The organism is Paucibacter sp. PLA-PC-4, assembly GCF_026241155.1.
Lineage (GTDB): Bacteria > Pseudomonadota > Gammaproteobacteria > Burkholderiales > Burkholderiaceae_C > Roseateles_E.
In genome coordinates, this window is the sequence record NZ_JAPFGP010000018.1 from 55,476 (window position 1) to 110,111 (window position 54,636).

Annotated in this window: 58 protein-coding genes and 1 tRNA gene (1 of these 59 cut by a window edge); 29 read left to right on the forward strand and 30 right to left on the reverse strand. The window is 67.2% G+C overall.

What is annotated here, in order from left to right:
- A protein-coding gene (locus OOZ63_RS23425) for an AraC family transcriptional regulator (RefSeq protein ID WP_266008057.1) crosses the window boundary here: on the forward strand, positions 1-231 show its final stretch. It extends 735 nt beyond the left edge of the window; 231 of the gene's 966 nt are visible here — the last part of the coding sequence; the start codon falls outside the window, past its left edge; it ends in the stop codon at positions 229-231.
- Here OOZ63_RS23425 and OOZ63_RS23430 read toward each other — a convergent pair.
- The 5 genes from OOZ63_RS23430 to OOZ63_RS23450 all read right to left on the reverse strand — a co-directional run bounded on the left by OOZ63_RS23430 (position 197) and on the right by OOZ63_RS23450 (position 4,594).
- A complete protein-coding gene (locus tag OOZ63_RS23430; RefSeq protein ID WP_266008058.1) occupies positions 197-721 on the reverse strand; it encodes an MOSC domain-containing protein in 525 nt (174 codons plus the stop codon). The two genes, OOZ63_RS23425 and OOZ63_RS23430, sit on opposite strands and share 35 nt — an antisense overlap.
- 61 nt (positions 722-782) lie before the next feature.
- A tRNA-Leu gene (locus tag OOZ63_RS23435) sits at positions 783-867 on the reverse strand.
- 95 nt (positions 868-962) lie between these two features.
- Positions 963-1,952, reverse strand: coding sequence for a DUF1338 domain-containing protein (locus tag OOZ63_RS23440; protein WP_266008138.1), 990 nt, complete (start codon positions 1,950-1,952; stop codon positions 963-965).
- Between the two features lie 26 nt (positions 1,953-1,978).
- Positions 1,979-3,484 carry an aldehyde dehydrogenase family protein gene (locus tag OOZ63_RS23445; protein ID WP_266008059.1) on the reverse strand — a complete coding sequence of 502 codons (1,506 nt, stop codon included), beginning with the start codon at positions 3,482-3,484 and terminating at the stop codon, positions 1,979-1,981.
- A 15-nt stretch (positions 3,485-3,499) separates the two neighbouring features.
- A complete protein-coding gene (locus OOZ63_RS23450) occupies positions 3,500-4,594 on the reverse strand; it encodes a saccharopine dehydrogenase family protein (RefSeq protein WP_266008060.1) in 1,095 nt (364 codons plus the stop codon).
- Positions 4,595-4,740: 146 nt separating this feature from the next.
- On the opposite strand from OOZ63_RS23450, the gene OOZ63_RS23455 reads away from it, so the two are divergent.
- Genes OOZ63_RS23455 through OOZ63_RS23465 form a run of 3 tightly spaced genes read left to right on the forward strand, consistent with a single transcriptional unit; the run spans position 4,741 to position 6,043 of the window.
- Positions 4,741-5,187: an Lrp/AsnC family transcriptional regulator gene (locus OOZ63_RS23455; protein WP_266008061.1), complete on the forward strand. Its 447-nt coding sequence runs from the start codon at positions 4,741-4,743 to the stop codon at positions 5,185-5,187.
- A 60-nt stretch (positions 5,188-5,247) separates the two neighbouring features.
- Positions 5,248-5,391, forward strand: a complete 144-nt coding sequence (locus OOZ63_RS23460) for a hypothetical protein (protein ID WP_266008062.1) — start codon at positions 5,248-5,250, stop codon at positions 5,389-5,391.
- Positions 5,392-5,449: 58 nt separating this feature from the next.
- The gene (locus OOZ63_RS23465; protein WP_266008063.1) at positions 5,450-6,043 is read left to right on the forward strand and encodes an NnrU family protein; all 594 of its coding nucleotides are present in this window, start codon (positions 5,450-5,452) and stop codon (positions 6,041-6,043) included.
- An 11-nt stretch (positions 6,044-6,054) separates the two neighbouring features.
- Here the strand turns inward: OOZ63_RS23465 and OOZ63_RS23470 are convergent, their stop codons facing one another.
- The 4 genes from OOZ63_RS23470 to OOZ63_RS23485 are packed head-to-tail and all read right to left on the reverse strand — an operon-like array spanning position 6,055 to position 10,311.
- On the reverse strand, positions 6,055-7,200 hold the full coding sequence (locus tag OOZ63_RS23470; RefSeq protein WP_266008064.1) for a glycerophosphodiester phosphodiesterase family protein: 1,146 nt from the start codon (positions 7,198-7,200) through the stop codon (positions 6,055-6,057).
- 31 nt (positions 7,201-7,231) lie between these two features.
- The gene (locus tag OOZ63_RS23475) at positions 7,232-8,479 is read right to left on the reverse strand and encodes a sensor histidine kinase (protein WP_266008066.1); all 1,248 of its coding nucleotides are present in this window, start codon (positions 8,477-8,479) and stop codon (positions 7,232-7,234) included.
- Positions 8,476-9,156, reverse strand: coding sequence for a response regulator transcription factor (locus OOZ63_RS23480; RefSeq protein ID WP_416234777.1), 681 nt, complete (start codon positions 9,154-9,156; stop codon positions 8,476-8,478). Before OOZ63_RS23480 ends, OOZ63_RS23475 begins: the two co-directional genes overlap by 4 nt.
- A gap of 33 nt (positions 9,157-9,189) precedes the next feature.
- Entirely contained in the window at positions 9,190-10,311 is a 1,122-nt protein-coding gene (locus tag OOZ63_RS23485) for a type 1 glutamine amidotransferase domain-containing protein (RefSeq protein WP_266008069.1), read from the reverse strand.
- A 171-nt stretch (positions 10,312-10,482) separates the two neighbouring features.
- On the opposite strand from OOZ63_RS23485, the gene OOZ63_RS23490 reads away from it, so the two are divergent.
- The 4 genes from OOZ63_RS23490 to OOZ63_RS23505 all read left to right on the forward strand — a co-directional run bounded on the left by OOZ63_RS23490 (position 10,483) and on the right by OOZ63_RS23505 (position 14,080).
- On the forward strand, positions 10,483-10,686 hold the full coding sequence (locus OOZ63_RS23490; RefSeq protein WP_266008070.1) for a YgaP-like transmembrane domain: 204 nt from the start codon (positions 10,483-10,485) through the stop codon (positions 10,684-10,686).
- 160 nt (positions 10,687-10,846) lie between these two features.
- Entirely contained in the window at positions 10,847-11,506 is a 660-nt protein-coding gene (locus OOZ63_RS23495; protein ID WP_266008071.1) for a response regulator, read from the forward strand.
- Positions 11,503-12,855, forward strand: coding sequence for a sensor histidine kinase (locus OOZ63_RS23500; protein WP_266008073.1), 1,353 nt, complete (start codon positions 11,503-11,505; stop codon positions 12,853-12,855). The genes OOZ63_RS23495 and OOZ63_RS23500 overlap by 4 nt, the downstream gene beginning before the upstream one ends.
- Positions 12,856-12,916: 61 nt before the next feature.
- Positions 12,917-14,080, forward strand: a complete 1,164-nt coding sequence (locus OOZ63_RS23505; protein WP_266008074.1) for a serine hydrolase domain-containing protein — start codon at positions 12,917-12,919, stop codon at positions 14,078-14,080.
- 82 nt (positions 14,081-14,162) lie between these two features.
- On the opposite strand, the gene OOZ63_RS23510 is transcribed toward OOZ63_RS23505, so the two are convergent.
- Entirely contained in the window at positions 14,163-15,155 is a 993-nt protein-coding gene (locus OOZ63_RS23510) for a 2-dehydropantoate 2-reductase (protein ID WP_266008076.1), read from the reverse strand.
- 141 nt (positions 15,156-15,296) lie between these two features.
- Between OOZ63_RS23510 and OOZ63_RS23515 the strand changes: the two genes are divergently transcribed.
- Both OOZ63_RS23515 and OOZ63_RS23520 read left to right on the forward strand, forming a co-directional pair.
- Positions 15,297-16,394 (forward strand): zinc-binding metallopeptidase family protein, encoded by a 1,098-nt coding sequence (locus OOZ63_RS23515; protein WP_266008077.1) that lies wholly within the window; start codon positions 15,297-15,299, stop codon positions 16,392-16,394.
- Position 16,395: 1 nt separating this feature from the next.
- Complete coding sequence (locus OOZ63_RS23520) at positions 16,396-16,626, forward strand: DUF2789 domain-containing protein (RefSeq protein ID WP_266008078.1); 231 nt, start codon at positions 16,396-16,398, stop codon at positions 16,624-16,626.
- An 11-nt stretch (positions 16,627-16,637) separates the two neighbouring features.
- On the opposite strand, the gene OOZ63_RS23525 is transcribed toward OOZ63_RS23520, so the two are convergent.
- Positions 16,638-17,204: a tetratricopeptide repeat protein gene (locus OOZ63_RS23525; RefSeq protein ID WP_266008079.1), complete on the reverse strand. Its 567-nt coding sequence runs from the start codon at positions 17,202-17,204 to the stop codon at positions 16,638-16,640.
- 183 nt (positions 17,205-17,387) lie between these two features.
- On the opposite strand from OOZ63_RS23525, the gene OOZ63_RS23530 reads away from it, so the two are divergent.
- The 3 genes from OOZ63_RS23530 to OOZ63_RS23540 all read left to right on the forward strand — a co-directional run bounded on the left by OOZ63_RS23530 (position 17,388) and on the right by OOZ63_RS23540 (position 18,732).
- The gene (locus OOZ63_RS23530) at positions 17,388-17,534 is read left to right on the forward strand and encodes a DUF3149 domain-containing protein (RefSeq protein ID WP_266008080.1); all 147 of its coding nucleotides are present in this window, start codon (positions 17,388-17,390) and stop codon (positions 17,532-17,534) included.
- Positions 17,535-17,595: 61 nt separating this feature from the next.
- Positions 17,596-18,300, forward strand: coding sequence for a glutathione S-transferase N-terminal domain-containing protein (locus OOZ63_RS23535; RefSeq protein ID WP_266008081.1), 705 nt, complete (start codon positions 17,596-17,598; stop codon positions 18,298-18,300).
- A gap of 36 nt (positions 18,301-18,336) precedes the next feature.
- Positions 18,337-18,732 (forward strand): hypothetical protein, encoded by a 396-nt coding sequence (locus OOZ63_RS23540; RefSeq protein WP_266008082.1) that lies wholly within the window; start codon positions 18,337-18,339, stop codon positions 18,730-18,732.
- A gap of 4 nt (positions 18,733-18,736) precedes the next feature.
- Here the strand turns inward: OOZ63_RS23540 and OOZ63_RS23545 are convergent, their stop codons facing one another.
- Positions 18,737-19,810: a hypothetical protein gene (locus OOZ63_RS23545; RefSeq protein WP_266008083.1), complete on the reverse strand. Its 1,074-nt coding sequence runs from the start codon at positions 19,808-19,810 to the stop codon at positions 18,737-18,739.
- 221 nt (positions 19,811-20,031) lie between these two features.
- Here OOZ63_RS23545 and OOZ63_RS23550 point away from each other — a divergent pair, with 221 nt between their 5' ends.
- The 11 genes from OOZ63_RS23550 (at position 20,032) to OOZ63_RS23600 (ending at position 30,440) form a co-directional block, all read left to right on the forward strand.
- Positions 20,032-20,451: a RidA family protein gene (locus OOZ63_RS23550; protein WP_266008084.1), complete on the forward strand. Its 420-nt coding sequence runs from the start codon at positions 20,032-20,034 to the stop codon at positions 20,449-20,451.
- Positions 20,452-20,512: 61 nt separating this feature from the next.
- Entirely contained in the window at positions 20,513-21,433 is a 921-nt protein-coding gene (locus OOZ63_RS23555; RefSeq protein WP_266008085.1) for a hydroxymethylglutaryl-CoA lyase, read from the forward strand.
- 2 nt (positions 21,434-21,435) lie between these two features.
- On the forward strand, positions 21,436-22,629 hold the full coding sequence (locus OOZ63_RS23560; RefSeq protein ID WP_266008086.1) for a CaiB/BaiF CoA transferase family protein: 1,194 nt from the start codon (positions 21,436-21,438) through the stop codon (positions 22,627-22,629).
- A gap of 64 nt (positions 22,630-22,693) precedes the next feature.
- On the forward strand, positions 22,694-23,836 hold the full coding sequence (locus tag OOZ63_RS23565) for a sensor domain-containing diguanylate cyclase (protein WP_266008087.1): 1,143 nt from the start codon (positions 22,694-22,696) through the stop codon (positions 23,834-23,836).
- Positions 23,837-23,863: 27 nt separating this feature from the next.
- The gene (locus tag OOZ63_RS23570) at positions 23,864-24,310 is read left to right on the forward strand and encodes a lactoylglutathione lyase (RefSeq protein WP_266008088.1); all 447 of its coding nucleotides are present in this window, start codon (positions 23,864-23,866) and stop codon (positions 24,308-24,310) included.
- Between the two features lie 107 nt (positions 24,311-24,417).
- A complete protein-coding gene (locus OOZ63_RS23575) occupies positions 24,418-24,732 on the forward strand; it encodes a PspC domain-containing protein (protein WP_266008089.1) in 315 nt (104 codons plus the stop codon).
- Positions 24,733-24,819: 87 nt separating this feature from the next.
- Entirely contained in the window at positions 24,820-26,610 is a 1,791-nt protein-coding gene (locus OOZ63_RS23580) for a peptide ABC transporter substrate-binding protein (protein WP_266008090.1), read from the forward strand.
- Positions 26,611-26,649: 39 nt separating this feature from the next.
- On the forward strand, positions 26,650-27,609 hold the full coding sequence (locus OOZ63_RS23585; RefSeq protein WP_266008091.1) for an ABC transporter permease: 960 nt from the start codon (positions 26,650-26,652) through the stop codon (positions 27,607-27,609).
- Positions 27,575-28,489: an ABC transporter permease gene (locus OOZ63_RS23590; RefSeq protein ID WP_266008092.1), complete on the forward strand. Its 915-nt coding sequence runs from the start codon at positions 27,575-27,577 to the stop codon at positions 28,487-28,489. The genes OOZ63_RS23585 and OOZ63_RS23590 overlap by 35 nt, the downstream gene beginning before the upstream one ends.
- Positions 28,489-29,466, forward strand: coding sequence for an ABC transporter ATP-binding protein (locus tag OOZ63_RS23595; RefSeq protein WP_266008093.1), 978 nt, complete (start codon positions 28,489-28,491; stop codon positions 29,464-29,466). Before OOZ63_RS23590 ends, OOZ63_RS23595 begins: the two co-directional genes overlap by 1 nt.
- Positions 29,463-30,440 carry an ABC transporter ATP-binding protein gene (locus OOZ63_RS23600; RefSeq protein WP_266008094.1) on the forward strand — a complete coding sequence of 326 codons (978 nt, stop codon included), beginning with the start codon at positions 29,463-29,465 and terminating at the stop codon, positions 30,438-30,440. Before OOZ63_RS23595 ends, OOZ63_RS23600 begins: the two co-directional genes overlap by 4 nt.
- A 4-nt stretch (positions 30,441-30,444) precedes the next feature.
- Here OOZ63_RS23600 and OOZ63_RS23605 read toward each other — a convergent pair whose 3' ends face one another.
- Genes OOZ63_RS23605 through OOZ63_RS23620 form a run of 4 tightly spaced genes read right to left on the reverse strand, consistent with a single transcriptional unit; the run spans position 30,445 to position 34,709 of the window.
- Positions 30,445-31,734, reverse strand: coding sequence for a glutamate-5-semialdehyde dehydrogenase (locus OOZ63_RS23605; protein WP_266008095.1), 1,290 nt, complete (start codon positions 31,732-31,734; stop codon positions 30,445-30,447).
- A gap of 22 nt (positions 31,735-31,756) precedes the next feature.
- Positions 31,757-32,842, reverse strand: a complete 1,086-nt coding sequence (locus OOZ63_RS23610) for an NAD(P)H-dependent flavin oxidoreductase (protein ID WP_266008096.1) — start codon at positions 32,840-32,842, stop codon at positions 31,757-31,759.
- An 18-nt stretch (positions 32,843-32,860) separates the two neighbouring features.
- Positions 32,861-33,715 (reverse strand): GNAT family N-acetyltransferase, encoded by an 855-nt coding sequence (locus tag OOZ63_RS23615; protein WP_266008097.1) that lies wholly within the window; start codon positions 33,713-33,715, stop codon positions 32,861-32,863.
- A gap of 13 nt (positions 33,716-33,728) precedes the next feature.
- Complete coding sequence (locus OOZ63_RS23620) at positions 33,729-34,709, reverse strand: AEC family transporter (protein WP_266008098.1); 981 nt, start codon at positions 34,707-34,709, stop codon at positions 33,729-33,731.
- A 161-nt stretch (positions 34,710-34,870) separates the two neighbouring features.
- On the opposite strand from OOZ63_RS23620, the gene OOZ63_RS23625 reads away from it, so the two are divergent.
- Positions 34,871-35,086 (forward strand): hypothetical protein, encoded by a 216-nt coding sequence (locus OOZ63_RS23625; RefSeq protein WP_266008099.1) that lies wholly within the window; start codon positions 34,871-34,873, stop codon positions 35,084-35,086.
- Positions 35,087-35,226: 140 nt separating this feature from the next.
- Here the strand turns inward: OOZ63_RS23625 and OOZ63_RS23630 are convergent, their stop codons facing one another.
- From OOZ63_RS23630 to OOZ63_RS23675, 10 genes are all read right to left on the reverse strand, one after another.
- A complete protein-coding gene (locus OOZ63_RS23630; RefSeq protein ID WP_266008100.1) occupies positions 35,227-35,451 on the reverse strand; it encodes a hypothetical protein in 225 nt (74 codons plus the stop codon).
- 152 nt (positions 35,452-35,603) lie between these two features.
- A complete protein-coding gene (locus tag OOZ63_RS23635; protein ID WP_266008139.1) occupies positions 35,604-35,762 on the reverse strand; it encodes a type II toxin-antitoxin system VapB family antitoxin in 159 nt (52 codons plus the stop codon).
- 110 nt (positions 35,763-35,872) lie between these two features.
- Positions 35,873-37,690, reverse strand: coding sequence for an ATP-binding protein (locus tag OOZ63_RS23640; protein ID WP_266008101.1), 1,818 nt, complete (start codon positions 37,688-37,690; stop codon positions 35,873-35,875).
- A gap of 77 nt (positions 37,691-37,767) precedes the next feature.
- A complete protein-coding gene (locus OOZ63_RS23645) occupies positions 37,768-39,333 on the reverse strand; it encodes an aldehyde dehydrogenase (NADP(+)) (RefSeq protein WP_266008140.1) in 1,566 nt (521 codons plus the stop codon).
- Positions 39,334-39,335: 2 nt separating this feature from the next.
- Positions 39,336-40,325 carry a TRAP transporter substrate-binding protein gene (locus OOZ63_RS23650; protein ID WP_266008102.1) on the reverse strand — a complete coding sequence of 330 codons (990 nt, stop codon included), beginning with the start codon at positions 40,323-40,325 and terminating at the stop codon, positions 39,336-39,338.
- 18 nt (positions 40,326-40,343) lie between these two features.
- Positions 40,344-41,609 (reverse strand): TRAP transporter large permease, encoded by a 1,266-nt coding sequence (locus OOZ63_RS23655; RefSeq protein ID WP_266008103.1) that lies wholly within the window; start codon positions 41,607-41,609, stop codon positions 40,344-40,346.
- 1 nt (position 41,610) lies between these two features.
- The gene (locus OOZ63_RS23660; RefSeq protein ID WP_266008104.1) at positions 41,611-42,228 is read right to left on the reverse strand and encodes a TRAP transporter small permease; all 618 of its coding nucleotides are present in this window, start codon (positions 42,226-42,228) and stop codon (positions 41,611-41,613) included.
- A gap of 19 nt (positions 42,229-42,247) precedes the next feature.
- Positions 42,248-43,165: a dihydrodipicolinate synthase family protein gene (locus tag OOZ63_RS23665; RefSeq protein WP_266008105.1), complete on the reverse strand. Its 918-nt coding sequence runs from the start codon at positions 43,163-43,165 to the stop codon at positions 42,248-42,250.
- A 103-nt stretch (positions 43,166-43,268) separates the two neighbouring features.
- Positions 43,269-44,252, reverse strand: coding sequence for a pyridoxamine 5'-phosphate oxidase family protein (locus OOZ63_RS23670; protein ID WP_266008106.1), 984 nt, complete (start codon positions 44,250-44,252; stop codon positions 43,269-43,271).
- Positions 44,252-44,869 carry a glutathione S-transferase family protein gene (locus OOZ63_RS23675; protein ID WP_266008107.1) on the reverse strand — a complete coding sequence of 206 codons (618 nt, stop codon included), beginning with the start codon at positions 44,867-44,869 and terminating at the stop codon, positions 44,252-44,254. The genes OOZ63_RS23670 and OOZ63_RS23675 overlap by 1 nt, the downstream gene beginning before the upstream one ends.
- Positions 44,870-44,964: 95 nt before the next feature.
- Between OOZ63_RS23675 and OOZ63_RS23680 the strand changes: the two genes are divergently transcribed.
- Positions 44,965-45,879 carry a LysR substrate-binding domain-containing protein gene (locus OOZ63_RS23680; protein ID WP_266008108.1) on the forward strand — a complete coding sequence of 305 codons (915 nt, stop codon included), beginning with the start codon at positions 44,965-44,967 and terminating at the stop codon, positions 45,877-45,879.
- On the opposite strand, the gene OOZ63_RS23685 is transcribed toward OOZ63_RS23680, so the two are convergent.
- Positions 45,876-48,473: a DNA topoisomerase III gene (locus tag OOZ63_RS23685; protein ID WP_266008109.1), complete on the reverse strand. Its 2,598-nt coding sequence runs from the start codon at positions 48,471-48,473 to the stop codon at positions 45,876-45,878. The genes OOZ63_RS23680 and OOZ63_RS23685 overlap by 4 nt on opposite strands.
- Positions 48,474-48,587: 114 nt before the next feature.
- Between OOZ63_RS23685 and OOZ63_RS23690 the strand changes: the two genes are divergently transcribed.
- Genes OOZ63_RS23690 through OOZ63_RS23700 form a run of 3 tightly spaced genes read left to right on the forward strand, consistent with a single transcriptional unit; the run spans position 48,588 to position 50,675 of the window.
- Positions 48,588-49,130: an SET domain-containing protein gene (locus OOZ63_RS23690; protein WP_266008110.1), complete on the forward strand. Its 543-nt coding sequence runs from the start codon at positions 48,588-48,590 to the stop codon at positions 49,128-49,130.
- Positions 49,131-49,141: 11 nt separating this feature from the next.
- Positions 49,142-49,990 (forward strand): biotin--[acetyl-CoA-carboxylase] ligase, encoded by an 849-nt coding sequence (locus OOZ63_RS23695; protein ID WP_266008111.1) that lies wholly within the window; start codon positions 49,142-49,144, stop codon positions 49,988-49,990.
- 4 nt (positions 49,991-49,994) lie between these two features.
- Complete coding sequence (locus OOZ63_RS23700) at positions 49,995-50,675, forward strand: hypothetical protein (protein WP_266008112.1); 681 nt, start codon at positions 49,995-49,997, stop codon at positions 50,673-50,675.
- Here the strand turns inward: OOZ63_RS23700 and OOZ63_RS23705 are convergent.
- From OOZ63_RS23705 to OOZ63_RS23715, 3 genes are all read right to left on the reverse strand, one after another.
- Positions 50,655-52,502: a S8 family peptidase gene (locus OOZ63_RS23705; RefSeq protein WP_266008113.1), complete on the reverse strand. Its 1,848-nt coding sequence runs from the start codon at positions 52,500-52,502 to the stop codon at positions 50,655-50,657. The genes OOZ63_RS23700 and OOZ63_RS23705 overlap by 21 nt on opposite strands.
- A 174-nt stretch (positions 52,503-52,676) precedes the next feature.
- Positions 52,677-53,675 carry a type I glyceraldehyde-3-phosphate dehydrogenase gene (gene gap / locus OOZ63_RS23710; protein WP_266008114.1) on the reverse strand — a complete coding sequence of 333 codons (999 nt, stop codon included), beginning with the start codon at positions 53,673-53,675 and terminating at the stop codon, positions 52,677-52,679.
- A 16-nt stretch (positions 53,676-53,691) separates the two neighbouring features.
- Positions 53,692-54,627, reverse strand: a complete 936-nt coding sequence (locus OOZ63_RS23715) for a hypothetical protein (protein ID WP_266008115.1) — start codon at positions 54,625-54,627, stop codon at positions 53,692-53,694.
- Positions 54,628-54,636 lie beyond the last annotated feature (9 nt).

The following is a 54,636-nucleotide window of genomic DNA, read 5'->3' on the forward strand; positions in this document are numbered from 1 at the left end:
TTTAAGGCCGTCACCGCGATGAGCCCGCTGCAGTACCAGAAGCGCCTGCGCTTGCAAGAGGCGCGCTGCTTGCTGCTGGGCGGCGGCATCGATGCGGCCGGCGCCGCGCACAAGGTCGGCTATCAAAGCCCCTCGCAGTTCAGCCGCGAATACAGCCGCATGTTCGGCGCGCCGCCAGCCCGCGATCTGCGCACGCTCAAGGAGCAGGCGCTGGGCCGACTCGGACGCTGACCCCGGCGTGAAGCCGTAGCAGCCCGCCGCACAGCACGCGCGCGGTCATGCCGCCATGGCCGCGCATCGCGTTGTAGCCGCCCGGGCCGAGCAACTCTTCCATCCGTGAGCAGGGCTCGCAGGGGCCGGTCAGTTCCAGCACGACATCTTCGCCAATGCACAGATGCAGAACCTGGTCGCGAAAGAGACTGCGCGCGGCCATCAGGTTCAGACCGGAGATCACGAGGTTGCGGCGCAGCAGCGCGGGGTCAAGGCTCGCTCTCCCGCTCAAGGCCGCGACCACCGGCAGGTGCTCGGCCTGGATCAAGCTGACCTGACGCTTGCCACCGCTGCGCTGGGAGCTGCGGTCGCCATCCAGGCCCCGCCCCTCAAGGGTCAGGACTTGCTCGACGGAGATCATGGCAAGGCGGCGTGCCGGCCGCAGCAGGATGGCCTCGAGGCGGCCGGGGCGCGGAAACTGCTGGCACAGGGAACGGAGATCGTCGGGCATGGCAAGAAGTCTGGGCCAGAAAACGCAAAGGGTCAGCACTTGCGTGCTGACCCTCATTGTTTGGTGCCCAGAAGAGGACTCGAACCTCCACGGAGTTACCCGCTAGTACCTGAAACTAGTGCGTCTACCAATTCCGCCATCTGGGCTAGTTTCCCTTCAGCACATTCACCGAACTGCGCGAAGAGGCCGGACTATAGCACGCTAATTTGCAAGCGCGCAAGACATAGCCCCAATCTGTTACTCAGGCCGCCGAGGTCATCTTGAAAATCCCTGTCGCATTGGCGGCGTCGAAGCGCAGATCCAGGCCCTGCTGATCGTCCTCGCGTTCGCGCTGGATAAACTCATAGAACGAGCCCGGCACTGCCTGGGTCAAGGCCCGACCCTCATGCAGGAACTGGCGTTCCACTTGGGCCGCGCGGAAGGCGGTCTGGCGTACCCGGCCAGAGGCCGAGGTCTCGATGCTGTCCTTGATCGGCCGGCCCATCACGCGCTGGGTATCGGCCAGCAGCTCGATGTCGGCGACACGGTCGGTCGCGTGGTTGAAGGCATTGCCCTCGGTCGCGATCCAGGCCATCTCGGCCGACTCGGCCAGCAGGGCCTGGTAGTCGGCCAGCGCGAACAGCGGGTGCTGGCGCTCGAAACAGCCCAGCAGGCGCGGCACCAAGGACAGCGCGGCATTCCAGGGCAGTACCTTATCTCGCGCCAGCTGCTCTAGCAGGGCCAAATCGGCACTGGACAGCGGATCGCGCGAGGCGCCGATGACGCGGCTCACAGCCGCCTGGAAGCCAGGAGAGAACTGCTCGGGATGCAACTCGGAGACGAAGAACTGCGCGATATCCTCGGGGAAGTCCTCATGTCGCCAGCTGCGGCCGGTCATCTTCAGTCGTGCCAACGGATAGGTCTCGGCGTGGGCATAACCCAGCGGTCGCAGCACCCGCGTGATCGCCGCCTCGCCGGGCGGCAAGCCACCGCACGGCCAGGCCACGGTGCGCAGCGCACCATGGTCGAATACCACGCGCTCACCGGCGCGCTGGCAGTCGGCCACATAGGCGGCACCGGCCGGCACTCGCGCGAGCAGATCACGAAACAGCGCCATGTTCAGTGCCTGCGCCAACTCCGCCCGCGACACCGTGTCGCGGACCGGCTTCAGCAGTGCCGGCATCACCTGCAATTGAGTCAACGTCTCTTGCGTCGCCCCCTCGCCCAGCAAGGCGCTCAGCAGGCGGCTCAGCCCGGATTCAGTCATTGCAATATCCCTCAAACATCAAACTTCACGCCCTGCGCCAGCGGCAGCGAGCGCGAATAGTTGACCGTGTTGGTCGTGCGCCGCATATAGGCCTTCCAGGCATCGGAGCCTGACTCGCGGCCGCCGCCGGTCTCCTTCTCGCCGCCAAAAGCGCCGCCGATCTCGGCGCCCGAGGTGCCGATATTGACGTTGGCGATACCGCAGTCCGAGCCGGCCGCGCTCATGAACGTCTCGGCCTCGCGGATGTCGTTGGTAAAGATGGCCGAGGACAGGCCTTGCGGCACCTCGTTCTGCAGCGCGATCGCCTTATCTAGGGTCTCGTACTTCAGCGTGTAGAGGATGGGGGCGAAGGTCTCGTGCTTGACGATGGCGGTCTGCGCAGGCATGCGCACCAGGGCCGGTGCGGCGTACCAGGCCTCGGGATACTGGGCAGCGAGCACTCGGTCACCGCCGCTGACTTCACCACCCTGCTCGCGCGCGGCGGCCAGCGCGGCCTGCATCGCATCGAAGGCTTGCTTGTCGATCAGCGGGCCAATCAAATTGCCGGCATCGACGGGCGAGCCGATCTTCAGCTGCGCGCGCGCGCGATCCAGGCGAGCCACCAGATCGTCATGGATGCTCTCATGGGCGATGACGCGGCGCGTCGTCGTACAGCGTTGGCCCGCCGTGCCATAAGCGCCGAAAAGGATGCCGCGCACGGCCAGGTCCAGGTCGGCGCTGGGGGTCACGATGATGGCATTGTTGCCGCCTAGCTCCAGCAGGCAACGGCCGAAGCGCGCAGCCACGCGCGGGCCGACCGCGCGGCCCATGCGGGTCGAGCCGGTGGCGGACACCAGCGCGACACGGGCATCGTCGACCATGGCCTCGCCGACGACAGCGCCGCCGTTGAGCACCTGGGACAGATAGGCCGGTGCGCCTTCGTAACGGGCTACCGCCTTCTCGAACAGCGCCTGCGTGGCCAGGGCCGTCAGCGGCGTCTTCTCGCTGGGCTTCCAGAGGCAGCTGTCGCCGCAGACCAGGGCCAATGCTGAGTTCCAGGCCCAGACGGCGACCGGGAAGTTGAAGGCCGAGATGATGCCCACCACGCCCAGCGGCAGGTACTGCTCCATCATGCGGTGGCCGGGGCGCTCGCTGGCGATGGTCAGGCCATGCAGCTGGCGCGACAGGCCGACGGCGAAGTCGCAGATATCGATCATCTCCTGCACCTCGCCCTCGCCTTCGCTCGTGACCTTGCCGGCCTCCAGCGAGACCAGGCGGGCCAGGTCTGCCTTGTGGGCGCGCAGCTCTTCGCCGAACAGGCGCACCAGCTCGCCGCGCTTGGGCGCGGGCACGGTGCGCCATTGCATGAAGGCAGCGTGGGCGCGGCCGACGGCGGCCGTCATTTCGGCCGCGCTGGCCTGGTGCACGGCGCCCAGCACCGCGCCGTCGATAGGCGAGCGCACGTTCAGGGTGCCGCCGGTGTAGGCGGCAGCGGGAACGCCTAGGGCGCTCAGCAGGTCTTGCGTTTGATTCGTCATGGTCTGGATTCTCACTTAACCGATGGACTCGACCTGGCGCGACTGCTGATAGGCCCGGCCGAAACGGTTGGCAAGGAAGGCAGGCAGCTCGACCTCTTCCTGACGGATGAAGCCCTTGGCAGGCAGCTTGCCTTCGCGGAACAAATCGACTGCGGCGCAGATGCCGGCGGCAGTGGTGATCTGGATGGCCGACAGCGGCGCCTTCGCATCACGCTCGGCGAAGATCTTGCGGGCAAAGACCTCCTGCATCAGCACGCCGTTTTTCATGCCGGAGACAGTGACAAAGACCAGCACCACGTCCTGCATGGTCGCGGGCATGCTCTTGCGCATGATGTCCTTGAGCTTGTCCTGGTCGCTGGCCAGCGCCAGGTCTTCGAGAAGGAACTTCATCAGATCGCGATGGCCGGGGTAGCGCACGGTCTTGTAGTCGAGGTTGCGCACCTTGCCGGCCCAGGTCTCACACAGCGTGCCCAGACCGCCCGAGGTGTTGAAGGCCTCGTACTCGGTGCCGTCCAGCGAGAAGTGCTCCAGGCCTTCCAGCGGCAGCGCCGATATGAACGCGCCGCCATGAATGGCCTCGCACGGGTGGCAGTACTCGTTGATCAGGCCGTCGACCGACCAGGTCAGGTTGTATTTCAAGGCATTGGTCGGGAAGGCCGGCAGCGCGCCGACGCGCATCTGCACATCGCGCACCTCGTCGAAACCGGTGGCCAGGTGGTGGGCCACGATGCCGATGAAGCCAGGCGCCAGGCCGCACTGGGGCATAAAGGCGGTCTTGGCGCCCTTAGCCAGGTCCTTGATCGCCTTGGTCGCAGCCACATCCTCGGTCAGGTCGAAGTAGTGGCAGCCGCATTCCAGTGCCAGCGTGGCGGCGGTGATGGCCAGGTGGTAGGGCAAGGCATTGACCACCGTGTCCTTGCCACGCAGTTGGGCCGCCAGCGCCGCCTGGTTCTCGGTATCCACCTCGGCAGTGACGATGCCTTCTGCGGCGAGTGCGGCCAAGTATTTGGCGTTCTTGTCGATCACGGTGACCTGGTAGTCGCCGGTGGCGTGCAACAGGCGGGCGATGGTCTGGCCGATATGGCCGGCGCCGAGCAGGGCGACTTTCATGGGGATCTCCTTCATCGATCAATCAACAGATGGCCGCAGTCTAGAAATGAGCCCGGACGAAAGAAAGCACGATTTCGACGAAATCAATGCATAAAATGACGATTCGTCAGCACCATCATTCACATCGTCGAATTCAAGGGTTATCCATGACTCATAGCGCCCGCGACCCCGTCGACCGCCAGCTGATCACCCTGCTGCAGGCCAATGCCCGCGAGAGCACGGCCAATCTGGCACGCAAACTGGGCGTGGCCCGCACCACCGTGGTGGCGCGGCTGGCCAGGCTGGAGCAGGAGGGTGCCATCGTCGGCTACACGGCAAAGCTGGGCAGCGAGGCGGCAGACCGAGGCGTGCAGGCCTTTGTCGGCATCACGGTGCAGCCGCGCGCCGGGCGCGAGGTGGTCAAGAAGATCGGCGGCTTCCCCGAGCTGCGCCAGCTCGCCTCGGTCAGCGGCGAGTTCGACTACATGGCGCTGCTGCGCGCGGAGTCGACGATGCGGCTGGACGCGCTGCTCGACGAGATCGGCGAGATCGAGGGCGTGATCAAGACCACCAGCTCGGTGGTGCTGGCGTTGCGGGTGGACCGCAGCGCCTGAGCCAGCGGGGCGCGGGCACGGTGCTTGCTAGGTGCCACTCTCTTTTGATCGGAGTGCCCGATGAACAAGCAACAACTCTCCACCGCCCGCGCCCAGAATATCGTCACCGCGCTGAAGGCACTGGTCCTGGTGGCTGCAGTTTGGGGTCTGCTCTACCCGGCCCTGCTGTGGAGTCTGGAGCGGCTGCTTCAGCAGCACGGCTGACCGATCCGCAAGGCACAATGGCGCGCCGCCTGAGCGGCGCAGCCACGGGATGCCTTGCATGACTGTTCTGATACTCGGACTTGTTCTGTTTCTCGGCGTGCACTCGCTACGCATCGTCGCCGAGCCCTGGCGCCAGGCCCAGATCGCACGCCTGGGCGAGAAGCCCTGGAAGCTTGGCTACACCGCCGTCTCGCTGATGGGTTTCGGCCTGATCCTGTGGGGCTATGCGCAGGCGCGGCTGACGCCCACCGTGCTGTGGGCAACGCCGCGCGGCATGAACCACCTGGCCGCCCTCCTGACCCTGGTCGCCTTCATCTTGCTGGCGGCCGGCAACGGACCGCGCAACCACATCCGCGCCAAGCTGCGCCACCCGATGGTGCTGTCCGTCAAGCTCTGGGCTTTTGCCCATCTGCTGGCCAACAACACACTGGCCGATTTGGTCCTGTTCGGCAGCTTCCTGCTCTGGGCCGTGCTGTGCTTTCGCGCCGCGCGGCAGCGCGACCGGGCCGGCGCGCCGGCACCGGCGGCCGGAACGGCGGCTGGCACGGTGGGCGCCGTCATCGTCGGCATCGTCGCCTGGGCCGCCTTCGCGTTCTGGGTCCATGGCGCCTGGCTGGGCGTTCGACCTTTCGTGCGGGCAGTGGGGGCTTGATCGGAGTCTGATCACGGTTTCAGGGCCGCCCGGCCCAGATCGGGCTGGTCGGTGAAGAAGCCGTCCATGCCCAGGGCCAGAAAGGCCTTGAGCTGGCCCGCCATATCGCCCAGGACTTGACCCTCGCGCCGGAACTCCACCGGCAGAAAGCTATTCTCGGCCCGGAACGTCCAGCCATGGACCAGCAGGCCGCGCGCATGGGCCTCGGCGATCAGCCGGGTCGGCGTTCCCAGCTGGCCGCCGGCCAGCGGGATCATCAGGTTCGTGTGCGCACCGATGCCGTCGGCATAGCGCTTGATGAAGTCCAGCCCGGCAGGCAGGGCCAGATCTTGATAGCTGCGCTGATCACCGATTCGGCCGGCCAGGCTCAGGTCATAGGGCCGGCCGGCGGGGCTGAGCAGCTGCACCAGGCGGAGAGCGGTCTTGCCGCGCAGGTACTGCAGGTTACTCACCTCGAAGGACTGGATGAAGACCGGCGCCTCGCGCGTGTTGCCGTAAGCGGCATGAAGCGCTTCGAGCAACCTGTCCTCCAGGCGCGGCAGGCCGGCCGCATCGGTGAAGGCCTTGAAATAGCTCGGGTGCTTGGTCTCGGGATAGAGGCCGACGCCATGAGTCTTGGCCAGCGCAATGACTTCCTGCAGGGTTGGGATTGGGTATTTGTTGTCGTGCGCCTTGTTGGTGAGGCGCTGATCGCGCAGCCGCTCCTGGGCGCGGATATCGGCCCGGATCTCGGCGGCGGTGAAATCCTCGGCGAACCAGCCACCCATAGGCCGGCCGTCGACTTGCTTGACGGTGAGCCGGTCCGCATACTTCTCCAGCTCCCAGACATTGCTGCTGGTGTCCGTGCGGTGCAGCAGCGGCCGCCCATCGGCGCCGCGCTTGATACGGCCGTCGGCCTCCAGTTCGACCCGGGCCAGCAAGGGCTCATGGCGGGCCAGCAGCACGCCGTCCTTGCTCATGACCAGATCGGGCTCGATGTAGTCGGCGCCCTGGGTAATGGCCAGCTCGTAGGCGGCTAGTGTGTGCTCGGGCAGATAGCCCGAGGCGCCGCGATGGGCGATCAGCAGCGGCAACTTGGCAGCGGCGGGCAAACCCGTCTGGGCCAGGGCGGGCGAAGTCACCAGCAGGATCGCCAGGGTGGCAAGCAGCGTTTTCATCCGGACTCCTTGTTAGCAGCCGCAGCATGCCTCAAAGCCGCAGCGCCACGCGCACCCAGCCACTCTCTTGCTTGCCCATCATCTGATAACCCAGCCCATGGCGCTCGCACAGGCGCTGGACGATGGACAGGCCCAATCCGAAACCGGCGCTGGTCTGCCGCTCGCCCGAACCGCCGCTGGCAAGACCCGGCCCTTCGTTCTCGACCCACAGCTCACCGTCGGCCCATCGCAGGCGCACCAGGGCGCCCGGCGCATGCTGGGCGGCATTGGCCAGCAAATTGTTCAGTATCACCGCCAGCACCTCGGGCTGGCCGATCAGGTCGAGCGCCGGGTCTATGTCCAGCTCGAAGGGCGCCACCGGCGCTGAGCGCGCCAAGGCCGCCGCCCGCTGCAGTTCCAGCGCCTGCAGCACCAGGGCCAGCAAGCGGTAGCGGCGCGGCGGCAGCAACTCAAGCTCTCGCGCCAGGGCCAGCAGGCTCTGCACCGTCTGCGTCATGCTGCGGCAGGCCTCGCGGATGCGCGCCAGCGGCGCCTGGGCATGCGCCGGCAGGTCGCCGCGCGCCTGCAGCAGCTCGGCCGAGTTGGCGATCACGGCCAGCGGCGTACGCAGCTCATGGCTGGCATCACGGCCGAACTGCTGCTCGCGCTCGGCGAAATCCTTGTTGCGCTGCCAGGCCGCCTTCAGCGTTTCGGCCAGCCGGCCCAGCTCGTTGCGCGGGAAGTTCTGCAGCTCGATCGGCGGTTCGGTGCCGGGCGGCGCCTCGCGCAGGGCCTGATCCAGCCGCGCCAGCGGCCGCACCGCCTGGCGCGCCAGCCACCAGCCCAGGCCCAGCGACGCCAGCAGCAACACGCCGCACATCAGCCCCAGATTCCACAGAATGGCCGCGCGCTGCGGCCGCACTTCCAGCTGCTGGCTGACCTCGGCCACCAGCCACTGCTGTGGCTGCTCCAGCCGCAGCAGGTGGTAATGCCGCCCCTGCTCGCCGGCCAGCTCGCGCCGCGACGGGTGGGCCGCATGGGCGGCCGCCAGATCAGGCGGGAAGCTGCTCGCATCGGCATGCAGGCTGATGAAGCGGCGCAGCGGTGCCGGTGTGCCCTGGCCGGCCTGCGCCGCCTGCCGCTGATGCTCGCCCTCCTCGGCCAGCATGCGTTCGAAGAAAGTGTCTTCCAGCGAGTACATCATCGCCATCGCCAGCAGCACGAAGAGCGTGCAGATGAAGAGGGTCAGGCCGCCGAAGGCCAGCACGATGCGCTGCTGCAGCGACCAGGCGGCCCTCATGCCGGCAGCTCGAGTCGGTAGCCCTGGCCGGGCAGGGTGCTGAGCAGCGGTGGCCGGTCGGGAAAGGGCTTGTCCAGCGCCTGGCGCAGCTGGTAGATGTGGGAGCGCAGTGCGTCCGAATCGGGCGGCTCGTCGCCCCACAGCCTGCGTGTCAGGGCCTCGCGGCTCACAAGGGCCGGATGCGCCTCGGCCAGGGCCAGCAGGATCTGCCAGCCCAGCGGCTGCAGCAGCAAGACCTGCCCCTGGCGACAGGCCTCGCGGCGGCGCCGGTCCAGGCTCAGCTCGCCCAGCACCAGCCGATGGGGTCGCTGCAGGCGCGGCCGGGCCGCCAGCGCCAGGCAACGCGCCGCCAACTCGGCCAGCTCGAAAGGCTTGCTCAGATAGTCGTCGGCGCCCTGGGCAAAGCCGGCCAGCTTGTCCTGCAACTGGTCGCGCGCGGTCAGCATCAGCACCGGCAAATGGCGTTCGCTCTCGGACCTCAGCAGTGCGCAGACCTGCAGCCCGTCCAGGCGCGGCAGGTTCAGGTCCAGCAGCAGCAGGTCGTAGTCCTGCTCCAGCGCCATGCCCAGACCCAGCGCGCCATCACCGGCACAGTCGACACGGTGGCCCTGCAGGCCCAGGTACTCGGCCAGCGTGTCGGCCAACGCCGCATGATCCTCGATCAAGAGGATGTTCAGGCGCGGGCGCGACGGTATCTCGGTCATTGGGGCTCAACTCTCCAGTTCGGCCAGCAATTGTCGGGCACGTGCATGGTCGGGCTGCTGCAGCAGCACGCGCTTGAGTAGCGCGATCGCCTCGGGCTTGTGGCCGAGCTTTGCATGGACGCTGGCCAGGGCCGCCGTCATGCCGGCATGGTCGGGTGCCAGCTGATGGGCTTGGGCAAGCATGGCCAGCGCGATGTTCAGCCGCTCGGACGCGGCCCCGCCCTCGCTGAGCAGCAAGCCGTAAGTGCCCAACAGCAGCGGATCATGGCGGCCGGCCTCGGCGGAAGCGGCAGCGCCGTTGCCGGCGAGATGACGCTCGATCAGTACCATCGTGGCCTCTTCGATGCTGGGCGTTCGTGCCACCGGTGTGCGGCCCAAAGCCTGCAGCAGGGCCTCTACCAGCGGCGGGGTCGACAGCGGATTTTGGCCGGTGATCAGCCGCTCATCGCTGACCACCAGGGGCAGCATCAGGCCGCGCGACTCGTAGCGCGCACCCTGGGCTTGCAAGGCGTCCTCCAGCAGAAAGGGCAGCTGGCTCAGGGTCTTGCCAGAGAAGCGGCGCTCCTCCGCGTTGCTGAAGCCGGTCACGCGCCGCCCGGCCAGCAGCGGCCGGCCATCGGTGCTCTTAAGGTCTAGCAGGGCCGCCGGGCCGTGGCAGACCGCCGCCAGAACGCCGCCGCGCTGCCAGACCCCGCTCAGCAGTCGCTGCAGCGGCGCATCGCTGCGCAGATCGAACATCGGTCCTTTGCCGCCCAGCACCAGCACGGCCGCATAGTCGGCCGGCCTAAGCCCGGCCGTCGGCAGCGTAGCCTGCAGCCTGGCCATCAGCGCGGCATCGGCTTTGACTTGGCGCGCCGTGCTCTCACCGGAGGGCCGGCCCACGGGCGCGCCGCCCTTGGGGCTGGCGATGTCGAATGCCACCCCATTGGCCTGCAGCAGCTGGGCTGCCAGCGCGAACTCGTGGAAGTCATAGCCCAGCTTGCCGCCGTCCTCGGCCTGGCCGTGGCTACTGAGCACCAGCAGCACGCGCGGCTCAGCAGCCATGGCCGCAGCCGTCAGGGGACTGGCCAGGCCGAGGGTCGCAGCAACGACCAGCAGCAGGCGACGCGAAGTCTTGATCTGGGGCATGAGCGGCTCCGGTGATGAGGATGCGACAGCCTAGAAAGCCGGGCGTGAAGTCGCCGTGAAGCCGGATCACTTTTTCTTTTCGCCGTGCGAATCTTTTGCCCGCGAATCCTGCTCTTGCTTGTCGAGGCGATCGAGACACAAGTCCTCGACCACGCAAACGAACGAGGAGTTGTGAGGCTTCATTTCAAGAACCTGCCGGCCTGGGAACGGCTGCTGCGCGGCGTCTGTGCACTGGCCCTCGAAGCGGTCACACTGCTGCTGGTGCCGAGCAGCCCCTGGGCCTGGCTGCTGGCCGCTGGCGCCGCCGGCGCGCTGCTCTCGGGTCTGCTGGGCTTTTGCCCGGCCTGCGCGCTGATTGGGCGCGAGCTGGGTTGAATCTCGAACCGGACGAGACCGCCAGACGCTCTGCCCCCAGACCGCGCGCAGCAGCGGCTGGGTCGCGACGATAGCCTTCAGCGTGCCAGGCATCTCCCTAGAATGGCGCGCGCCACTCGCCCCCACACCTCACCCCACCCGCCAGCGATCACCGCAGCGCATGCACATTCTCCTGATCGAAGACGACCTCTCCCTGGGTTCCGCCCTGCTGGGCGCCCTGCAGCTGGACGCCTTCAGCGTGCAGTGGCTGCGGCGTGCCGGCGATGCCCCTCGCTGCCTGGACGACGCGAACTGCAGCGCCGTGGTCCTGGACCTTGGCTTGCCCGACGGCAGCGGGCTGGACCTGATGCGGCGCTGGCGCGCCCAGGACGTACTGACTCCGATCCTGCTCATCACCGCCCAGGGCAGCCTGGATGCCCGCCTGACCGGGCTGGACGCCGGCGCGGATGACTACCTGGTCAAGCCCTTCGAAACACCCGAGCTGCTCGCCCGCCTGCGCGCGGTGCTGCGGCGGCAGGCGGCCCAGGCCGGCGACACCTGGCGCTTCGGCGCGCTGAGCCTGCTGCCACGGCAGTCACTGGCCCAGCTGGAGGGTCAGACGCTCGAGCTCACGCCGCGCGAGTTCCAGCTCCTGCTGGCCCTGGCCGAAGGCCGCGGCGAGGTGGTCGGAAAGCGGACGCTGGCCCAGCGGCTGGAGCCGCTGGGTGAGGCGCTGGGCACCACCGTACTGCAGATGCACCTGAGCAATCTGCGGCGCAAGATCGGCGCGCATCGCATCGGCACGCTGCGCGGCGTCGGCTACTGGCTGGAGTCGCTGTGAGGCGCAGCCTGGCCACGCGCCTGGTCGGTACCCTGCTGCTGGCCTTCGCCCTGATCTCGCTGCTGATCCTGTTCCAGAACTTCTGGAGCCTGCGTCAGCAGCAGACCGAGCAATCGCAGGCGGCGCAGCTGGGTGGGCTGCTGTCTCAGACCTTGGCCGCACTCGCAGACGAGGACTCGGCGCGCCTGGCGTTGCAAGGCTTCATGGGCGAATACGCGCAGCTGCGCCGCGAGATGAATGCAGAGGTGGGCCCGGTCTCGGTGCAGCTGCTGCGTGCCGATGGCCGGCCGGTGTTTCGCAGCGACCCTCAGCAGGCAGATCCCGCCTGGCCGGCAGGGCTGAGCCGGCAGGTGCAGGGCGAACGCGCGCTGATGGTCTACGTCGCCAAGGGCCCGCGCTGGACCTTGCGGGTGTTGGAGCCGCTGCCCGGCGACGCGCAGCTGCTGCGGTGGCTGATCGAGCAGATCGGGCCCAGCCTGCTTATGGCCCTGCCCCTGCTTGCGCTGCCGATCTGGCTGGCCGTGCGCAGCGGCCTGCGCCCGCTGCGCGACTTCACTGCCCGCGTCAGCGCGCTGGATACGCGGCGCGACCTGCAGGCACTGGATCTCGACCTGCGCTATGCCGAGCTGCAGCCGCTGGCGCGGGTCCTGGACGAGCTGCTCGCCCGGCTGCGCGAGCGGCTGGCCCATGAGCGCGCCTTCGTCCACGACGCCGCCCATGAGCTGCGCACGCCGCTGGCCGCGCTGGGCGCGCAGGCCCATCTGCTGCTGCACAGCCCCGACGAACCCGGCCGCCAAGCCGCCGCCCAGGCCTTGCAGCAGGATGTGCAGCGCACCGCCCATCTCTCGCAGCAACTGCTGGACCTGGCCGCAATGGATCCGGCACATAGCGGCGCGACCGCCGAGACGCTCGATCTGAGCGAGCTGTGCGGCCTGGTGCTGCGGCAGGCCTACCCGCAGGCCAGGCAGCGCGGGGTCCAGCTGTCGCTGGAGGGTCCGGATCAGCTTCGCTGGCAGGGCGACCGCCGGGCGCTGCATTCCCTTCTGCAGAACCTGGTGGACAACGCGCTGCGCTACGGCGCCCGCGCGGTGGAGCTGCAGCTGCACGACGCCCCCACGGGCCCATTGCTGGCCGTGCGCGACGACGGCCCCGGCATCGCCACCGAGCACCAGGCACTGATGTTCGAGCGCTTCTGGCGCGGCTCGCAGCGCGAGGAGCCCGGCACCGGCCTGGGCCTGGCCATCGTCCGGCAGGCGGTCGAGCGCCTGGGCGCCGGGCTGCGCTGCGGCCCGGGCCTGCAGGGGCGGGGCATCGGCTTCGAGCTGAGCCTGCCGCAGCGCCGGCTTTAGCGTTTCTTTAGGGTCGGTCTCCAAAAATGCGAGGCATCTCAACCACGACCTGCCGCCGTCTATGCGCCTCTTTGCCCCGGGCCGTCGCGCCCTCCTCCTTTTCCCGCTGCTCCTGTCTCTAATCCTGCTGGGCGGCTGCGGCGGCGGCGAGGACTTGGAAGAAATCCGCCATCCCGAGCTACGCCAGGAGCGCCAACGCCTGGGCGAGACGGCGCGCGCCAGCCTGGCCGGCGGCCTGGTGGGCGTGCTCTACGGCAGCCAGCATGAGGCTCTGCAGAAGCTCTACCTCGCCACGGCCGGGCTGGAGCGTACCGGCGGGGCCGCGCTGAGCGAGGGCGCCGTCTTCCAGATTGGCTCGCTGGCCAAGTCCATGACGGCGGCACTTGCGGCCGAACAGGTGCGGCAGGGCAGGCTGCGCTGGGACAGCCGCCCGGCGGACTGGCTGCCCGAGCTGGCGGGCCGGCTGCACCCCGCCTATGCCGGCCTCACGCTGGCCCATCTGCTGGACCATCGCGGCGGCCTGCCCGCGCTGCAGGATCCGGCCGAGCTCGAAAATCTGGCCGCCTTCCTGGCCGCGCAGCCCGAGCCTCTGCCCAACACCGACCGCGGCCGCCGCCGTCTGATGAGTCGCTGGCTGCTGGAGACCGCGCCGGCCAGCCCGCCGGGCCAGGAGGTCAGCTACTCCAACGCGGGCTATGTCATCGCGGGCGCCCTGCTGGAGGCGGCGACGGGCCAGGACTTCGACGTCCTGCTTCGCAACTGGGCACAGGGCCTGGGCCTCGAACTCAGGCAGGGCTCGGCGGTCCCTGGGCATCAGGGCGCGAGCCCGGCCGCGCTGGCACCCTACCAGCCCCTGCCGCCGCCCTGGCATGCCTGGGTTGACGGCGCGATGAAGCCGGCAGGCAATGCCTGGCTCGACGCGGCCGGCTATGGCCACTGGCTGGCGGAGCACCAGCGGGCGCTGCAGGGCAAGCGCCATGGCCTGGCCCCAGACTATGTGCAGCGGCTACGCGAGCTGCCCGAGGGCGGCTACGCGCTGGGCTGGTCCGCCGGCCTGGTCCAGGGTCGGCGCGCCCTGGTCCACACCGGCGCCTACGCCGGCTTCATGGGCATGGCCTGGCTGCAACAGGATGGCAAGAAGAGCTTCTTCGCCCTCAGCAACACCGAGGGCGGCTGGGTGCTGGAGGCGCTGACCCAGGGCCTGCTGCAACTGGCGTTGCGCTGATCCTCTCAAGGAAACGTCGTGCGCCCCAAGTTACCTTGCTACTCCGGCGGGCTGGCTGGGCGCTGCCGGGCCCTGGGCGCGCTCAGTACAAGCCGCGCGTGCGCGCCATCAGCCGAACCAGGCCCAGCATTGCATCGGTATGCGGCGTCGGCATGTCCAGCTTCTGCGCGATCTCGCGCACGGCGCTCACCAGAGCATCCAGCTCCAGCGGCCGGCCGGCTTCGGCGTCCTGCAGCATCGAGGTCTTGAAGGCGCCCAGCTTGCGTGTGACCTCATGGCGCTGCTCGGGCGTCTGATCGACGCCGCAGCCGATGCGCGCACCGATCTCGGCAGCCTCGCGCATGACGTTCGTGACGAAGCCGCGCACCAACTCGTCGTCGAGGATGCGGTCGCAGGTCGCGCCGGTCAGTGCCGAGATCGGGTTCATTGTCATATTGCCCCAGAGCTTGAACCAGATGTCGCGCTGGATGCGCTCGGAGACCGTGGCGTTGAAGCCGGCACGGCCCAGAAGCGCGGCCAGCGCCTCGATGTGCTCGGGTCGGCCGCCTGCGGGCGCACCAAGTATCAGGCCCATGCCCATCACATGGCACACCAGGCCGGGCTCGGGCGTCGTGCAACTGGCATGGACCACGCTGCCGATCACGCGCGCGGCCGGGATCAGGCCGACCACCAGGCCGCCGGGGTCGACCGACTGCAGCCGCAGACCCTCGAGCGCGCCGCCCAGGCCATCGAAAAACCACCAGGGCACGCCATTCATCGCCACCAGCACGCGGGCCTGCTCGTTCAAGTCCAGCAAGGCCTTGACGGCTGGGGCCACCGTCGCCAGCGCCGGCCCCTTGACGGCCAGCACGATCAGGTCCTGCGGGCCCAGGTCCTCGGGCCGCTCGCCGGCCGCGATCGGCACGGTCCAGCGCTCGCCGCCGGACTCGACACGCAGCCCCTGCTGCGCGCGCAAGGCCGCCAGAGTGGCGCCACGCGCCAAAGCGCTCAGCCTGACTTCGGCGCCCAGCCGGTGTCCCAAGTGGCCGGCGAACCAACCGCCGATGGCACCGGCGCCCACAATGCACACTCTCATCGTCATTCCCGTTGCTGTGTCGAGCGCCCCTGGCCGAGGCGCAGGCGGCGAGTCTCGCATAGGGCTGTAGGCGCCGGCCTACAGGTGGCAGCGGCCGCCACTGCTGGTCGCGGCGGGGCAGGGGGCCTATGCTGCCGAGCGATGAGAACCTTGACCTGCGAGCGCTGTGGCCAGCGCGTCTTCTTCGAGAACCTGGCTTGCGATGCCTGCGGCGCAGCGCTGGGTTTTGTACCGGCCGAGCTGGGGTTCGGCGCCTTCGAGATCGGCGGCGATGGCGGCTGGCAGCGCCTCGCCGAAGGCGCGGTGGCTCAGCGCCCTTGCAGCAACTACCGGCTCGAAGGTGTCTGCAACTGGATGCTGCCCGCCGACTCGGCCGAGGCACTGTGCCTGAGCTGCCGCACAACCCATGTGATCCCCGCCTTGGGCAAGCCCGAGAACCGCGACCATTGGGCGCGCATCGAGCAGGCCAAGCGGCGGCTGTTCTACAGCCTCGCCGCGCTGAAACTGCCGGCGCCGAGCAAGGATGACGACGCCGAACACGGCCTGTCATTCCACTTCCTCGAACAGGTCACCCCGCAGCAACGGGTGCTGACCGGTCATGACATGGGGGTGATCACACTCAACATCTCAGAGGCCGACGACGCCCGCCGCGAGCAGATGCGCGCGCATCTGCACGAACCCTACCGCACCCTGCTGGGCCATTTCCGCCACGAGATCGGCCACTACTACTGGGACCGCCTGGTCAGCGGCTCCGGCTGGCTGGCCGAGTTCCGCACGCTGTTTGGTGACGAACGCGCCGACTACGGACAGGCCTTGCAGCAGCACTACGGCGGACCGCTGGCCGACTGGCGCTCAAGTTTCATCAGCAGCTATGCCAGCGCCCACCCCTGGGAGGATTGGGCCGAATGCTGGGCCCACTACATGCATATCCAGGACGGGCTGGAAAGTGCTGCCGCCTGGGGCCTGCGGCTCGAGCGTGCCCTGCCGGGCGGCGCGCCGGTGATCGCGCAGCCGCTGGGGCGCGAGGCCGAGTTGGCGCCAGCGCTGATCGAGCAATGGCTGCCGATCTCGCAGTTCATCAATGCGATGGACCGCAGCCTCGGCTCCTACGACAGCTATCCCTTTGCGATGCCGACACCGGTCATTGAGAAACTGGACTTCATCCACCGGTTGCTTGCTGCAGTCGGGCGAGGCGAGCTGGCCATGAACTTCTCTCGCAATATCTTCTCGCGGAGTTGATATGGAAAACTCGTTTCACCACTTCTGCGATCTGTTCGCTCAGCTGGGCCTGCCCTCGGACGAGGCCGGCATCCGCGGCTTCATCAGCAGCCATCGGCCGCTACCGGCCGACATGAGGCTGGCCGATGCGCCGTTCTGGAGCCCGGCGCAGGCGGCGCTGCTGCGCGAGCAGGTGCGCCAGGACGCCGACTGGGCCGAGGTCATCGACCAGCTCAACGCCGCGCTGCACTGAGCACTTTCTGTCTATCGCTCGGGCCGGCCCGCATCCGGCGGCTGCCGGGCCTCCAACTCGGCAAGCAGGCCGAGCGCACGCTGGGACGAGGCTTGCCGAGGATCGCCAAGCGTCTGCCGAATCGCCAGCGACTGCAGGAAGCAGTCTCGGGCCGGCCCGAAGCGCTGCTGCTCGACGAGGCAGCGGCCCCAGTGGTGCAGCACATAGTGCTCCAGCTGGGTCCAGCGATGCAGACGGGCCAGCGCCAGCGCCTCGGCGAACAGCGCATCCGCCTCGGCTCGCTCGCCACAGTACTGGCATGCCGTGGCCAGTGCGTGGAGCAACCAGGCGGACGGCTCGTGGGCGGGGTGCTGGCGCGCGGCGGGTAGGAACTCCCCAAGCAGGGCGCGAGCCGCCTGCTCCCGGCGGTCGGTGGTCAGCAGGCTGCCGAGATCGCCGGCAGGATCGATGGCCTTGAACAGGTCGGCCTCGGCCCGCGCCTGCGCCAGCCTGAGCTCGGCCCGCGCGATGTCCTGGCGCAGCGCAGCCATGTCGGGCGCGCTGAAGCGCAGGAAGAAACCCTCGTCGACATCGCTCATGGTGGTCGGGGATGGTTCGGTGTTGATGCGATGGCAATGTAAGGGGAATCGAAGCCCGGGGCCGGACTGGATCGGCGGCGGGGCAGGAATCGGCCTTTTCTTGGCCCAGCTCAAGACAGGAATGCCTGACCCGGGGCTCAATCAAGTCACCGCAATGCCGCGATCACGCCCCAGGGAGCCTCCATGCACGCACTCAAGGAATTGTTCACCACCGACGTCGGCCTGATGAGCCTGAGCGGTCTCGCCTTCATGATGGGCATGGCGGTGTTCTTCGTTCGCTACTTCCTGCGCCATATTCGAGAGGATGCGGCGCGCGCCGAGCGCGACTGAGCAGGCTCGCGCAAGCTGGCGCAGAATCGCCCCCTGCCTCATCAGCCATCTTGCGCCACCCATGCCCGATCTCTGCGCCTTCCCTATCACCCGCCGCTGGCCCGCCCAGCATCCCGCGCGCCTGCAGCTCTATTCGCTGCCCACGCCCAACGGCGTCAAGGTGTCGATCCTGCTGGAGGAGCTGGGCCTGCCCTACGAGGCCCATTTGGTCAGCTTCGATCGCAACGACCAGCTCACGCCCGAGTTTCTGTCGCTGAACCCGAACAACAAGATCCCGGCCATCCTTGACCCGCAGGGCCCGGGCGGCGCGCCGCTGGCCCTGTTCGAATCGGGTGCGATCCTGATCTATCTGGCCGAGAAGCAGGGTCGGTTCTTGCCGCAAGACCCGGCCCTACGCTACGAGACCCTGCAATGGCTGATGTTCCAGATGGGCGGCGTCGGCCCGATGTTCGGCCAGCTGGGCTTCTTCCACAAGTTCGCAGGCAAAGACTACGAAGACAAGCGACCGCGCGAGCGCTATGTGGCCGAGTCCAGGCGCCTGCTGGCCGTGTTGGAGCAGCGTCTGACCGGCCGCGACTGGATCATGGGCAGCGAGTACACGATCGCCGACATCGCGATCTTCCCCTGGGTCAACACCCTGACCGGCTTCTACGGCGCCAGCGAGCTGGTCGGCTTTGCCGAGTTTCCCGAGGTGCAGCGCGCCATGCAGGCCTTTGTGGCACGGCCGGCGGTGGTGCGCGGCTTGTCGATGCCGGCGCGCGGCTGAGAGCGGGGCGAGTAAATCGGGTTAAGGTAGTGCCGCATGAAAACTGCACTCTGGATTTTTATAGCCCTGTTGGCCGCCATCTGGAGCGGCTGCGCCTGGCTCAGTATCGAACTGCTGCAGTGGCTGGCCGCGCGCCTGAGCGCCGGTGATGCCGGCGAGCTGGAGCGCGCCATCGCCCAATGGCCGCTGCCCGCCTGGCTGGCGCCCTGGATCGACCCGGCCTGGGCCGAACTGCTGCGCGGCGGTCTGACAGGCCTGATGGCCCTGATCTCGCAAGCGCCCCCCTGGCTGGGCTCTGCGATGGGCTGGCTGCAACCGCTAGCCTGGGTGATCTGGGGCGCTGGCCTGCTGGCCCTGCTGCTGCTGGGCGCTCTGCTGAACCTGCTGCTGAACAAAGCAACACCGCGCCCGGCAACTGTGCTTGCCGGCTGATCGCTCAGCCTGCCACAGACAGGCGGCGCAACGCGGCCGCCGGGTAGGGGCTGAGCTTGCTGTCGCGCTGCAGACGGCGCGAGAACTCGCACAGCGCCAGGGCCGGCGGCGCATGGCGCCGGTAGACGCGCCGCAATGGCACTGGCAGGGTCTCGACATCCAAACGCTCTGGCGCGGCCAGGTAGTCACGCCAGCTCAGGCCCCGGCTTGTCACCAGCGCCTGGACCAGGCTGCTCGCGAAGCGGGCGGCGTCATAGTCCGCATGGACGGCCGCAAAGGCGCGCTCCGCGTCGCTCAGCGCGAACTGAGGAGAACTGGCCAGGCCGAAGTCGCTCAGGTACAGCGCCTCACCGTCGGTCAGCAGATTGTCGAGATGGGTGTCGAAATGGACGAAGCCCTGCCGGCCTAAAAAGCCTAGCAGTCCGTCCATGCCCTCGTCCACCAGGGCCACGGCCCGATCGGCCGGCGGGCCGCCCTGGGTCAGGGCAGCCCGCAGCCAGGTCGAGACCGGCGCGGCAAAGCACTCCAGAAGCAACACCAGCCAGGCGGCCGGCCGCTGCACGGCAGCAAAACGGGCCAGCACCTCGGCCTGCCCGGGCAGAGATGCTGGCTCGGCAGCGGCAAAGTAGTCGGCGCCCCAGTCCTGGAACGCCTCGTTGAGCCCATGGAGCGCAGGCAGCCCCAGAAGCCGCCAATGATGCAGCAGGGGGAAGCCACCACAGGCCCCCGACCGTACCCAGTCGCTGGCCATCTGCTGGGCGGCGAGTTCGCGCCAGGCCCCGAAGCCGACCGAGCCGATGCCGTACTGGAAATAGGTCGGCAGCCCGAACAGATTGGCACTGCTGCCCGGGTGCTCCAGCTCCAGCGCGCTGAGCGGTATCAGCTTGGCAAAGACCTCCCGCTGGTCCAGTTGCAAACGCATCGTGCGCCCGCCAATGCTCATCGACGCCGTCGGCGCGGCCGCCAACCAGCGACTCAGTGCCGTGTCGTCCAGCCCGGCCAGTTGCGTCGCCAGTGCTTGATGGCTATGCAGGCGGGTGGCCAGGGGCTGCGACTGGCTCGGCGGGCGTGGGTTCATGGGCAGCGTGGGTGTGAGGACGGGCTGGTCTCCCAGATAGGGTCACGGCGGCGCATCGCAAGAGCCACAGGCAAGCTCCGGCACTGAACTGCCGGGCCTTAGGCAATAGGCCCTGGCGCTGTAAGTTCTTGACCTCGCTGCCTTGACCTCAAGCCGAGTTGAGGTTCGAGACTGGAGGTCTGTTCCATCAACCTGACGATCCACCGATCCGAGCCCAAGCCGTGAGAACATCGACCACCCTGCTCAGCTTCCACAACCCCGCCGGGCTCTATGACCCGGTGCCCAACGGCTATTCCCACCTGGCCCTCGTGCAGGGCCCAGCCCGCTGGCTACTGCTGTCCGGCCAGGGCGGCGAACACCCCAACGCCGGCCTGCCCGAAGACTTCGAGGGTCAGTTGGCGCAATGCCTGGCCAACGTGCAGACCGCGCTGCGCGCGGGCGGCGCCGGCCTGCGGGACGTGGCGCGTTTGACGGTGCTGGTAGTCGGGCACAGCGAGGCCAGGCTGGCGCAGCTCAGCCGGGCGCTGAGGGTGCTGTGGGGCGGGGCGCCGACGCCGGCCTGCACCCTGATCCCGGTGCTGCGCCTGGCACTGGACGGTATGCTGATCGAGATCGAGGCCACAGCGGTACTGGCGGCCTGAGGCAAAGAGGCCCTCATTCGCGTGGACAATCCGGGCTGGCGACCCAACACCATCCCAGCCCATGTCACCCCAAGTCCTGATCAGCGAGGTCGGCCCGCGCGACGGCCTGCAAAGCATCGCCAGCGTGATGCCCACCGCGGCCAAGCGGCGCTGGATCGACGCGCTGCACGCGGCCGGGCTGCGCGAGATCGAGGTCGGCTCCTTTGTGCCGGCAAGGCTGCTGCCGCAGATGGCTGATGTGGCCGAGGTCGTCGCTCATGCGCTGACCCTGCCGGGCCTGCGCGTGTTGGCCCTGGTGCCGAATCAGCGCGGCGCCGAGGCAGCCATCGCCGCCGGCGCCCACAAAGTCAGTCTGCCGATTTCGGTCAGCGAGGCTCATTCGCTGGCCAATGTTCGCAAGACGCCCGAGGCCATGGTCGCGGAGCTGCGCGCGGTCACCGCGCTGCGCCGGGAGCGCGCGCCGCAGATGGGGGCTGAGTTGGGCGTGGAGGTGGGCCTGTCCACCGCCTTCGGCTGCACGCTGGCCGGCCGGGTCGACGAGGACGCGGTGCTGCGCCTGGCTGTGGCCTGCGCCGAAGCCGGGGCCGACGAGGTGGGCCTGTCCGACACCGCCGGTATGGCCAACCCGGCCCAGGTGCGGCGGCTGTTCACGCGGCTACGCGCTGAGCTGGGGTCGCGCGCCGGCGCCGCCCATCTGCACAACACGCGGGGGCTGGGCCTGGCCAACTGCCTGGCGGCCTTCGATGTGGGCGTCAGAACTTTCGATGCCTCGCTGGGCGGCCTCGGCGGCTGTCCCTATGCGCCGGGCGCCTCGGGCAATGTGGTCACCGAGGACCTAGTCTTCATGTTCGAGGCCATGGGCGTGGACACCGGCATCGACATCCACAAGCTGCTGGCAGCCCGCGCTCCGCTGCGCGAGGGGCTGCCCGGCGAGGCGGTCTACGGCATGCTGGCCGAGGCCGGGCTTCCCAAAGGATTTTAGTCATGACAGAAGAACACAAGCAGCAAAACCTGCCCCTTGCCGGTCTGCGAGTGATCGAGTTCACCCATATGGTGATGGGGCCGACCTGCGGCATGGTGCTGGGCGATCTGGGCGCCGAGGTCATCAAGGTCGAGCCGATGAGCGGCGACAACACCCGCAAGCTGCTGGGCTCGGGGGCCGGCTTTTTTCCAATGTTCAACCGGAACAAGCTCAGTCTGGCGCTGGACATCAAGCACCCCCAGGGACTGGAGATCGTGCTGAAGCTGCTGGCCAGCGCTGATGTGTTCAGCGAGAACTTCAAGAGCGGCACGATGGAACGGCTGGGCCTCGGCCATGCGGCGCTGACGGCGCTGAACCCACGCCTAATCTATGTCTCGCACAAGGGTTTTCTGCCCGGCCCCTACGAGCATCGCACCGCGCTGGACGAGGTGGTGCAGATGATGGGGGGACTGGCGTACATGACAGGCCGACCGGGCGATCCCCTGCGCGCCGGCTCCAGTGTCAACGACATCATGGGCGGGCTCTTCGGCGCGATCGGCGTGCTGGCCGCGCTGCAGCAGCGCCACGTCACCGGGCGCGGCCAACAGGTGCAGTCGGCCCTGTTCGAGAACAATGTCTTTCTGGTGGCCCAGCACATGATGCAGTTCGCAGTCACAGGCAAGCCCGCCGCGCCGATGCCCGAGCGCATCTCGGCCTGGGGCATCTATGACGTGTTCACGGTCAGGGATGGCGAGCAGATCTTCCTCGCCGTGGTCAGCGACACGCAATGGGCGCTGTTCTGCGAGGCCTTCGCCCTGGCCGAGCTGCGCGCCGATGCGCGCCTGGCCAGCAATAACGACCGGGTGCGCGCGCGCGACTGGCTGATCCCTGCGCTGCGCGAGCGCCTTGCACCCCGGCCGGCCGCCGAAATCGCTGCGGTGTTCGAGGCCCAGGGACTGCCGTTCGCGCCCATCACCCGACCCGAGCAACTGATGGACGACCCGCATCTGCTGGCCACCGGCGGGCTGGCGCCGCTGAACCTGCCCGACGGTCGCGAGACCCGCGTGCCGCTGCTGCCGCTGAGCCTGGACGGCCGACGCCTGGGCCTGCGCGAGCAACCGCCAACGCTGGGCCAGCACAACCGGCGCCTACTGACCGAGCTGGGCTACAGCGAGACCGAAGTCACGGCTTTGATAGCCGAGGGCGTACTGGCCTAGGCAGGTGCCACGCCCAAGGCGGACAATCGTGGGGCTTCGGGCCGCTGGTCCGCTATCGCGCCGCATGGCGGCCCCTTCCGTGCAGCACAGCTCCTCGCCCACTTCCCACAGCCCGGTCGTGCCTGCCTACCAGGACTGGCTTGCCCTACGTTCCTGGCCAGTGCTGCGCTTCGTCTATGCGATCGGCGGTCTGATCCCCTTGCTCTATCTACTGGGCGACTGGCTGATCGAGCCGGCCGCCGCCGAGGTGCTGCGCCTGCGCCTGGGCTATCTGCTGTTCTGGGCCGTGCTCAGCGCTCTGAGCTTCAAGCCAGGCTGGCGGCTGCCGATGTCGCTGTCCTACCCGCTGTACACCCTGGTGGGCGTCAGCTTCGCCTGCCTGATCGACGGCCAGTTGCTGGACCGGCCCGAGTTCATCCTAGCCACCTCGCTGCTCTATCTGATGGGGCTGCTGATCGCCAAGTCAAGTCTGGTCCTGGTACTGGTCTGCGGCGGCCTGACTGTGCTGGCCACGGCCGCGCTGCTGCCAGCCCTGGGTCTGGACGCGACGACCGTCAAGCGCGTGGTGTTCTTTCATGTTCTATGGGCCGGTGTCTGCAGCGTAGCCGCCTGGGTGATCCAGCGGCTCAATCGCCAGCTCTACCGCACCGAGAGCGAGCTGCACCAGATGCTAGCCGTGAACCAGCATCTGCTGGCCGAGACCGAACTGCTGGCCCGCACCGATGCGCTGACCACGCTGCCGAACCGCCGCCAGTTTTTCCGCGCCGCAGAGAGCGCGCTGGCCGAGAGCCGCGCCAGCGGCCGGCCGATGGCCCTGCTGGCGCTGGATGTCGACCACTTCAAGCGCATCAACGACAGCGGCGGCCACCAGCTCGGCGATACGGTACTGCGCGAAGTGGCGCTCTGCTGCCGCGCCAGCCTGCGCGACAGCGATCTAGCTGCCCGCATCGGCGGCGAGGAGTTCGCGCTGCTGCTGCCCGGCACCGGGCTGGCCCAGGCGCAACAGCTGGCCGAGAGGCTGCGCATGGCCATTGCCCAGCTGCAGTTGCCGGCCGCAGTGACGGTCAGCATCGGCTGCGCCGAGCTGGCGCCCGGCATGGACAGCGCCGACGCGCTGCTGGCGCGGGCGGACGAGGCGCTGTACGCCGCCAAGGAAGCCGGCCGCAACCGCGTCAGCGCCGGGCGGCGCGCGACAATAGCGCATTGAGCAATCGCCAAGGAAGGAACGACTGATATGAAGTATCTGCACACCATGGTGCGCGTCACCGATCTGGAAGCCTCGCTGAAGTTCTACCGCGACGCGCTGGGCATGGTCGAGGTGCGCCGCAGCGAGCACGAGGCCGGCCGCTTCACGCTGGTCTATCTGGCCGCCCCCGGCGACGAGACCGGCAAGTATCAACCGCAGGTCGAGCTGACCTACAACTGGCCCGATGCCGACGGCAAGAGCGAGGTCTACACGGGCGGTCGCAACTTCGGCCACCTGGCCTTCGCAACACCCGATATCTACGCCGCCTGCCAGCGCCTGCAAGACCATGGCGTGACCGTCCTGCGCCCGCCGCGCGATGGACGCATGGCTTTTGTGCGCTCGCCCGACAATATCTCGGTCGAACTCTTGCAGGACGGCCCGGCGCTGCCCCCGGCCGAGCCCTGGGCCTCGATGGCCAATTCCGGCAGTTGGTAAGCCGGGCGGCCGGCCTGTCCCCGGCGAGCCGCAGTCTGTCGGATCGCCCTGGTACTGCTGTCGACCTGCCCTTAGTCTGCAGGCATTGCAAACCAGGAGGAACGACCATGACCATCAGCGACGAACTTGAAAAGCTCGCCGACCTGCATCAACGCGGCGCACTCGGCGACGAGGAGTTCAGCCGCGCCAAGGCCCGCGTGCTGGCCGGCGACGTCGGCAGCGGCGCACCAGCCTCCGCCGCGATCAATGCGCTGCGCCGCAGCCGTGACGATCGCTGGGTCGGCGGCGTCTGCGGCGGCCTAGCCCGCATCACCGGCATGGCCTCCTGGGTCTGGCGCCTGGGCTTCACCTTGCTGGCCCTGTGCGGTGGCACTGGGGTACTGTTCTATCTGCTGATGTGGATCTTTGTGCCGCAGGACTAGGGCCGACCCCGATCAGGCCTCTCACGCCTCGCTGCTAGCATGGCTCGGCAGTTCGGCTAGGCAGTTCCGGTCCTACGGAGGTTACCCATGCAAGAGCAAGCATTGCGCGGTCTGATCGAGGATGTGCGCGAGGGCCGGCTGGCCCGACGGTCTTTCATCCAACGCATGCTGGTCCTGGGCCTGACGGCGCCGATTGCGGGCCAGATGCTGCTCAATGCCGGCATAGCCCAGGCCCAGACCCGATCGGGCTATAAGCCGACCAAGCGCGGCGGAGGCGGCGCGCTGAAACTCTTGTGGTGGCAGGGGGCCACGCTGCTGAACCCGCACTTCGCCACCGGCACCAAGGACCAGGAAGGCGCACGCATCTTCTACGAGCCGCTGGCCGCATGGGACGCCGACGGCAATCTGGTGCCGATCCTGGCGGCCGAGGTCCCCAGCTTGACCAACGGCGGCCTTGCCAAGGACGGCATGTCGGTGATCTGGAAGCTCAAGCGCGGCGCCACCTGGCACGACGGCAAGCCCTTCACCGCCGATGACTGCGTGTTCAACTGGGAGTACGCCAGCAACCCCGACACGGCCGCCGTCACGATAGGCACGTACAAGGACTGCAAGGTCGAGAAGATCGACAGCCACACCGTCAAGGTGCTGTTCAAGAAGCCCACACCCTTCTGGGCCGACCCCTTTGTCGGCACCCGCGGCATGCTGATCCCCAAGCATCTGTTCGCCGACTACATCGGAGCCAAATCGCGCGAGGCGCCGACCAATCTGAAGCCTGTCGGCACAGGCCCCTACAAGTTCGTGGACTTCAAGCCGGGCGATATGGTGCGCGGCGCGATCAACACCGGCTACCACTTCGAGCACCGTCCTTTCTTCGACACGATAGAGATGAAGGGGGGCGGCGACGCGGTCTCGGCGGCGCGCGCGGTGATACAGACGGGCGAATTCGACTACGCCTGGAATATGCAGGTCGAGGACGAGATTCTGAAGCGATTGGAGGCTGGCGGCCGTGGCCGTGCGGAGATCACGCCAGGCGGCAATATCGAGTTCATCGTGCTGAACATGGCCGACCCGTGGACCGATACCGAGGGCGAGCGAGCGCACCCGAAGAGCCGTCACCCCATCCTGTCCGATCCGGCGGTGCGCAAGGCACTGGGCTTGTTAGTGGACCGCGCGGCGGTGCAGGAGTTCATCTACGGCCGCACTGGCGTAGCCACTGCCAACTTCTTGAACAACCCCGAGCGCTTCCGCTCCAAGACCATGAAGTGGGAGTTCAGCATCGACAAGGCCGGTGTGCTGCTGGACGCGGCTGGCTGGAAGAAAGGCGGCGACGGCATCCGCGAGAAGGGCGGCAAGAAGCTCAAGCTGGTGTTCCAAACTTCGATCAACGCGCCCCGCCAGAAGACCCAGGCCATCGTCAAGCAAGCGGCGCAGAAGGCCGGCATCGATCTAGAGCTGAAGTCGGTGACCGCCTCGGTGTTCTTCTCTTCGGACATCGGCAACCCCGATACCTACACCAAGTTCTTCTGCGACGTGCAGATGTACACGACGACGATGACCCAGCCCGATCCCGAGCTGTTCATGAACCAGTTCGCCTCCTGGGAAGCCGCCAGCAGAGACAATAAATGGCAGGGCCGTAATCTCTCGCGCTGGAGCAACGAGGAGTATGACAAGGCCTTCCGTGCGGCCGAGAGCGAGTTGGACCCGGTCAAGCGCGCCGCGCTGTTCATTCGCATGAACGAGCTGGTGTGCAGCGATCCGGTGGTGATCCCGGTGGTCTACCGTCCGCGTGTGGCTGCGGTCGCCAACAAGCTCTATGCGCCGCTGAGCGGCTGGGACAACGATATGTGGAACCTGAAGGACTGGTTCAAGGAAGCCTGATCGCCATCGTTGCAGCACCGCCGCTGAATGTTCCACTGAATGTTCCAATACCTGCTGCGCCGTCTGCTCTACGCGCTGCCCAGCCTGCTGGGCATCAGCGTCGTGCTGTTCACCGTGCTCGCGCTGGCGCCCGGCGACCCCTTCGAGGAGCTGGCCACCAACCCGAATGTGCCGGCCGAGGTGCGCCAGATGCTGCGCGCCAAGTTCGGCCTCGATGACCCGGTCTGGCAGCGCTATTTCCGCTGGCTGTTCGCGATGTTCCAGGGCGACTGGGGCTTTTCCTTCGTCAGCCGCGTCGATGTGGACCAGTTGATCCTGCAGCGCTTGCCGACCACCCTGGTCATCATCGGCAGCTCGCAGCTGCTGGCCCTGCTGATCGCGATACCGGTGGGCGTGTTCGCGGCGACCCGGCCCTACTCGGTGTTCGACCAGATCGCCAACACGCTGGCCTTTGTCGGCTTCTCGTTGCCGACCTTCTTCACCGGTCTGCTGCTGATTCTGCTGTTCTCGATCCAGCTCGACTGGCTGCCCTTTGTCTATCGAGCCGATATCGAGGCCAGCGGCTGGACCTGGTGGTGGGAGCACATCCGGCAGTCCATCATGCCGGTGGCTGTCCTGGGCCTGTTCCAGGGCGCCAGCTGGACCCGCTATGTCCGCTCAGCGGTGCTGGACGTGATCAAGCTCGACTATGTGACCACGGCCCGCTCCAAAGGCCTCTCCGAGAGCGGAGTCGTGATCAAGCATGTGCTGCGCAATGCGCTGATCCCGGTCGTGACCCTGGTAGCGCTGCAGATGCCGGCGGTGTTCGGTGGCGCCATCGTCACCGAACAGATCTTCCGCATCCCCGGCATCGGCTCGCTACTGATCAGCGCCATCCTGGCCAATGACACGCCGGTGATCATGGCGGTGACCTTTGTGTTCGCCTGCCTGGTGATCTTCTTCAACCTCTTGGCCGATCTGCTCTATGGCTGGCTCGACCCGCGCATCAGTTACCGCTAATGCCACCGTCTCGCCCTGGGGCGAGGCCTGGCGGCGCTTCAAGCGCCACCGCATGGCCATGCTCAGCCTGGCGATACTGCTACTGATGGTGACGGCCGTGCTGGTCGGGCCATGGCTGTGGCCCGTCGCGATCAACGACATCGACTTCACGGCCCGGCTCAAGAGCCCCTCGCTGGCTCACCCGCTGGGCACCGATGATCTGGGCCAGGACCTGCTGGCCCGCCTGCTCTATGGTGGCCGCATCTCGCTGGCCGTTGGCCTGGCGGCGATGCTGATGGCCGTGGTGGTCGGCGTGCTGATCGGCGCGATCGCCGGCATCTCGCGCGGCAGCGTCGACGCGGCGCTGATGTGGCTGACCGATCTGTTTCTCTCGCTGCCCCAGCTACCCTTGCTGCTGCTGATCATCTATCTGTTCCGCGATGGACTGAAGGAGACCTTCGGCCCCGAAGTCGGCGTCTTCATCCTGATCGTCGTCGTGATCGGCGGCTTTCGCTGGATGCCGGTGGCGCGGCTCGTGCGGGCGCAGTTCTTCTCGTTGCGCGAGAAGGAGTTCGTCGAGGCGGCAAGGGCCCTGGGCGCGAGCACACCGCGCCAGGTCACGCGCCACATCCTGCCCAATGCGCTGGGCCCTGTGATCGTGGCCGGCACCATCGATGTGGCGGCCGCCATCATTGCCGAATCGACCCTCTCCTTTCTGGGCCTGGGCTTCCCACCCGATATCCCGACCTGGGGTCGCATCCTCTTCGACGCCAAGGACTATCTGGACATCGCGCCGCACTGGGCCATCTTCCCCGGCCTGGCGATCTTCCTGGCGGTGCTGACGATCAACTTCATCGGCGATGGTCTGCGCGACGCGCTCGATCCGCGCAAGGTGATGTGATGAGTCTCGACACCCCGCTGCTCGACATCCGCGGCCTGAAGACCCATTTCGCCACCGATGCCGGCTGGCTGCACGCGGTCGACGGCGTCGATCTGACGGTACATCGCGGCGAGACGGTCTGCGTGGTCGGCGAGTCAGGCTGCGGCAAGTCGGTCACCGCGATGAGTGTGCTCAAGCTGCTGCCGATGCCGCCGGGCCGCATCGTCGCCGGGCAGATCCTCTGGCAGGGCCGCGACCTTGTGAGCCTGCCCGAGAGCGAGATGCGGCGCATCCGCGCCAAGCAGATCGCCATCGTGTTCCAGGAGCCGATGACCTCGCTAAACCCAGTCTACACAGTGGGCCAGCAGATCGCCGAGGTACTGCGCCTGCAGGAGGGGCTGAACCGGCGTGACGCGATGGACCGTGCGGTCGAGATGCTGCGCCTGGTCAACATCCCGACGCCGCAGCGCCGCGTGCGCGACTATCCGCACCAGTTCTCCGGCGGCATGCGCCAGCGCGTGATGATCGCGATGGCCTTGAGCTGCAATCCGCAGTTACTGATCGCCGACGAGCCCACCACCGCGCTGGACGTAACGATACAGGCCCAGATCCTGGAGCTGCTGGCCGAGCTGAAATCGCGGCTGGGCATGAGCATCCTCTTGATCACCCACGCGATGGGCGTGGTCGCCGAGGTCGCACAGCGCGTCGTCGTGATGTATGCCGGCAAGGTGATCGAGGAGGCCACGGTAGAGCAGCTGTTCGCCAACCCGCGCCACCCCTACACCCAAGGCCTGATCCGTTCGATCCCACGCATCGACCTGGACGCCACCCACAAAATCCGGCTGGAGGCGATTGCCGGCACGGTGCCCAAGCTGATCAATCCGCCCGAGGGCTGCCGCTTCGCGCCGCGCTGCAAATACGCCAGCGGCGCCTGCACCCAGGCCACGCCGGCGCTGCGCGAGATCGCTCCCGGCCACAAGGTCGCCTGCATCCTATGAGCACCACACCGCTGCTGAAGGTCGAGAATCTGGTCAAGCATTTCCCGATCAAGGGTGGGCTGCTGGGCCGCGAGCAGGCGCGGGTGCATGCGGTCGACGGCGTCAGCTTCGAGCTGATGGCCGGCGAGACCCTGGGTCTGGTCGGCGAGTCGGGCTGCGGCAAGTCGACCACCGGCCGCTGCATCCTGCGCCTGATCGAGCCGAGCTCGGGCCAGGTCTGGTTCGAGGGCCGCGAGGTCACTGCGCTGGGCAAGAGCGAGCTGCGCGCCTTGGCGCGCGATATGCAGATCATCTTCCAGGATCCCTATGCCTCGCTGAACCCGCGCATGACGGTGGGCGCCATCATCGGCGAGGCCCTGACCATCCACAAGCTGGCCAAGACCCGGGCAGACTACGAGGGCCGCATCGTCGAGCTGCTAGAGACCGTCGGCCTGTCCGCCGACCATCTGCGACGCTACCCGCACGAGTTCTCCGGCGGTCAGCGCCAGCGTATCGGCATCGCCCGCGCGCTGGCGGTCAGCCCCAAGCTGATCGTCTGCGACGAGGCAGTGTCGGCGCTGGATGTCTCCATCCAAGCCCAGGTCATCAATCTGCTCGAAGATCTGCAGGCCAAGTTCAATCTGACCTATCTCTTCATCGCCCATGACCTCTCGGTCGTCGAGCACGCCAGCACCCGCGTCGCGGTGATGTACTTGGGCCGCATTGTCGAGATCGCCAGTGCCCGCGAGCTCTACAGCCGGCCACTGCACCCCTATACAGAGGCCCTGCTGTCGGCGGTTCCGATCCCAGACCCCACCGTCAAGCGCAAACGCATCATGCTGCAAGGCGATGTACCCAGTCCGATCAACCCACCCTCGGGCTGCCACTTCCACACCCGCTGCCCGATCAAGCAGATGCCGCTGTGCGGCAGCGAGTCACCGCCTCTGAAAGAAACCACAGACGGCCATTGGGTGGCTTGTCATCTGCGAGGCTAGTCGCTCAGCCCCTGACCTCGCCCTGCCCCAGCACCACCCACTTCATCGAGGTCAACCCCTCCAACCCGACCGGTCCGCGGGCATGGAACTTGTCGGTCGAGATGCCGATTTCGGCACCCAAGCCGTACTCGAAGCCGTCGGCAAAGCGGGTGCTGGCATTGACCATCACACTGGCCGAATCGACCTCGCGCAGAAAGCGCATCGCGTTCGGGTGGTTGGTCGTCAGAATCGCGTCGGTGTGGTGCGAGCCGTAGCGGTTGATATGGGCAATCGCCTCGTCCAGGCTGTCGACCACCTTGATGCTGATGACCGGCGCCAGGTACTCCTCACTCCAATCGGCCTCGGTGGCGGCCGCCAGCTTGGCGCCAGCCAGGCCACCTTGCAGCGGGCCCAGCAGGGCCAGCGTGCGCGGGCAGCCGCGCATCTCGACGCCCTTGGCCGCGAAGATCGCGCCGATGCGGGGCAGGAACTCGCTCGCCTGCTCGGCATGCACCAGCAGCGATTCGGTCGCATTGCAAGGGCTGTACTTTTGCGTCTTGGCGTTGTCGACCACGCGCAGCGCCAGACCCAGCTCGACCTCGGCGTCGACATAGCTGTGGCAGTTGCCGTCCAGATGCTTGATCACCGGCACCTTGGCTTCGCGGCTGATGCGCTCGATCAGGCCCTTGCCGCCGCGCGGGATGATGACGTCGACAAACTCCGGCATCGTGATCAGCGCACCGACCGCGGCGCGGTCGGTGGTGCCGACCAGCTGCACGGCCTCGCGCGGCAGACCGGCTTCGGCCAGCGCGTCGCCGACGATCTGCGCCAGCGCCAGATTCGAATGCAGGGCCTCGGAACCGCCGCGCAAGATGCAGGCATTGCCGCTCTTGATGGCCAGCGACGCGGCCTCGATGGTCACATTGGGCCGGCTCTCGTAAATCATGCCGAACACGCCCAGCGGCACGCGCATCTGGCCGACGCTGATGCCGCTCGGGCGGCGCTTGACGCCGCCGATCTCGCCGATCGGATCGGGCATCGCGGCGATCTGCGCACAGCCCTCGGCCACCGTGGCAATGACCTTGTCGGTCAGCCGAAGCCGGTCGACCATAGGCGCATCCAGCCCGGCCTTGACCGCAGCCTCCAGATCGCGCTCATTGGCTTTGCGCAGCGCCGGGCCGGCCTCGCCGAGGCGGCGCGCCAGCGCCAGCAGCGCGGCGTTCTTGGCGGCGGTGGGTGCGGCGGCCATCGAGGTCGCGGCGGCACGGGCCTGGCGGCCCAGGGTCTGCATCAGGGTCTGGATGTCGTCACTCATGCCCTGATTCTCGCCGATGCACTCAGCGTCCCATGCGCAACAGCGCTTGCTCGGCCAGCCAACGCGTCAGTGCCCCCGAGGCAAAGCCCTCGCGCGCCAGCCGCGCCGACTGCCCCGACCACAGCGACATGAAGTCGCCCGAACCTTCATCCCCTCTTGGCTCGCTGGCCGCGCGCAGCGGCGTCAATGCGCCGCCGGCGGTAGGGAAGGCCGGGGCCAGGGCCGAGATCGGGCCGACTTCACGCATTAAGCGGTTGACGATGCCGCGTGCCGGCCGGCCGGTGAAGATATTGGTCAGCGCCGTTTGCTCGGCGCGCTCGCTGCGCAGCGCGGCGCGGTGTGGCGCCGTCAGATGGGCCTCGGGCGTGAACAGATAGGCGGTACCGATCTGCACGGCGGCCGCGCCCAGCACGAAAGCGGCATGGATGCCACGTGGGTCGGCGATGCCGCCGGTCGCGATCACCGGCAGCCGCACCGCGTCGACCACCTGAGGCAGCAGCGAGAAGGTGCCGACCTGGGTGTCGACCTCGTCGGCCATGAAATGGCCACGATGACCGCCGGCCTCGAAGCCCTGGGCGATGATGGCGTCCACACCCTGGGCTTCGAGCCAGCGCGCCTCGGCCACCGTGGTCGCCGAGGCGATGATCTTGGCGCCGCTGGCGCGCACCCGGGCCTGCAACTCGGGCGCGGGCAGACCGAAATGGAAGCTGACGACCTCGGGACGGAATGCCTCGATCAGCTCGCAGCTGGCCGCATCAAAGGGCTGGCGGTTCGACGTCGGCACCGGACCATCGGGATCCAGGCCCAGCTCCATGTAGTACGGGCGCAGCCGCTGTCGCCACGCGGACTCGCGCTCGGCGTCCGCCTCGGGCGGGCGGTGGCAGAAGAAGTTCAGATTGATAGGTTTGGCGGTCTGAGCCCGTATCAGCGCCAGCTGCTCGCGCTGCTGGGCCGGGCTCAGGAGCGCACAGGGCAGCGAGCCCAGGCCGCCGGCCTCAGAGACGGCCACCACCATCTCATGCAGCGTGGGTCCGGCCATCGGCGCCTGGATGATGGGCAACTCGATGCCGAACACATCGAGAATGCGGGTGTCGGGCCAGTTGTTCATCGCAGCAGATCTCCGGTGTCAGAGCTTGGCACGCATCAGCAACTGATGCATGGGCAGGGTCTCGAAGCCCAGCTCGCGCAAGGCCTGCCCCCCAATGTCCAAGCGCTGCAGTTGGGGCACGCGCAGCGTGGCCTGCGGGAACTCGGCGCGCAGCGCCTTCAGCAGGGCCCGGGCATCGTCCTGGGCGGGGTGCCAGTCGATCAGGCTGCCGGCCACCACCGTGGCCGCGTCGGGTTGTGAAAACATCAGCTGGGCCGAACCCTTTTGCCAGGCACTCAGTCCGCTGGCCGATTGCAGCGACGCGGCCGTCACCTGTAGTGGCAGATCGCGCAGCCGGGCCTGGGCCTCGTCGCGCAACCAGGTCAGCGCGGCTCCATGGTCGAGCGTTCGGAACTCGCAGGCCGCCGGCGCGACCCGGCCCGGCAGCGCCTGATAGCCATGCAGCTCATGCAGCGCCTCGAAACCACGGCCGCGATACAGGCGCAGCGCCCGCTCGTTCTGCGCAAACACCTCCAGCTCGGCTTCGGCCAGGCCGGCTGCGCGGGCGCGCGCCAGCATATCGTTGAGCAGGTGCGCCGCGGCACCGCTGCCGCGTGCGGCCGGCAGCGCGCCCATGGTCGCCAGCCGCCAGCGCGCGCTCTCGGGCCGGGGGGCGACGAAGGCAAAGGCCAGAATCTGGTGGTCCCGGTCAGACAGCAACACGCGGCTGAGCCCCAGATCGATGCCCTGGCGGCTCAGCAGGTCCGGCCATTGCGCCAGCGTGGTCCGGAAAGGTCCGATCAGATAGTCGGCAAAGGCCCCGACAAAGGCCTGGTGTAGCGGCGCGGGCGCCAGTTCGGCGGCCGAGACGACAAGGGTCGGGTCTTGAGTCATGTTGGCAGCAGGCTCAAGGAAACAGGGTCACGATGGCCAGCCACAGCGGCGCGGTCAGCACAAAGGCGACGGTGGACAGCACGGTAGCGGCGGTTCCCTCGGCCTCGCGGGTCTGGTAGCGCTGGGCGAAGATCAGCGCGTTCGAGCCGGTGGGCAGGGCCGCCATCATCACGATCACCGCCAGCGGCATGCCGGAGAGGCCGAAGCCCCAATGCGCGATCGGCAGCACCAGGGCCGGCAGCGCGAACAACTTCAGCAGCGCCAGCGATAGCGCACCGCGCCAGCGCGAGGGCCAGCCGTAATAGGCCAGCGACATACCGATCAGCGTCAGGCACAGCGGCACGACGGCCGTGCCCAGCAGCTGCAGCACCTCGTCCAGCACCGCCGGCAGCGTGAGACCGGAGGCATTGAACAGCAGGCCGGCCACCACCGGCAGCACGACCGGATGGATCACAGTGTTCTTGACCGTCAGCGCCAGCGTGCGGCCCAGGCTGGCACCGGGCCGGGCGCGCGCCAGGTCATGCTCGACCAGCAGGGTCAGCAGGGTCAGTATCAGCAGCGCATGCAGGCTAACCACGGTGATGTGGATGGCCAGGCCGGCCTCGCCGAAGACGCCGGCCGCCAGCGGCACGCCCACCTGCAAGGTGTTGCCGAAGCCCACCGTGATGGCCTGCACGCAAGGCAGGGCCGGCTCCTCGCGACCGGCGCCGCGCCAGCGCTGCACGCCATAGATCAGCAGGATCAGGAGCATCAGCGGACCGAAAAAGGCGCCCAGTGTCAGCCAGGGCAGGCTGTCGAAATCGACCCGGGCCGTGGTGCGGAACAGCAGGGCCGGCACGAAGAGGTAGAAGGCCGCCGCCGACAAGACCTTGGCCGGGTCGCCCCCGCTGCCGCCGGCCGAGGCGTCGCCCAGCCAGCGCATGCGGCCGACGAACCAGCCTATCGCCACCGTGATGAAGATCGCCAGCAGCTTGTAGAAAACCATCCAGGACATAGGCTGCGAGTATCGCGCCGCGAGCCAGGAGCCGTTGGCGGTGGAAGGTGCAGAGCGAACAGGGCTGCATCGCGGCACCGCGCACTACCCCCCCATCAGGGAGATCCAAGTCCTTGCTACATTTTTGAGGTCAGTACCACGCTCCCCGTCCTGTCCCCGCCATGAGACTTGTCGTCAAGATACTTGCCATCACCCTGATCGCCGGCCAATCGGGCACGGTCGGGCTGAAGCACCTGGTGGACGGAGCTTGCGCAACGCTCACTCTGTTCATTGCAGGCGAGGGCAGCTACAGCCTTGAAGTGACGCTTGACGATGGCACCGTACTCAAGGGTGGATCGGGTTATGTGGAATGTGGAATCTGGAAACCGAACGCATGAACTGATTACCAAAGAAGGCATCAAGCCAAGCAGAGACTGGCCTTTGTGAAGCGCAGAAAAGAGACGCGCCTGTTGCATGGATCTGCCACGTTCGCATACGCTTTTTCGCTGGCGTTGCAGCACCTGGCGCTCTTGAGGTTTCAGTGCAGCGCTGGCCGATGTCTGAGGCCGAATCGCTCGGCCAGGTCGCCAAGACACATATCCAGCGCACATAGCTCGACACCAGGCGTGATCAGAGCCGACGCCAGGAGAGTAACGTCCACCAGGCTGCAGCCCATGCCAAACAGGCGCCCTCGCACCAGCAACGCCAGCACCTCGCGCATGCTGGCCTGGCGGCTTGGCTGCAGCCGTGCAAAATCAGCCAAGGTCCGCGCTCTCGACGCCGGCGTGCCGCAAGCAAGCTAACCCAGCAATAGGGGATGGGTCATCACAAGATCCCACGCCAGCAAGTCCATCAAGGGCGCACTGCGCTGCCGGAGGTGATGGCCCTAGACGGAGGTATCCACGAGCACGCTGGTCATCGATGAGCGCTTTCGCGGCGCCGAGGGATGCCGTCCAATTCAGGCGCCGCCCCACCGAGCGCCGCGAGCCGCTTGCCGGCGTGCACCCGGATAAAGGTCTTCACCGCCTCACGCAACAGACCGGCCTTGTCCATGTCAGGCTCGGCCAACTCCAGGGCCTCCTCCTACAGGGCATCGTCAATCGTCACGGTCGCTCTCATACGAAGCTCGCATCATACAAAGTGATGCAGTTGTGATTCAGTCACCACATCTTCGCAAAACGGCCTCAGGACTGCAGCGCCATCTCCAGCTCAAAGCTGAAGCAGCTGCCCTGCCCCGGCGCGCTGCTGACGCTGATCTCGCTGTCCATCAGCCGCATCAGTTGCTGGCTGATCGACAGGCCCAGGCCTGTGCCGCCGTCGCGGCGGTCGATCTCGGAGACCTGCTCGAAGGGCTTGAAGAGCCGGGCCATCTGCGCCTCGTCCATGCCGATGCCGGTGTCGATCACCTCGACCAGCATGCGCGCCGAGCTGGGGCCTTGCTGCAGCAGCCGGGCGCGCACCGAGACCTCGCCAGCATCGGTGAACTTGATCGCGTTGGACAGCAGGTTCAGTACCACTTGGCGCAGGCGCTGTCCGTCCAGGCGCACCCGCGCCGGCAGCTCGGCGTCGATCTCGAGCCGGAACTGCAGCCGCTTCTCCTCGGCGCGCGGCCGCAGACTGTCGCAGGCCACTTCCAGCAGGCCGCGCAAATCGACCACGGTGGGCATCAGCCGCACCCGGCCGGCTTCGATGCTGGCCATGTCCAGCAGGTCCGAGATCAGGCTCAGCAGATGCTCACCGGAATCGCGGATCAGATTGATCTTGCCTTGTTGCGGCGTACTCAGGCTGGCGTCCATCTGCAGCAGCTGGGCGAAGCCCAGGATGGCGTTCAGCGGCGTGCGGAACTCATGGCTCATCGTCGCAAGGAAGCGGCTCTTGCTCTGGTTGGCGCCCTCGGCGCGCAGCCGTGCTTGGTTAAGCTCCAGCGTGCGTTCGGCCACCAGCTCCTCCAGATGGTCACGGTGCCGTGTCAGCTCCTGCTCAGCCAAGCGGCGCTGCGAAATGTCGCTAAGCATGCCCTCGATGCGAGGGCCCAGGCCATCGGTGTCGGCGACGATGTGCACGCTCAGCTCGACCCAGAGCTGGCGCCCCTCGCGCCCGCTGATCAGCAGCGGCACCTGCTGCAGCACGCGATGGCGCTGCAGCGCATGCGCTACCCGCTTGAACTCGGCCACCTCGACACCGGCCAGCCGACGCAGGCTGACAGTGCCGGCCAGCGCCTGCTCGGGCCGCGCATAGCCCAGCATCTGGGCAAGCGCCTTGTTGACGCTCAGCAGCCGGCCGCGGCCATCAGCCTGAAAGATGCCTTCGGTGGCGTTCTCGAATAGGCTGCGATAGCGCTCCTCGCTGCGCCGCAGGCCCTCGGACGAGGCTTTGAGCTGCACGCTCATGCGGTTGAACTGCTCCGTCAGCTGGCCCAACTCATCGGCGCGCTGCACCGGCAAAGTGGCGCCCAGATCGCCGCCGGCCACCCGCCGCGCCAGCCCGCCCAGAGCCATCACCGGACAGCTGACCAGGCGATGCACCAGCCAGTAGCTGGTCACGATGATGGCCGCCAGCACGGCGGCCAGCAGACTGCCGACCAACTGGCGGGTCTGACCCACGCTGACCAGTACCTGCTCGCGGTTGAACACCAGCCGCGCCCGGCCGACCGCATTGGAGGGGCTTTGTGGCGAAGCCTGATGCAGGATGTCGACCTGGCGCTCCAGCGGCTGGACCAGGGCCGTATCACGGCGGCGCAGCATCGGCTCGGCCTCGACCCCCACCGCCTTGATCTCGATCGCGTGCACTTCGGGATCGGCCATTACCGCATCAAGCAGATTGGCCACCGCCACCGTGTCCAGATTCCAGATCGGCCCGCCGAAACCGCGCGCCACCATCTGGCTCATGCGCTCCGCGCGCCGGTCCAACGCCGCCGTCAGCTCACGCTCCTCGCGTGCGGTCCAATACCAGGCGATCAGCACCACCAAAACCGTGGTGGCCAGCGCAATACCGGCGATCAAGCGCGTCTGAATACTGAATGTTCTTGGCAGCCAGGCCATGCCTCTCCCTTAATGCCTAAGCGGCCGCCAAGTGTCGCCTATGTTTTGCCCTCCGGGGGACTGGGCTTGCCATCGCGCAAGCGCCACAGGCCCAAGGGATTGTGCGGCTGCAGCGCCGGAGGGAGCAACTCAGGCGGCAGATCCTGATAGCAGACGGGGCGCAAAAAGCGCTCGATCGCGGCCGTGCCCACCGATGTGTGAGCCGCGCTGCTGCTGGCCGGCCAGGGACCGCCATGCACCATCGCGGGCGCCACCTCGACACCGGTAGGGAAGCCATTGGCAAGGATGCGTCCGGCCTTGCGCTCGAGCACCGGCAGCAAGGCCCGTGCGAGCTGCGTATCGGCCTGGTCCAGTTGCAGGGTTGCGGTGAGTTGCCCCTCCAGTGCCTCGGCCACCGCCAGCAACTCAGCCTCATCGCGGCAGCGCAGCAGCAGCGCGGCGGGGCCGAACACTTCTTCATGCAGCAGCGGATTAGCGATGAAGCGCGCGGCATCGGCGACGCAGAGCTGGGCTGCGCCCTGCACCAGGGTCTCGACACCGGTCTGCTCGCGCAGCCGTGCGGCGCCGGCCTCGAAGGCCGCTCGGATGCTGGGGGTCAGCATCGTGCCGGCTGGCTTGGCGGACAGCAGCGGGGCGGCGGCGGCGAGGAATCGCTGCAGACCCGGGCCGTCGAGCGCGAGCAGTAGGCCGGGATTGGTGCAGAACTGACCAACCCCCTGGGTCAGCGACTCGGCGAAGCCCTGGGCGATGGCCTCGGCTCGCGCCGCCAGCGCCGCCGGCAGCAGGAAGACCGGGTTGATCGCGCTCATCTCGGCATAAACCGCAATCGGCTGCGGCCGCGCCTGGGCCACAGCCATCAAGGCCTGCCCGCCGCGCCGCGAGCCAGTGAAGCCCACCGCCTGGATCACCGGGTGCGCGACCAGGGCCTTGCCCAGCGCGGTGCCGGCATCATGCAAAAGCGAGAACAGGCCCTCGGGCAGACCCAGCTCGCGCACGGCCTGCTGGATCACGCGACCGACCAGCTCCGAGGTCCCGGGATGGGCTGGATGGGCCTTGGCAATGACCGGGCAGCCTGCTGCCAGCGCGGCGGCCGTGTCGCCGCCTGCGACCGAGAAAGCCAGCGGGAAATTGCTGGCGCCGAACACCGCGACCGGGCCGACGCCGATCTTGTGCGAGCGCAGGTCGGCGCGAGGCAGTGGCGCTCGCTCGGGCAGGGCCGAGTCCAGGGTCGCGGCGCACCAGTGGCCGTCGCGCAGGGCCTGGGCGAACAGGCGCAGCTGGCCGACGGTGCGGCCGCGCTCGCCCTGCAGCCGCGCGATGGGCAGGGCCGATTCCAGGTGGGCCCGCTCGATCAGCGCGTCGCCCAGCGCCAGCAGCCCCTCGGCAACCGTCTCCAGCAGCCGTGCGCGCTGCTCCGGCAGGCTGCGGCGCCAGGGATCTGCGGCGCCGCGCGCCAGCGCACAAGCCCGCTCGACATCGGCCGCATCGCCGCCACCAAAGGTCTCCGGCAAGACCTGGCCCCGGATCGGGCTCCAGGCCTGGATCTCGCCGGCGGCGCCGCGCCTCACTGAGGCGCCTATCAGCTGTTCACCGCTGATCGCCAGGCTCACAGCGCGGCTCCGACCTTGCGCAGCTCGGCGATCTGCGGGGCCTTGGGTAGCCAGAGCTTGTCGAACTCGCCGATCAGGGCCTGGGTATCCAGGCCCGGTTCGGTCTTGATCGCGAAGGGCACGGCCTTGAACTTCTCGATCAGGCCCAGCTCGGTGGTCACGATGTCCTTGATCTGCGCGTCGAGCGACTGGCGCACCAGTCCGCGTATCAACTCCTTGTCCTTGGCATCCATGCCCTGCCAAATGCGGCCCGAAACCAGCGGCGCGAAGGGCATGAACAGCGCATTCATCTGCAGCATGCTCTTGGCCACCTTGTCGAAACGCTGATTCCACGAGAACTCGATATCGGCCTCCAGGCCGTCGACCTGGCCGTTGGCCATCGCGTCGAAGACTTGCGGGGTCGGGATCGGCGTCGGCGCAGCGCCGAGCGACTGGTAGAAGTCGCGGTAGACCGGCGTCGGGTTTATGCGCAGCTTCATGCCCTTGATGTCCTTGACGCCGGCGATCTCCTTGGTAGAAAACACCACGCGCATGCCGGTGATGCCCCAGCCCAGACCTATGGTGCCGGTCTCGCGCGGCAGCACTTCCAAGAGCTTCAGAGCGGCCTCGTGGCGCACCAGCTTGGCGACGTCGGTGGTCGAGCGGACAAGATAAGGCGCGTTGATCGAGGCGATGCTGGCGACCCGCGAGCCCAGCTCGGCGGCCTGGATCCAGCCCATGTCCAGCGCGCCCGTCTGCAGTTGCTGCATCATCGCCGACTCATTGCCCAGTTGACCCGAATGGAAGACGGTGACGGACAGGCGACCCTTGGTTTCCTTCTTGATGCTCTCGCCGAAAGCCAGTGCAGCCCGGTTCCAGGAATGGCCGGCCGGTGTGATCAGACCGAGGCGGAACTCTTTGGCCTGGGCGCGGGCCTGGCCGATGAAGGCGGGGGCAGCCAGTGCGGCACCGGCTTGAACGATTTGGCGACGGGTCAGCAGAGTCATGTCGAGGACCTTTCGGGGTTAGTTCAGGAGAGCGAGCGAGAGACTTGGGAACAGCGACAGCAGCACCAGCGCGACGCAGCAGATCACGAAGAACGGCAGGGTGACGATGAACATCTTTCCTGGCTTGGCACCGGTCACTGCGGCTGCGACAAAGAAGCTCAGCCCCACCGGCGGCGACATCAGACCGAGCACCAGATTGACGACGACGACCACGCCGAAATGGCGCGGGTCGATGCCATAGACCTCGGTGGCGATGGGCAAGAGGATGGGCACGGTCATGATCAGGCCGGGGATTCCGTCGATCACGGTGCCTATGATCAAAAGGATCACATTGACCAGCAGCAAAAAGGTCACCGGGTCCTTGGCCACCGTCTGTATCCAGGCTGCTGCCGCCTGCGGCACCTTGCCGTAGATCAGCAGCCAGGAGAACACGGCAGCTGCCGCAACAAGGAACAGCACGATGGCCGAGTAGACCGCCGCGCGCAAGAGGATCGCAGGCAGCATTGCAAAGCGGAACTCGCGCGTCACATAGCGACCAATCAGGGCGGCGGCGACCGCGCCGACAGCCGCTGCCTCGGTCGGATTGGCGAAGCCGCCGAGAATGGAGCCGACGATCACGATGGGGATCAGCAGCGTCGGCGAGGCCGCGATGGCGCTGCGGGCGCGCTCGCGCAGGGTCTTGCGCTCGCTGCGCGGGTATTTGTAGATCAGGCCCATGCAGGCGATCACGACGAAGAACAGCAAGGTCAGCACGATGCCCGGAAGGATGCCGGCGGTCAGCATATCGCCGACCGCGACCTGGGCCAGCACGCTGTAGACCACGAACATCACCGAGGGCGGGATGATGGGACCCAGCATGCCGCCATAGACGGTGATGCCGGCCGCGAACGTCTTGTCATAGCCCGCCTTCTCCATCTCCGGCACCATGATCTTGGCCATGATGGCGACCTGGGCCGTGGCCGAGCCGATGATGGACGAGACCATCATGTTGGCAAGAATGTTGACATAGGCCAGGCCGCCGCGCACCGAGCCTACAAAGGCCATCGCCAGCTCGACAAGGCGGCGCGTGATGCCGCCGCTGCTCATGATCTCGCCGATCAGGATGAACAGCGGAATCGCGATCAGGCCGTAACTGTCGACCCCGCCAAACATCTGGCTGGGGAAGGATTGCAGCAGCACTGTGTTGCCATTGCTGTAGATATAGACAATGCCAGCCAGGCACAGGCATACGCCAATCGGCACGCCGACCAGCATCACGAAGAGGAAGAAAGCGCCGGTCAACATCTCAATTCACCGCCTCTTCGGCGTTGTGGAGGTCGAAACCCGCCACGGTCGCACGCGGCTGCAGGCCCAGGTCCTCGACCAGATTGGCCGCGGCATGCAGGCTGAAGCTCATGCCGAAGATCGGCAGGATCGACTGCACGATCCAGGTCGGCCAGTTCAGGGTCTGGGTGCGCTCGGTGTAGAGGAAGTTGAAGCTCTCTGCCGCATATTCCTTGGCATCGAAACCGTAGCGGGCGATGCCCACCGGGTCCATCCACAGCCAGCACATCGCCAACATCGCCAGCCCGAAGCACAGCACACCGAAGGTCGCTAAGGCCTTGAGCCAGCGCGTGTTGCGCTCGCCGAGATGGTCGGTCAGCAGGCTGACCGCGAAGTCCAGCCGCAGCCTAGTCATGGCCGAGGCGCCCACAAAGCAGAGCCAGACCACCAGATATACCGCCGCCTCGTCGACCCAGTAGATCGGCACGCCGCTGTAGCGGGTCACGACATTCAGCAATATCAACAGGGTTAGCCCGCCCATCAGGCCCATCAGGGCAAGGCGCTCGAGCTTCAGGACAGCGGCGGAGGCCTGCTGCACCCGGCGGGCCCAGAGGTGTCGCGGTGCAGCAGCGTCGTTCATCGTACGGACCTGGCTCTGATCAGGCCACCGAGCGGTACTGGGCCGGGCGCGTCGCCAGCGCCTTCTCGACCACGGCGGTGACGAAGGCGCGCTCCTCGCCGATCAGCGGTAGGCGGGGCCGGCGCATATGCTCGCTGCCCACACCCACCAGTGCATCGATCAGCTTCAGGTTCTGCACGAGCTTGTTGGAGACGTCCAGATGCAGCATCGGCGTCATCCACTGATACAGCTTCAGCGCCTCGGCCCACTGCCCGGCCTTCATCAGATCGAACAGCGCGACGGTCTCTCTCGGGAAGGCGCAGCCGACACCGGCCAGCAGGCCGTCGCAGCCCAGCGCCAGACCCTCATAGGCGAGATCGTCGACGCCGAGGAAGAGTTGGTAGCGCTCGCCCAGCGCATTGCGCAGATCGGTGATGCGGCGGATATCGCCGGTGCTTTCCTTGATCGCGGCGACCCACTTGCAGTCCGCCAGCTCCTGCATATGCTCGGGCTTCAGGTCGACGCGGTAGGCCACCGGGTTGTTGTAGACCATCACCGGCTTCTGCGCGGCCTCAGCCATTGTGCGCACGTTCAGCATCGCCTCGCGGGCGTCGGCCACATAGATGACCGAGGGCATCACCATATAGCCGGCCACGCCGAGCTTGTTCGCGCCCTCGATATAGCGCAGCGCCTCGCGGGTGCTGGTCTCCGAGACATTGGCCAGCACCGGCACCCGGCCGCCGGCAGCGTCCAGCGCGATGCGCGCCACCTCCAGCTTTTCTTCCAGGCTCAACGTGCTGGCCTCACCCAGCGAGCCGCAGGTGACGACACCATGGATGCCGTTGCGAATCTGGAAGTCGATATGGCGGGCCGTGCCCTCGGCGTCGATGCGTTCATCGGCGAAGAACTTGGTCGTGACGGCCGGGAAGATGCCGGTCCAGCGGGGTTGATGGCTCATGGCTGCTGCTCCTGTGTTGCTGCGTGTTCACTTGCTGTTGTTATTAATATATTTACAGCATTCTTAAAAAACATCAGCGTAAACCATTAGCCAGCCGCAAAACTCAGCCTGGCTGCGCGCGCAGCGCCCCGAACTGCGCCGCAGGCTCGGGGGCGCTCCAGCGCCAGGGCAGCACCGCCGCGCGCCAGACGGCTCTGTGCACCCGAAGGCGCAAGACGCGCTGCGCACCTGGCCAGCAGGCTCGCGCCGCCTCGTCGTCCCACAGCAGTTCCGCCTCGGCCTGCAACTGCAGCAGACCGCCGCCTTCGTAGTCGACAAATAGCAGGCCGGCCTGCGGAAAGAGGCTCAGATTGCCAAGGGTGTTGAAGAACTGATTGCCCGGGTAGTCGGGCAGGCTCAACACCAGACTGCCCGTCTCATCGTGAGCCAGCCGCACGAAGCCCGGCTCGCCGCCACGGTGCGAGACATCGACCCCCTGCTCGGACCCGCCCTCGGGCCGGCTCGCGGAAGCGCTGGCGATGAACAAGGTGTCGCTTCGCGCGATCAGAGCGCGGGCGGCGGCGTCCAGCCCAGGGCCCAACCAGACCGGCAGCGGCACCGTAACGCCCGGCGGCTGCGGCTCGGGCCGGCGTGCCTGGATGTATTTGGGGCAGTTGCCGAAGCTCTGCTCGACCGCCACCGCCAGACCTTGCTGCTTGTCGAAGGCGCGCACGCGGCCGTTCATCCGGTTGCGCCGCCTCGTGTGCGGCTCCAGGCCCAGCACACCCACAGGCGCGCCCGGGGCCAGCGCGGCCAGCGCCGGGTCGTCGGCATCGGGTGCAATAGCCAGGCGCATGGCGCGAGCGTCCGGCGTACTGACAAAGCCCGGCTGCCCGGCCAGCATCGTGGCCCAGGGCAAGCCCTGCGAATCAAGGCTGCCCAGCAGCAGGGTCGGCAGCTTCTCGAACAGCTCGCGGTGCTGGTCGGGCATGTGGTCGCGCAGCACCACCGGGGCGATCTCGGCCAGGCGCTCGCGCAGGCCGACCCGGTCTTGCAATGCCTGCTCACCGGCGTGGAAGGCGCCGGCTGCGGATGAGGGGGCGGCCATCACAGACGATCCGGCAACGCAATGAAACCGGGCAAGGCCTCGACCCGGGCCAGCCAGGCGCGTATGCGCGGATAAGGATCCAGCGCCAGCCCGCCCATCCCCGCTTGCGAGCTGTAGCTGTAGAGCGAGATATCGGCCAAGCTGGGCTCTGCACCCTCCAGCAGCCAGTCACGGTGCTCCAGCTCGGCCTCCATGAAGTCGAACAGATGGCGGCCCTGCACCAGGCTGCGCTCCTCGACCGGCCGACCGACCAGGCCCGCGAAGCGCGCGCTGGCGACGCCGTCCAGCCAGCTGGCGGCCAGACTGAACCAGCGCTGTAGCCGCGCCGCGCCCACCGGGCCGGGCGGCAGCCAGTGGCCGTCGGGGGCAAAGCGCAAGACCAGGTAGAGCAGGATGGCGTTGCTGTCGCTGAGTACCAGATCGCCATCCACCAGCACCGGCACCTGGCCCAGCGGGTTCAGCGCCAAGAACTCGGGCCGGCGCTGCTCGCCGGCCAGCAGGTCGACGTGGACGACTTCGTAGGTCAGGCCCAGCAGGCTCAGCATCAGCTCGACCCGGTGGCAATGGCCCGAAACGGGCAGGCGGTACAGACGCAGGGTTGGGGTGATCGTGGTCATCAAAGACTCCGTTGTGAGGAGGCTTGACCTTATCTATTGCCAATACCGTTTTGAATACCGATAGTTGGGCTTTCAGAATTACGAAACTCGAAATAATGGACCATTTGCAAAGCCTGCGCGCCTTTGTCGCCGTGGCTGATGCGGCCGGTTTTGCCGCCGCCGCGCGCCGCCTGAACTGCTCGCCGCCGGCAGTGACGCGGGCCATCGCAGCACTCGAGGGACGGCTGGGCGTACTGCTGATGCAGCGCAGCACCCGCTCGGTGCGGCTGACCGAGACCGGCGAGCGCTTTCTTCAGGACTGCCGCCGCATCCTGGCCGAGCTGGACGAGGCCGAGCGCGCAGCGGCCGGCGTGCAGGGCGAGGCCCAGGGCCTGCTGGCCATCACCGCGCCGCAAATGTTCGGCCGCCTGCATGTGGCGCCGCTGATCGCTGATTTTTTGCGCGCGCAACCGCGGGTGCAGTTGCGCAGCCTGTTCGTCGATCGCCTGGTCCATTTGCTCGACGAAGGCATCGATGTCGCGGTACGCATTGCCCACTTGCCCGACTCGGGCCTGACCGCACTGCCGGTGGGCAGTCTGCGGCGCCTGGTGGTGGGTTCGCCCGAGTATCTGGCCCGCGAGGGTCGGCCGCAGACTCCTCAAGACCTTGCACAGCATCAGGCCATCGGTTTTTCCTTCGATGCGCTGACGCCCAAGCCCTGGCGCTTTCGCGACGGCCAGGTGGTCCATCCGCGCGTCTCCTGGGTCAGCAATAACAACGAGGTCAGTATCGCCGCCGCCGAGGCCGGCCAGGGCCTGACGCGCTGCCTGGCCTACCAGGCGGCCGGTGGCCTGCGCGCCGGGAGGCTGTCCATCGTGTTGGCCGAGCATGAGCTGCCGCCAGTACCGGTGCACATCGTCTACCCTGCCGGACGGCGCGCGCCGGCCAAGGTACGCGCCTTTGTGGACTTCGCGCGCGAGCGGCTGGCCGCCGAGCCAGTACTGCGCGGCGAGGGGCTGGATCCCGACTAGCTCTTCGCGGTGGTTTTCTTTGCGGCGGCCTTCTTGGCCACTGGCACCTTGGCGGCGCGCGGCTCGAACTCGAACATCACCTTGCCCTCCTTCTTGTCATAAGCAAGGAAGGCCTTGAACTTACGGCGGGTCTTGTTCGAGACGAAGTTCTCCAGCAACTCAGTCTTACCCTCAGCCAGCAGCTTGCGCATCTGGCCCGTCTCGATCGGCTGCTGCAGGATGATCTTGCCGCTCTTGAAATCGCAGGTCACGGCCGCGCCGACGGCATGCTCGCAGACGTAATTGCTACCATGCTCATAGACATGGCCTTGGCACTTCGGGCAGGGGCCCAGCGATTCCTGGCCGCCAAAATCGACCGGCTCGCCGTCGCCCTCGGCCTTTTTGGCGTCTTCGCCAAAGTCGAACTCCAGCTTCCAGTTGGCGACTTCGTCGTCGTAGACAAGAGCCAGCTCGGCCGTGAAGGGCCAGCCGGCCTTGGAGCGAAAGCCCTCCAGCGGGCCGATCTTCTTGTCAGCAAGAAACTTTTCGACCTCGTGCAGCTCGAAGCTGCGGCCGCCCGGGATCTTGCCGATCGAGAAGCCGCAGCCCTCAGAAGCGCCGTCCTTGCCGGTGCAGGTGAAGCGGCGGTAGTTCTCCTTGACGATGCCGGCGCACTTTGGACACGGAGTCTTCAAGGTCGCATAGTCGCCGGGGATGGTGTCGCGGTCGTAGGACTTTGCCTTTTGCACGACCTTTTCGGTCATCGCAGCGATCTCGGCCATGAAGGCATCACGCTCCAGCCGGCCCTTCTCCATCTCGGAGAGCTTGAACTCCCAGTCGCCGGTCAGCTCAGGGCGGGTCAGCTCCTGCACATCCAGGCCGCGTAGCAAGGTCATCAGCTGGAAGGCCTTGGCCGTGGGGATCAGCTCGCGGCCCTCGCGCAGCATGTACTTCTCGGTCAGAAGGCCTTCGATGGTTGCAGCCCGCGTCGCTGGCGTGCCCAGGCCCTTCTCGGCCATGGCCTCGCGCAGCTCATCGTCGTCGATCAGCTTGCCCGCGCCTTCCATCGCCGACAGCAAGGTGGCTTCGGTATAGCGAGCCGGCGGCTTGGTCTGCAGCGCCTTGACGTCGACGCTCTCGGTCGCGACCAACTCGCCAGGGGCCACGGCCACCAGGTTGGCGTCGTCCTCCTGGACTTCCTTGCCATAGACGGCCAGCCAGCCCGGCTTGACCAGCACCTTGCCATTGGTCTGGAAGTTGAACTCCTTGCCTTGCGCTTTGACCGTCGAGATCCGCGTCGTCACCTGGAACTCGGCCGGCGGGAAGAACACCGCCAGAAAGCGCTTGACCACCAGGTCATACAGCTTGGCCTCGATCTCGGTCAGGCTCTTCGGCGCCTGCAAGGTGGGAATGATGGCGAAGTGGTCCGAGACCTTGGCGTTGTCGAAGACCTTCTTGGTGGGCTTGATATAGCCGTTCTTGATCGCGGTCTTGGCGTGCGCCGCCAGCTCGCGCAGCGGACCCGGCATGTCCTCGCTGGCGATCATCTCGGCGGTCTGCTTGGCCACGGCCAGATAGTCCTCGGGCAGGAAGCGCGAGTCGGTCCGCGGGTAGGTCAGCACCTTGTGCTTCTCGTACAGCGCCTGAGCGAGGCTCAAGGTGGTCTTGGCAGAAAAGCCGAAACGCGAATTGGCCTCGCGCTGCAAGGTGGTCAGGTCGTAGAGCCCGCCGCAACTGCTGGTGGTGGGCTTGCTCTCTTCCGTCACGCTAGCCGGCTGGCCCTGCACGGCGGCCGCAATCGCGTCGGCATCGGCCTTGTTCCAGAGCCGGTCGGCGCGCGCTTCGGCGTCCTCGCCCTTCTTGAACTTGGGATCGAACCACTTGCCCTCGTACTGGCCGGCGACGGCGTCAAACGTGCCGCGCACCTCCCAGTAGTCGCGGTAGACGTGCTTGCGGATCTTCTCCTCGCGCTCCACGACGATGGACAGCGTCGGCGTCTGAACCCGGCCCACCGTGGTCAGGAAGAAACCGCCATCGCGCGAGTTGAAGGCAGTCATCGCCCGTGTGCCGTTGATGCCCACCAGCCAGTCGGCCTCGGAGCGGCAACGCGCGGCATCGGCCAGCGGCAGCATCTGGGCATCGCTGCGCAGCTTGTCGAAGCCGTCACGGATGGCCTGGGGCGTCATCGACTGCAGCCACAGCCGGGTCACGGGCTTGGTGATCGCGGCCTTGGCTGTGCCGGCGTACTGAATGATCAGGCGGAAGATCAACTCACCCTCGCGGCCCGCGTCACAGGCGTTGATCAGGCTGGTGACGTCCTTGCGGCGTATCAGCTTGACCAGGGCATTGAGGCGGCCCTTACTCTTGTCGATCGGATTCAGATCGAAATGCGGCGGAATCACCGGCAGGTTGTTGAAGCTCCATTTGCCGCGCTTGACGTCGAACTCTTCTGGCGCCTTGATCTCGACCAGATGGCCGACCGCCGAGCTGACAACGTAATGCTCGTTCTCGAAGTACTCGTCGTACTTCTCGAACTTGCCCGACTGGGGCGTCAGCGCACGAACGATGTCCTGCGCAACACTCGGCTTCTCGGCAATGATCAGTGACTTGCTCATGGTTCTTTCTTTTGGCGGACCGCCGCGAGTATCGCTGGCAGCCTGCCTACAATCCGGCCTCGCGCACACGCACACGCGCGCACGCCCATGATTTCAATGTAACCAACTCGAACGATGACGCAAGCCGCAGCCAAGAAGCCCGCGCCCAAGAATCAGACCAGGCCCAAGGTCAAAGCCGGCCGCCGCATCCAAGTGCGCCGCTCCGGTGTGCACGGCCGTGGCGTCTACGCGATCGACTACATCCAGGCGGGAGAGACCCTGATCGAGTACACCGGCGAGCGCATCAGCTGGGACGAGGCGATGGACCGCCATCCCCACGACCCCAGCCAGCCCAACCACACCTTTTACTTCCACATCGAGACCGGAGAGGTCATCGACGCGCTGCACGGCGGCAACAGCTCGCGCTGGATCAACCACAGCTGCGAGCCCAATTGCGAAGCCGACGAGACCGACAACGGTCGCGTCTTCATCAAGGCGCTACGCGATCTGCTGCCCGGCGAGGAGCTGTTCTACGACTACGGCCTCGTGATCGACGAGCGCTACACGCCCAAGCTCAAAAAAGAATTCGCCTGTTATTGCGGCAGCGCCGACTGTCGTGGCACCATGCTCGCGCCTAAACGTAACAGCCAGCGTCACAACCAACGCAGCAGCACCTGAACATAGAGCCCATGGCCGAACATCAACAGTGGGGGGTTGAAGCCCTCTGGCAAGACCTGGAACCGCTGCTGCCGGGCATGAGCATCGAGGTGCTGGCTCGAGCCGAGTCGACCAACTCGGCCCTGCTGGAGCGGGTGCGCAGCGATGCCCGCCAATCGTTCGAGCCCAGCCCCTATGGTCGTCGCGCCCACGATCTGCAGCCCTGCCTGCTGGTGGCCGAGCACCAGACCCACGGCCGCGGCCGCATGGGCCGTAGCTGGCACGCCGGGCCTGGCGCCTCGCTGACCTTCTCGCTGGCCCTCCCGATGTCGCTGAGCGACTGGTCGGGGCTGTCGCTGGCGGTGGGCTGCGCGATCGCTGACGCGTTGGAGCCACCCACCGAAGCCACGCCGCGCCTGCAGCTGAAGTGGCCCAACGACATCTGGCTCGATGGCCGCAAGCTCGGCGGCATCTTGATCGAGACCGTGCCGGCCGCTGGCCAGCGCATGGTAGTGGTAGGCGTGGGCCTGAATGTCGGCGGCCAGCCGCCGGCCGCCGACGCCCAGTATCAAACCGGCTTTGCCTCGCTCGCCGAGCTGCAGCCGCAGCTCGATGCGCCAGCGGTGCTGGCGCAGGTGGCTCGGCCGCTGATCCAGGCCCTGCTGGACTTCCAGACCGGCGGCTTCGCTCCCTGGCAATCCGCCTATGCGCGGCGCGATCTGCTGCTAGGCCGTCACGTCACTGCCGGCGCGATGGAAGGTCTGGCCCAGGGCGTCAACGCCCAGGGCGAGTTGCAGTTGCAGACGGCCTCGGGCCTGCAGACGGTGGCAGGCGGCGAGATCAGCGTGCGCCTGGCCGCCGCGACTGACGAGGCCTCCTGAGCTCATGCTGAGAGTCCTGGTTCTCGCCCTGCTGCTGCTGAATCTGCTGTTCTTCGGCTGGAGCCAGGGCTGGCTCGACACCGCGCTGGGTCTTCGCGCCGGCGGCGAGGGCGAGCCCGAGCGCCTGCAGCTGGCCCAGCATGCAGACCGAGTCACCGTGATGTCGCCGCAGGCCATCAGTGCGATGCAAACGCGCAGCTGCCTGGAACTGGCGCCGCTGCCCGGCGACGATGCCTTGAAGGCGGCCCAGGCCGCGCTCGAACGCTTCGGCCTGGGCAGCAGCGACTGGCGGGTGCAGAGCAGCGATGTGCCTGGCCGCTGGGTGGTGGCCACCTACAAGTTCGAGTCGGGCGAGCAGCAGGCCCGCAAGGAAGAGGTCTTCAAGCGCCTGCGCCTGGCCTACGAGCAGCTGCCTGCCCCACAAGGCGAGCAGCCCAGCCTGGTGCTGAGCCAGCATGCCAGCGCCGAAGCCGCCGAGGCCGCGCTGGCCTCCTATGAAAAACGCGCGCTGCGCGGGCTGCGGGTGCTGCAGCTGCAGGCGCCAGGCCAGCTGCACAGCCTGCAGCTGCCCAGCGCCGATGGCAGCGTACAGACCCGTCTGCTGAACGCCAAAGACCCCGCGCTGGCGCCGGGCTTCAAGACCTGCCCGCCGGTGCCCGCCGTCTCAGCCGCCAGCGCGGCCTGACGGGCGCCCCCGCCGCAGCGTCAAGCTGGCCACACCCAGCCCCAGCAACCAGGCCAGGCTGCTGGCGCCGCCACCACTTCCTCCCCCATCGGTACTGGGTGCAGGTGCAGGTGCAGGTGCAGGTGCAGGTGTTGGTGTTGGTGTTGGTGTTGGTGTCGGCGTCGGTGTAGGTGTAGGTGCAGGCGTAGGTGCCGGCGGGGGCACGGCAGCCGCAACGGCAGCGCCTGCGTCCAGCATGCCGGCACCGCAGGTGCTGGTCGTGCAATAGCACTCCAGCTGCTCCCTGCTACTCGGTGCCTGGCAGCTCGCGGTGCCAGCGGTAGCGCCGGAGGTCGGGAACGGGCGCGCGGTCGAAGTGAGCAGATTGCGCACCTGGCTGGTGGTCAGCCCGGGCTGCAGACTGAGCATCAACGCCACCGTCCCGCTGACAAGCGGAGTCGAGAAGCTGGTGCCGACGCCGTTGATGTAGCTGTTGTCGGCCGCCACCGGGCCTTGAGTACCGCTATTGCCGGTGCTGTAGAGCGGATACAGGCAGGGTCCGGTCGCATTGCCATTGGCATCAACGTTGACGCAGTTGCCACCTGGCGCACTGAGTGTGACCTGGGGTCCAAGGCTGGAGAAACCGACCTTGGAGCCGACATGGCGCAGGCCGGCCACGGTGACGACGCCGGCGCAGCTGCCCGGCGCGCCGACCGCCTGACCCGCCGAATTGCCGGCCGCCGCAACCACCACCACGTTGCGGGCCGTGGCCTCGGCAATCACTTGGGGGTAGAAGGTCCCACAGCTGGCACCGCCGCCCAGGCTCAGATTAAGCACCCGAGCCGGGTTCGGATTGCTCGGCACGCCCGGCACATCGACGCCCATGGCCCAGCGCATGCCAGCCATGATCTCAGAGTCAAAGCCACCGCACTTGCCCAGCACCCGCACCGGCAGCACCTTGGCGCCCCAGGCCACACCGGCCATGCCCAGGCCGTTGTTGCTGACGGCCGCGATCAGGCCGGCGACGCGCGTGCCGTGCCAGGAGCTGTTGCCCACGTCATCGCTGGTGCAGTCGTTGCCGAAGGCGCCGGCATTGACATCGGCCTGGGTCACCCAGTCACCGGGATCGGAGGCATCGCTGTCATGGCCATTGCCGTCATTCGCGAAAGCCAGGCCCTGAGCCGTGGGCGCCTGGTTGTTGTTATAGGCAACAAAGTCATAGCCGCCGATCAGATTGGCCGCCAGGTCAGGATGATCCTTGCGCACGCCGGTGTCGAGCACGGCAACGACGATGGCCCCGCTGCCGGTCGTGCGATCCCAGGCGGTCGGCGCATTGATGCCGGAGACGATCTCGCCGGCCGGCGGCTTGAGATACCACTGCCCGGCCGCCGGCCCGGACCCGGCCACGGTCGCATACGCTGGATCATTGGGCACCAGACTGTGGCGGCGCAGATGATCGATCTCGACCAGCTCCACCTCCGGGTCTGCCGCCAGTCGCCGCGCCAGTTCGGCCGAGCTCAGCCCCTGGGCGCGCACCACCTGGGTCCGGGCATCCAGGCTCAGGCCGGCGCGCAGTCCGCCCCGGGCCGCCAGCCCAGTGCGCAGCGCCAGCGCATGGGCGCGCTGCCCAGCCAGATCGGCCACCTCGGCAGCGGCCGCGCGGGCAGCCATCGGCTTGGCCAGCACCGACGGCGCAGCCGCCCTGAACCGCACGATGACGCGGGCCTGTGTCTCGCTGCTTGCGTTTGCAGTGGTTGTCGCGGCCGACAGGCCGATCGGCAAGCCGGCCAAGCCCAGACTCAGGGCCAGCAAAGAGGGACGGAACACGGGGCTGCGTAGGCGCTTCATGGTTTGACCCATCCTGGGCTCAGATACGCCCACCGGGCGCGATCAACGCAGTTTAGAGGGCAGACCTTTGCGTCCGTGTGTAAACAAACGCAAAACCACCCAGGTGTTCGGACGACCAATCAAAAAGGCCCTGCCAGTCGCCGGGCAAGGCCTTGATCCAAGGGGAGGGGGTGCTTATTTCGAAATCACGCGCACCATCTCGAGCACCTTGTTCGAGTAGCCCCACTCGTTGTCATACCAGGCCACCAGCTTGACGAAAGTGGAGTCCAGCGCGATGCCGGCGTCGGCGTCGAAGATCGAGGTGCGGGCGTCGCCGCGGAAGTCGGTGGCCACCACCTTGTCTTCGGTATAGCCCAGCACGCCCTTGAGCGCGCCTTGCGACTGTGCCTTGAACTCGGCGCAGATCTCCTTGTAGCTCGCCTCGCTGTTCAGCTCGACGGTCAGATCCACCACCGAAACGTCCGAGGTCGGCACGCGGAAGCTCATGCCGGTCAGCTTCTTGTTGAGCTCGGGGATCACGACGCCGACGGCCTTGGCCGCGCCGGTGCTCGACGGGATGATGTTCTCCAGGATGCCGCGGCCGCCGCGCCAGTCCTTGTTGCTCGGGCCGTCGACGGTCTTCTGGGTCGCGGTGGCGGCGTGCACCGTGGTCATCAGGCCGCGCTTGATGCCCCACTTGTCGTTGAGCACCTTGGCCAGCGGGGCCAGGCAGTTGGTCGTGCAGGAGGCGTTCGAGATGATGGCCTGGCCGGCGTAGGTCTTGTCATTGACGCCGAACACGAACATCGGCGTGTCGTCCTTGCTCGGGGCCGAGAACACCACTTTCTTGGCACCGGCGGTCAGATGCTTCTCGCCGCTGGCCTTATCCAGGAACAGACCGGTAGCCTCGACGACGATGTCGGCACCGACTTCGTTCCACTTCAGGTTGGACGGATCACGCTCCTGCGTCAGGCGGATCTTCTTGCCGTTGACGACCAGGGTGTTGCCGTCGACCGAGACCTCGCCTTCGAACTTGCCATGCACGCTGTCGTACTTCAGCATGTAAGCCAGGTAGTCGGGCTCCAGCAGGTCGTTGATGCCGACGACTTCAATGTCCTTGAAGTTGGCGATGGCGGCGCGGAACACCATGCGGCCGATGCGGCCGAAGCCGTTGATACCGATCTTGATCGTCATGAGGAGTTGCTCCTGGTCAGGTTGGCGAGGGTTGTGGTTGAAGGTTCAAACGGCCGCAGGGCACATCGATCTGCACGGTCTGCCCGAACAGATCATTGGCTTGCTCATCGTTGGCAAAGCTCAGCTGGCGCTCCTTGAGCCAACTCAAGAAGGGCAAGCGGTTGGGGTCGCGCGGACTGCCCACCCGGACTTCATTGGGAAGGTACGGGCCGTAAGAGGTGTAGTCCACCTTGAATGGGCAATTCATCGTCGTGAAGTCGAAGTCGGCCTGAAGTTGCCTTGCGCCCTGGGTCATACCCAGGAACTCGGCCAGGCTGAAGGCCTCGCGCTTGAGCACGTAGCGACGCGCACCCGGCGGTGAAAAGCTGAACTGCTGGCGCATGCCCTGGACGTTCTCGCTGCCGCTGCGGCAGGGCATGCGGAACTCAGCCACATACTCCCGCACCATGCGTTCGATGCTGGTCGATGCGGTCGAATGAATGACTTTGACCTCGGGTGCCTGCTTGCCGTCGCCGGCAAACGTGGCCGCGACCACCACATGCTCCACGCTGCGACTCAGCATCCTCGGCGACTCCAGTTCGCGCCTTGGCATCACGACACAAAACTCCGGGCCTGGGTCAGCCTTCATCGGCAGCGGCGCCCGGTCGGTATTTCTGAAGTGGAACTCCTGGACCGCGCTGACCGTGCCGTCCTCGGGGCGAAGACAGGGCAGGCGATAGTCGGCCAGATGCGAGAACACCACGTCCTGCATGTCCTCTCTGGCCGTGTTGGCCAGCACCTGCACACGCGGTTTGGCATCCGGCTTGTCGAAATGAAGCAGCACGCGAAGTAGGCCATGGCCGAGATCGAAACGATGCTGTTCTGGATAGCGCGGCACCTTGTCGGGACGCTGCAAACAACTCAAGGACCGCGCCGGCGACGCCGGCGTGATGTCAGTCTGTGCATGCGTCATCAGGACTGA

Coding starts and splice junctions, on each gene's coding strand:
- OOZ63_RS23475 (WP_266008066.1), bottom strand. CDS start 8,479: ATGAGGGCCGCCTGGTCGCTGCAGCAGCGCATCGTGCTGGCCTTCGGC.
- OOZ63_RS23665 (WP_266008105.1), bottom strand. CDS start 43,165: ATGAGCCATCAACCCCGCTGGACCGGCATCTTCCCGGCCGTCACGACC.
- OOZ63_RS23530 (WP_266008080.1), top strand. CDS start 17,388: ATGCACGCACTCAAGGAATTGTTCACCACCGACGTCGGCCTGATGAGC.
- OOZ63_RS23555 (WP_266008085.1), top strand. CDS start 20,513: ATGTCACCCCAAGTCCTGATCAGCGAGGTCGGCCCGCGCGACGGCCTG.
- OOZ63_RS23685 (WP_266008109.1), bottom strand. CDS start 48,473: ATGAGCAAGTCACTGATCATTGCCGAGAAGCCGAGTGTTGCGCAGGAC.
- OOZ63_RS23615 (WP_266008097.1), bottom strand. CDS start 33,715: ATGACTCAAGACCCGACCCTTGTCGTCTCGGCCGCCGAACTGGCGCCC.
- OOZ63_RS23695 (WP_266008111.1), top strand. CDS start 49,142: ATGGCCGAACATCAACAGTGGGGGGTTGAAGCCCTCTGGCAAGACCTG.
- OOZ63_RS23655 (WP_266008103.1), bottom strand. CDS start 41,609: ATGTTGACCGGCGCTTTCTTCCTCTTCGTGATGCTGGTCGGCGTGCCG.
- OOZ63_RS23650 (WP_266008102.1), bottom strand. CDS start 40,325: ATGACTCTGCTGACCCGTCGCCAAATCGTTCAAGCCGGTGCCGCACTG.
- OOZ63_RS23445 (WP_266008059.1), bottom strand. CDS start 3,484: ATGACGAATCAAACGCAAGACCTGCTGAGCGCCCTAGGCGTTCCCGCT.
- OOZ63_RS23600 (WP_266008094.1), top strand. CDS start 29,463: ATGAGCACCACACCGCTGCTGAAGGTCGAGAATCTGGTCAAGCATTTC.
- OOZ63_RS23570 (WP_266008088.1), top strand. CDS start 23,864: ATGAAGTATCTGCACACCATGGTGCGCGTCACCGATCTGGAAGCCTCG.
- OOZ63_RS23430 (WP_266008058.1), bottom strand. CDS start 721: ATGCCCGACGATCTCCGTTCCCTGTGCCAGCAGTTTCCGCGCCCCGGC.
- gap (WP_266008114.1), bottom strand. CDS start 53,675: ATGACGATCAAGATCGGTATCAACGGCTTCGGCCGCATCGGCCGCATG.
- OOZ63_RS23455 (WP_266008061.1), top strand. CDS start 4,741: ATGACTCATAGCGCCCGCGACCCCGTCGACCGCCAGCTGATCACCCTG.
- OOZ63_RS23675 (WP_266008107.1), bottom strand. CDS start 44,869: ATGACCACGATCACCCCAACCCTGCGTCTGTACCGCCTGCCCGTTTCG.
- OOZ63_RS23505 (WP_266008074.1), top strand. CDS start 12,917: ATGCGCCTCTTTGCCCCGGGCCGTCGCGCCCTCCTCCTTTTCCCGCTG.
- OOZ63_RS23470 (WP_266008064.1), bottom strand. CDS start 7,200: ATGAAAACGCTGCTTGCCACCCTGGCGATCCTGCTGGTGACTTCGCCC.
- OOZ63_RS23605 (WP_266008095.1), bottom strand. CDS start 31,734: ATGAGTGACGACATCCAGACCCTGATGCAGACCCTGGGCCGCCAGGCC.
- OOZ63_RS23610 (WP_266008096.1), bottom strand. CDS start 32,842: ATGAACAACTGGCCCGACACCCGCATTCTCGATGTGTTCGGCATCGAG.
- OOZ63_RS23545 (WP_266008083.1), bottom strand. CDS start 19,810: ATGAACCCACGCCCGCCGAGCCAGTCGCAGCCCCTGGCCACCCGCCTG.
- OOZ63_RS23660 (WP_266008104.1), bottom strand. CDS start 42,228: ATGAACGACGCTGCTGCACCGCGACACCTCTGGGCCCGCCGGGTGCAG.
- OOZ63_RS23595 (WP_266008093.1), top strand. CDS start 28,489: ATGAGTCTCGACACCCCGCTGCTCGACATCCGCGGCCTGAAGACCCAT.
- OOZ63_RS23510 (WP_266008076.1), bottom strand. CDS start 15,155: ATGAGAGTGTGCATTGTGGGCGCCGGTGCCATCGGCGGTTGGTTCGCC.
- OOZ63_RS23485 (WP_266008069.1), bottom strand. CDS start 10,311: ATGCCCCAGATCAAGACTTCGCGTCGCCTGCTGCTGGTCGTTGCTGCG.
- OOZ63_RS23700 (WP_266008112.1), top strand. CDS start 49,995: ATGCTGAGAGTCCTGGTTCTCGCCCTGCTGCTGCTGAATCTGCTGTTC.
- OOZ63_RS23535 (WP_266008081.1), top strand. CDS start 17,596: ATGCCCGATCTCTGCGCCTTCCCTATCACCCGCCGCTGGCCCGCCCAG.
- OOZ63_RS23715 (WP_266008115.1), bottom strand. CDS start 54,627: ATGACGCATGCACAGACTGACATCACGCCGGCGTCGCCGGCGCGGTCC.
- OOZ63_RS23585 (WP_266008091.1), top strand. CDS start 26,650: ATGTTCCAATACCTGCTGCGCCGTCTGCTCTACGCGCTGCCCAGCCTG.
- OOZ63_RS23705 (WP_266008113.1), bottom strand. CDS start 52,502: ATGAAGCGCCTACGCAGCCCCGTGTTCCGTCCCTCTTTGCTGGCCCTG.
- OOZ63_RS23520 (WP_266008078.1), top strand. CDS start 16,396: ATGGAAAACTCGTTTCACCACTTCTGCGATCTGTTCGCTCAGCTGGGC.
- OOZ63_RS23670 (WP_266008106.1), bottom strand. CDS start 44,252: ATGGCCGCCCCCTCATCCGCAGCCGGCGCCTTCCACGCCGGTGAGCAG.
- OOZ63_RS23690 (WP_266008110.1), top strand. CDS start 48,588: ATGACGCAAGCCGCAGCCAAGAAGCCCGCGCCCAAGAATCAGACCAGG.
- OOZ63_RS23620 (WP_266008098.1), bottom strand. CDS start 34,709: ATGTCCTGGATGGTTTTCTACAAGCTGCTGGCGATCTTCATCACGGTG.
- OOZ63_RS23515 (WP_266008077.1), top strand. CDS start 15,297: ATGAGAACCTTGACCTGCGAGCGCTGTGGCCAGCGCGTCTTCTTCGAG.
- OOZ63_RS23525 (WP_266008079.1), bottom strand. CDS start 17,204: ATGAGCGATGTCGACGAGGGTTTCTTCCTGCGCTTCAGCGCGCCCGAC.
- OOZ63_RS23590 (WP_266008092.1), top strand. CDS start 27,575: ATGGCTGGCTCGACCCGCGCATCAGTTACCGCTAATGCCACCGTCTCG.
- OOZ63_RS23680 (WP_266008108.1), top strand. CDS start 44,965: ATGGACCATTTGCAAAGCCTGCGCGCCTTTGTCGCCGTGGCTGATGCG.
- OOZ63_RS23495 (WP_266008071.1), top strand. CDS start 10,847: ATGCACATTCTCCTGATCGAAGACGACCTCTCCCTGGGTTCCGCCCTG.
- OOZ63_RS23460 (WP_266008062.1), top strand. CDS start 5,248: ATGAACAAGCAACAACTCTCCACCGCCCGCGCCCAGAATATCGTCACC.
- OOZ63_RS23465 (WP_266008063.1), top strand. CDS start 5,450: ATGACTGTTCTGATACTCGGACTTGTTCTGTTTCTCGGCGTGCACTCG.
- OOZ63_RS23540 (WP_266008082.1), top strand. CDS start 18,337: ATGAAAACTGCACTCTGGATTTTTATAGCCCTGTTGGCCGCCATCTGG.
- OOZ63_RS23580 (WP_266008090.1), top strand. CDS start 24,820: ATGCAAGAGCAAGCATTGCGCGGTCTGATCGAGGATGTGCGCGAGGGC.
- OOZ63_RS23565 (WP_266008087.1), top strand. CDS start 22,694: ATGGCGGCCCCTTCCGTGCAGCACAGCTCCTCGCCCACTTCCCACAGC.
- OOZ63_RS23450 (WP_266008060.1), bottom strand. CDS start 4,594: ATGAAAGTCGCCCTGCTCGGCGCCGGCCATATCGGCCAGACCATCGCC.
- OOZ63_RS23575 (WP_266008089.1), top strand. CDS start 24,418: ATGACCATCAGCGACGAACTTGAAAAGCTCGCCGACCTGCATCAACGC.
- OOZ63_RS23560 (WP_266008086.1), top strand. CDS start 21,436: ATGACAGAAGAACACAAGCAGCAAAACCTGCCCCTTGCCGGTCTGCGA.
- OOZ63_RS23625 (WP_266008099.1), top strand. CDS start 34,871: ATGAGACTTGTCGTCAAGATACTTGCCATCACCCTGATCGCCGGCCAA.